Below are 57,671 nucleotides of genomic sequence, written 5' to 3' on the forward strand. Positions count from 1 at the left end.
CTGCTGAAGTACCCAGCCACCGGCCAGCCCGACAAGCCCACGGTGCTGCTGGACCGCGCCGCCGGCCTGAACTACGTGGTGCAGACCGGCGTGGTCGGCGCCCCCAACGGTCAAAGCTTCCCCACGCACCAGACGCCTTTCCGCGTCGTGTCCTCGGAACGCCAGCTGACCGGGGACAACCTGGTGGTCGCCTTCGAGGGCGAATCCGGCGGCGTGAAGGTCACCAAGACGTTCACCCTGCACCGCGGCCGCTATGACATCGACGTGCGCCACGACCTGGCCAACGTCAGCGCCGGCCCCGTGTCGCCCGCCCTGTACCTGCAGCTCGAACGCGACGGCAACGACCCCGCCGACACGTCCAGCTTCTATCACACCTTCACCGGTTTCGCCGTCTACTCGGAACAGGACAAGTTCCAGAAGATCACCTTCAGCGACATCGAAAAGAAGAAGGCCAGCTACATCAAGCAATCGGACAACGGCTGGATCGCCGTGGTCCAGCACTACTTCGCCACCGCCTGGGTGCCCCCGCAGGGCAAGCCGCGCACCAACGAACTGCTGGAAGTGCAGAAGAACCTGTACGCCGCCCGCAGCATCGAGGCCGTCGGCGAGATCGCCCCTGGCGCCGCCACGCGCGTCGATTCGCACCTGTGGGTCGGTCCGCAAGACCAGAAGGCCATGGCCGCCCTGGCCCCCGGCCTGGAACTGGTGGTCGACTATGGCTGGCTGACCATCATCGCCAAGCCGCTGTTCAAGCTGATGACCTGGCTGCATTCCATCCTGGGCAACTGGGGCTGGACGATCGTGGCGCTGACCGTGCTGATCAAGGCCGTGTTCTACCCCCTGGCCGCCGCCAGCTACCGCTCCATGGCCCGCATGAAGCAGGTGGCTCCGCGCCTGCAGGCCCTGAAGGAAAAGTACGGCGACGACAAGCAGAAACTCAATGCGGCCATGATGGAGATGTACCGCACCGAAAAGATCAACCCGCTGGGCGGCTGCTTGCCCATGCTGGTGCAGATCCCGGTGTTCATCTCGCTGTACTGGGTGCTGCTGGCCAGCGTGGAAATGCGCGGCGCGCCGTGGATCCTGTGGGTGCACGACCTGTCGATCCGCGACCCGTACTTCATTCTGCCCGCCATCATGATGGCCACCATGTTCCTGCAGATCAAACTGAACCCGACGCCCCCGGACCCCGTCCAAGCCAAGGTCATGATGATCATGCCGCTGGTGTTCGGCGGGATGATGTTCTTCTTCCCGGCCGGCCTGGTGCTCTACTGGTGCGTCAACAACACCCTGTCGATCGCCCAGCAGTGGTCCATCACCCGCGCCATGCAGCGCAAGACGGAAGCCGCAGCCAACCGCTGATATCTGCTCCCGCGCAAGAAACCGGTCCCATGCGGACCGGTTTTTTTTCGCCTGACGGCCGCCACCGATGCCGATTCCTGATTTTCTTGATAGTTATTCTTTATCAAGTTTTATAGATCAATCAACTTCACACGGTAAGGCAAGACCCCTATGATGTGTCGGAGATAGCCCCAGGCCGGCAATGCCGGGCTATCCCAGACACGGCGCGGGCCCCTCTGCGGCCCCCGCATTCCAGGCATTTCATAGGGAGTGTGCTATGACCGACAAGAAGACGCATCTGACCACCGCCGCTGGCGCGCCGGTGGCCGACAACAACAACACGCTGACTGCCGGCCCGCGCGGCCCGGCGCTGTTGGAAGACTTCTGGCTGATTGAAAAGCTCGCCCACTTCGACCGCGAACGCATCCCCGAACGCGTGGTGCACGCCAAGGGTTCGGGCGCCTATGGCACCCTCACTGTCACCCACGACATCTCGCGCTACACCCGCGCCAACCTCTTTTCCCAGGTCGGCAAGCAGACCCCGCTGTTCCTGCGTTTCTCGACCGTGGCCGGCGAGCGCGGCGCGGCTGACGCCGAACGCGACGTGCGCGGTTTCGCCATCAAGTTCTACACCGAGGAAGGCAACTGGGACCTGGTCGGCAACAACACGCCGGTCTTCTTCATCCGTGATCCGCTGAAATTCCCGGACTTCATCCACACCCAGAAGCGCGACCCCAAGACCAACCTGCGCAGCGCCACCGCCGCCTGGGACTTCTGGTCGCTCAATCCCGAATCGCTACACCAGGTCACCACCCTGATGAGCGATCGCGGCATTCCCGCCAACCTGCGCCAGCAGCACGGCTTCGGTTCGCACACGTTCAGTTTCATCAACAAGGACGGCGAGCGCTTCTATGTGAAATTCCACTTCAAGTCGCAGCAAGGCATCGCCTGTCTGAGCGACGAGGAAGCGGCGCAAGTGGTCGCCCATGACCGCGAAAGCTCGCAGCGCGACCTGTTCGAGAATATCGAAAAGGGCAACTTCCCGAAGTGGACGCTGAAGGTGCAGATCATGCCCGAGGCCGAAGCCGCGACTTACCATATCAACCCCTTCGACCTGACCAAGGTCTGGCCGCATGGCGACTATCCGCTGATCGAAGTCGGCGTGCTGGAGCTGAACAAGAACCCCGAGAACTACTTTGCCGAGGTCGAGCAGGCCGCCTTCACCCCGGCCAACGTGGTCCCCGGTATCGGATTCTCGCCGGACAAGATGCTGCAAGGCCGGCTGTTCTCCTACGGCGACACGCACCGCTATCGCCTGGGCATCAACCACCACCAGATCCCGGTGAACGCGCCGCGCTGCCCGTTTCACAGCTTCCACCGCGACGGCGCCGGCCGTGTCGACGGCAACGTCGGGGCGACGCTGAACTACGAGCCCAACAGCGCGGGCGAGTGGAAGGAAACCCCGTCGGCAGGCGAGCCGCCGCTGGCGCTGGACGGCCAGGCGGCAGCGCGCTGGAATCACCGCGTGGACGATGACTACTACTCGCAGCCGGGCGCCTTGTTCCGCCTGATGACGCCTGCACAGCAGGAGTTGCTGTTCGGCAACATCGGCCGCCACATGGCCGGCGTCCCGGAAGAAATCCAGCGCCGCCAGCTGGAACACTTCCGCAAAGCCGATCCCGCCTACGCCGCAGGCGTGGCCAAGGCGCTGGGACTGAAGCTGTAATCCGCGACGCGCCCATGCGCAAGGCGGCCCCGAGGGGCCGCCTTTTTTTGGCTGCTGCGCGGCTCTGCGCCGAGACAATCAGCGCTGCATGCCCCAGCGCCTGACCGTGAAACGCTCCACGGTGTCGAACACCAGGTTTTCCACAAGCAGGCCGATGATCACCACCGCCGCCAACCCCGCGAACACGCGGTCTGTGTATAACTCGTTGCGGTTCTGAAAGATGTACCAGCCCAGGCCGCCCTTGCCGCTGGACGCGCCGAACACCAGTTCCGCAGCGATCAATGTGCGCCACGCAAAGGCCCAGCCTATCCTCAGCCCGGCCAGGATGGCGGGCAGGGCGGCAGGCACCAGAATCTGCAACACGTAGCGCAGACCGCTCAATCCATAGTTGCGGCCCGCCATGCGCAAGGTATCCGATACCCCCAGAAAACCCGCGTACATGTTCAGCGCCAGCGCCCACAACACCGAATGGATCAGAACGAACACCAGGCTGCCTTCGCCCAGGCCGAACCACAGCAGCGCCAGCGGCAGCAGCGCAATCGCCGGCAGGGGATTGAACATGGCCGTCAAGGTGGACAGCAGATCGCGACCGAAACGCGTCGACACCGCCAGCGTGGTCAGCACAAAGGCCAGCAGCACGCCCGCCGCATATCCCTGCGCCAGCACGCGCAACGATTGCCCGGCGCGTGCCAGCAGTTCGCCGCCTGCGATGCCCTGCACGAAGGCGACCGCCGTCTGCGATGCGCTGGGCAGCAGCAGATCATTGTCGGTGTAGCGCGCCGCCAGCTCCCAGATGCCGGCCAATAGCGCCAGGATCGCCAGCTTGCGCAGGCTGGCGTGCTGCCACAGGCGTTCATGCCAGGGCAGGGGCGCTTCGCCCGCTTGCGCGGGCAAGGGCGGCAGCTCGTACTCCACTTCGGGACGGATGGGCACGGCGCCTGCGTATGCGTTGTTCATGCGGAAGTCCTTCAGGCCGCGGCCCGCTCAGCGGCAAGTTCAGCGGACTGTTCCGCAGGCGCCACATCGAACAGCAGATCATGGACGCGCCTGGCTGCAGACTGGAACGCAGCCGAGCCCTGGCTATGCAGCCCGTAGGCATGGGCGTTCAGTTCCGCGCGCACGCGGCCGGGATGCGGTGACAGCAACAGCACGCGGCTGCCCAGTACCAATGCCTCTTCGATGGAATGGGTGACGAACAGCAGGGTGAAACGCACGTCTTCCCACAGCGCCAGCAATTCTTCCTGCATGCGCCGCCGCGTCAACGCGTCCAGCGCCGCGAAGGGCTCGTCCATCAAAAGCACACGCGGCTGCATCGCCAGGGCGCGCGCAATGGCCACGCGCTGCTTCATGCCGCCGGACAACGTATGCGGATAGGCATCGGCGAACGCGGACAACCCCACCTTGTCCAGGTAGTGCATGGCGCGCTCGTCGGCCTCGCGACGGTTGAGTTTGCGTGAAGCCACCAGCGGAAACGCCACGTTCTGCCGCAACGTCTTCCATGGCGGCAGCTGGTCGAATTCCTGGAACACCACGATGCGGTCTGGCCCCGGGCCGCGCACGGCATTGCCATCGATGGCAATGCGCCCTTCGGTCGGTTCGATGAAGCCCGCAATTGCCTTAAGCAGCGTGGATTTGCCGCAACCGGACGCGCCCAGCAGGATGAAACGCTCTGCTTCGTGCACGTCGAAACTGACCTGATGCGTGGCGCGCACGCGCCTTTCGCGCGTCTTGTATTCGATCGACACCTTATCCACAGCCAGCAAAGGCGTGGCCTTTTCGGTGTTATCCACAGGGGAGGCAGCGCTCAATCCCATCTCAACTGCCTTGGGCCGTGACGGGGTCGTCAAAGAAATAATCGCGCCAACTGGCCGGCGCATTCTTGATCGCGCCCACCTTGTGCATGAACTCGGCCAGCGCATAGGTATTCTGCGGTTCCAGCTTGAACTGCACGTCGGGGTTCTTGATCACTTTGATCAGGAAATCGCGGTCCAGCTTTGCGCCGGTAACGCGCAGATAAGTATCCGCGGCCTTTTCCGGGTTGGCGCTGGCGAACTGCGCCGCTTCCTTCAGCGCGGCCTGGAATGCCTTGTAGGTCTTGGGATTTTCCTTGCGGAATTTCTCGGTCGCAAACAACACCGTGGACGAACTGGGCCCGCCCAGCACGTCATAGGAATTGAGCACGATGCGCGCCTTGGGATTCTCGGCCAGCTCCTGCTCCTGGAAGGGCGGGTTGCCGAAATGCCCCGTGATTTCCGTGCCACCCGCGATGATGGCGGCGGCCGCGTCCGGATGCGGCAGGGCGACGGAAATCTTGTCCAGCTTGTTGAACTGCGCGTCGCCCCACAGTTTGGCCGACGCCAGCTGCAACACGCGAGACTGCACCGACACGCCTACCGCCGGCACCGCGATGCGGTCCTTGTCGGTGAAGTCCGCAATCGTCTTCACGTTGGGATTGTTGCTGACCAGGTAATAGGGAAAATTGCCCAGCGAAGCCACGCCCTTCACGTTCTGCTTGCCGCGCGTGCGGTCCCATATCGTCAACAGCGGTCCCACGCCAGCCCCCGCGATATCCACAGCCCCGGACAACAGCGCATCGTTCACGGCCGAACCGCCCGACAGCTTGGCCCACTCGACCGAGATATCCACACCATCGGCCTTGCCGTGCTTTTCGATCAGTTGCTGATCGCGCGCCACGTTCAACAGCAGATACACGATGCCGTACTGCTCGGCGATGCGGATGCGGCCCTCCGCCATGGCCGGCGTCGGCGAAGCCAGCGCCAGCACGGCAAGTATCAACGCCAGGCCCGCGCCGGTGGCGGCCTGGACCAAACGATCACGTACAGCGGAGGAAAAACCCATGGCGGACCCTGTGGATAAATGGTTTTGCGCGAAATTAAGGGGCGCGCGACGTCAGAACGGCACGTCGCCTTCGATCGTCGTGCGGTACAGCTTGCGGCGCAGGTGATCCGGCGTACCGCCGGCCAGATGGATCAACGAGCGGTTGTCCCAGAACACCAGATCATGCGGCTGCCATTGGTGGCGGTAGATGTGTTCGGGCCGGATGCTGTGGGCAAACAGTTCGTCCAGGATCTGGCGGCTCTCGTCTTCGGGCAGGCCCTCGATGCGGGTGGTGAAGCCTTCGCTCACGAACAGCGCGCGGCGGCCCGTCTCCGGATGCGTGCGCACGACCGGATGCACCACTTCCTGCACCTGCGCCACCTGTTGCGCGCTGAGATTGGGACGCCACGAGCCTTCCTTCTGCAGCTGGCCGTACTTGGCCAGGTAGGAATGCACGGCACGCTTGCCTTCGATGGCGTCTCGCAATGCGGCGGGCAGAGTGTCGTACGCCACGTGCATGTCGGCGAATAGCGTGTCGCCGCCTTGCGTGGGCAGCTCCTGCGCGTGCAGCAGCGACCCCAGGCTGGGCAATTCCTTGTACGAGATATCCGAATGCCAATACTTGCCGGCATCACCCAGCCCTATCGGCTTGCCGTCTTCAACGATGTTGGAAACGATGAGGATCTCGGGATGCCCGGCCAGATGGAACTGATGCAGCACGTGGATCATCAGACGGCCAAAGCGGCGGCTGAAATCGATGTGCTGCTGCGGCGTGATGCGCTGATCGCGGAACACCAGCAGGTGATGGTCCAGATGGGCGCGATGCACCTGCGCAAAATCGGCCGGGGTCAGCTCGCGCGACAGGTCGATACCGATGATTTCCGCGCCGGTCACGGCTGCCAGCGGGCGGATCGAAAAGGCTTGCGCAGCGGGTTCGGCATACACCTCGGACCGGCGCAGCGCGTTGCTCTGGGACATGGATCGCTCCTTGCGCGAATGCCGGCCAGGCCGGCTCAGGAACGGTCCATTATGAAAACGCGCAACCCCTACGCAAACGAATTATTCGGCCTTTGTTCAAGCCTGCGCGTCATATAAGGGACGGCTAAGGTCGCATTCAGCCCTGTGGATAAGTCTTGGGATAAGCCTGGTGGCAAGCCAGGGAAAAGCGGTGGATTGTCGGGGGATATCCCGGTGGATAGGCGGTGAATAGCAGGTGGACAGCCTGTGTACAACCTTGCCCGGCCATGAAAAAAGGCGCGGTCCGTAGGGAGCCCGCGCCTTTTAAATCAAAGACTTGCGTCGATCAGGACTTCGGCAGAAACGCCTGAACCAGTTTTACCCAATATGTTGCGCCCACCGGCAGCAAGGCGTCGTTGAAGTCGTAATTCGGGTTGTGCAACTGGCACGGACCCATGCCGTGATAGGTCTCCATGCGATGGTCGCCGTCGCCGTTGCCGAGGAACAGGTAGGTCCCAGGCACCGCTTCCAGGAAGAAGGAAAAGTCCTCCGCCCCCATGAAGGGCGGCATCTCGCGCTGCACGTTTTCAGCGCCGAACGCGTCTTCGGCGACTTGGGCGGCAAAGGCGGTTTCCTTTTCCCAATTCACCAGCGGGGGATATGCGCGCACGAAATCCAGTTCGCCCGTCCCGCCGTAGACCTGCGGCAAGGTGGTCGCGATGCGGCGCATGTCCGCCTCGATCTTGTCCAGGGTCTCCACCGAATAGGTGCGCACGGTGCCGCGCAGCACGGCTTCGCCGGGAATCACGTTGTAGGCGTCGCCCGCGTGGATCTGCGTGATCGAAAGCACGGCCTGCTCCAGCGGATTCTTGCTGCGCGAGATCACCGTCTGCAGGGCATGCACCATGTCGGCCGCGACAATGATGGGGTCCACCGATGCATGCGGCTGCGCCGCGTGGCCGCCCACGCCCTTGATGACGATGTCCCAGCGGTTGCTGGAGGCCATGGTCGGGCCCGCCCGAAAACCGAACTGGTTGACCGGCATGCCGGGCATGTTGTGAATGCCGAACACCGCGTCGCAAGGGAATTTGTCGAACAGGCCATCCTGCATCATGGCGCGCGCGCCGGCGTTGCCGCCTTCCTCGGCCGGCTGGAAGATGAACACCACCGTGCCATCGAAATCGCGGTGTGTGGACAAGTATTGCGCCGCCCCCAGCAGCATGGTCGTGTGTCCGTCGTGGCCGCAGCCGTGCATGCGTCCGCTGATGGTGGACTTGTGCGCAAAGCGGTTGTGCTCGGGCATGGGCAGCGCGTCCATGTCGGCGCGCAAACCTATGGTTTTCTTGCCGTTGCCGCCGCGCAAAATACCCACCACGCCGGTTTTCCCCAGCCCCGTGTGGACTTCCAGGCCCCAGCCGCGCAAACGCTCCGCGACCAGCGCGGACGTGCGCGTTTCCTGGAAAGCAAGTTCCGGATGGGCGTGGATATCCCGCCGCAGCGCGGTGAGGTCGCCGTGGGCGCGTTCGATTTCGTCTATGGTTTTCATGGCTGTGGATAAGGCGTAAGAGTTGAATTCACGTATCGTTCAGATGGCAGGCGCTGAACTGACCCGGGGCGACTTCACGCAGCAACGGCCGTTCTGCCTTGCAGCGCGGCATCGCATGCGGGCAACGCGGGTGGAAGGCGCAGCCCGTCGGCGGGTCCAGCGGCGACGGCAGTTCGCCCTTGATGGGCTGGTAGGTGCGCCGCCCCGGCTGCAGCGTCGGCAGTTCCTTCAGCAAGGCCTGCGTGTACGGATGGTTGGCCCGCTGGAAGACCGTGTCGGTAGGCGCCAGCTCCACCACGCGGCCCAGATACATGATGGCCACGCGGTCCGAGATGTGGCTGACCACGCTGAGGTTGTGGCTGATGAAAAGATAGGTCAGGTCCAGGTCCGCACGCAACCGTTCGAACAGATTAAGCACCTGGGCCTGGATCGACACGTCCAGCGCGGCGACCGCCTCGTCGCAAACTATGACCGAAGGCTTGAGCGCGAGCGCCCGTGCAATTCCTACGCGCTGCCTCTGGCCGCCAGAGAATTGATGGGGATAACGCTGTGCAAAAGCCGGATCCAGCCCCACCTGGCGCATCAGCCCGGCGACGTACTCGGCTTTGTCGCGCGCGCGGACCAGGCCGTGCGCCACGGGCGCCTCGCCGATGATCTCGCGCACGCGCATACGCGGGTTCAGCGAGGCATAGGGATCCTGGAAGATCATCTGCACGCCCAGCTCATAGGCACGCCGTTCCGGGCCCGCCATGGCCTTCACGGCGCGGCCCTTGTAGCTGACTTCGCCCGCCGTCGGCGGCAGGATGCCTGACACGATACGGCCCAGCGTGGATTTTCCACAGCCGGATTCGCCCACGATGCCTATCACTTCGCCCGGCCGCACATCCAGGTCCACACCCGCCACTGCATGCACGACCTGCGTCTTCAAACCGGCGCCCAGCAGGTTGGCGATTCGGCCGGCCAGGTCCACGGGCTGCACGAAGCGCAGCTCGACCTCGCGCAACGACAGGATAGGGACCGCGGGATCTCGTTCTGCGGCGTTCATTTGGTATCTGGCCCTCCGGCATGCCAGCAACGCACCCATTGCGCCGGGCGCACCTCCACGGGCTGCGGTTCGACCAGACAGGCGTCGGTGGCGCGCGGGCAGCGCCCACGGAACGCACAGCCTTGCGGCAGGTTGAGCAGCGACGGCGTCATGCCGGGAATCGGAACCAGCGGCCTGCCGCGGGATTCGGGCGTGGGTATGGAAGCGATCAGGCCATGCGTGTAGGGATGCATGGGATGGCTGATGACCGCCTGCGTGGTACCGGTTTCGACTACGCGCCCCGCATACATGACCGACACGCGGTCCGCCAGGCCCGCGACCACGGCAAGGTCGTGCGTGATCCAGATCAGCGCGGTGCCGGTTTCGCGGCACAGCTTCTGCACTTCGAACAGGATCTGTCCTTGTATGGTCACATCCAGCGCCGTGGTGGGCTCGTCGGCGATGATCAGGCGCGGCGAATTCAAGAGCGCAATCGCGATCGCCACGCGCTGCCGCATGCCGCCTGATAACTGGTGCGGATAGGTGCGCAGACGCTCCTCGGGCGAAGGGATGCCCACCATGGCGAGCGTCTGCAAGGCGCGCTGGCGGGCTTGCTCGCGCGATACCTTGCTGTGCGCCTGCACCGCCTCGATCATCTGCGTATCGACGCGCAGTACCGGGTTCAGGGTCATCATGGGATCTTGGAAGATCATGGCGATCTCCTGGCCCCTGAGCTCGCGCCAGCGCGCGGGTGTCGCGTTGCGCAAGTCCTCGCCGTTCAAGCGCAAGGTGCCGTCGACGATGCGGCCCGGCTCATCCAGCAGTCCCATCAGCGAAAAGCCGGTGATGCTCTTGCCCGACCCCGATTCGCCCACCAGTCCCAGGATCTCGCCTTCGGCCAGCGTCAGGTCCACACCATCCACCGCCTTCACCACGCCATTGCGGGTGTAGAAGTGCGTCTTCAGGCCATGCACCTCGAGTATGGGCGTCGCCGGGGACTTTTCCACAGGTGTCTGCATGGCGCCCGCCCTCAATTCGCGTGGCGCGGGTTGAGCACATCGCGCAGGTGGTCGCCCACCAGATTGATGGCGATGATGGCCAGCGCCAGCGCAATGCCGGGGAAGAACGAAATCCAGTACTGACCGGACAGCAGATATTCGAAGCCGTTGTAGATCAGCATGCCCAGCGACGGCTCCGTCACCGGCACGCCCACGCCCAGAAACGACAGCGTGGCCTCCAGCGCAATCGCATGCGCCAGGTCGATGGTGGCGATCACGATCAGCGGCGGCATACAGTTGGGCAGCACGTGACGAAACAGCACGCGCCCCCACGACAGCGACATGCAGCGCGCCGCTTCCACGTATTCCTTGCCGCGCTCGACCAGCGCCGCGCCGCGCGCGGCGCGCGCGAAATACGCCCACTGCACCACGATCAGCGCGATGATCACCTTATCCACACCCTTGCCCAGAATCGCCAGCAACATCAGCGCAACCAGGATGGCGGGGAACGACAACTGGATATCCACAACCCGCATCAGCAAGGCGTCGATGCGGCCGCCGAAATAGGCTGCGATCAGGCCCACCGTGGCGCCGATGCCGAAGGCCGCCAGTACCGAAACGCTGGCCACCAACAGGCTGGTGCGCATGCCGTAAAGGATGGCCGAGAACAGGTCGCGCGCCAGGCCGTCTGTGCCCAACCAATAACGCATGCTGCCGTCGCCGCTTTCGCTGCCCGGCTTGAGCTTGGAGTCCATGATGTCCAGCGTCGCCAGGTCGTAGGGATTCTGCGGCGCGATCCAGGGCGCAAGCAGCGCGGCGCCCACGATCACGACCAGCATGATCAAACCCAGCGTGGCCAGCTTGCTGGCGAAGAAGTCCGACAGGAATCGGCGCCAGGGCGTCTGCTCCTTGGCCTGAACCGGGGGCGCGGCGGCCGTGGCGGGTGTGTTCATCGGCGGCTATCCAAGCGTACGCGGGGGTCCAGCACCGTGTAGATGATGTCCACCACCAGATTCAGCATGACCAGGAAGAACACGATCAAGAGCAGATACGCCACCACCACCGGACGGTCCAGGTTGATGATGGAATCGATCAGCAGCTTGCCCATGCCCGGCCAGGAAAACACGGTTTCCGTCACGACGGCGAAGGCCATCACCTGGCCGAACTCCAGGCCCGCCACCGTCACCACGGGAATCAGGATGTTCTTGAGCAGATGCACGCCCAGTACGCGCTTTTCAGACAGGCCCTTGGCGCGCGCGAACTTGATGTAGTCCATGGGCAGGGCTTCGCGCGTGGCGGCACGCGTCACGCGGATGATCATTGCGCATTTGGCGAAGGCGATCGTGGCCGCAGGCAGCGCCAGGCTCAGCCAGCCGTCGAAAGTCAGCACGCTCAACTGCAGCGATCCGATGCTGACGGTCTGGCCGCGCCCACCCGCCGGCACCCAGCCGAGTATCACGGCGAACACCATGATGAGCATCAGGCCAACCCAGAAGTTAGGCAGCGAGAAACCGAGCACCGAGCCCGTCATGATCGCGCGCGAGCCCACTGCCTTGGGCTTGAGGCCGGCCAGGATGCCCAACGGCACGCCGATCAGCACCGACAGCAGCATGGCCACACAGGCCAGTTCCACCGTGGCCGGCATGCGCTCCAGGATCAGCCTCATGGCCGGTTCGCCCGTCAGGAAGCTGTTGCCGAAATCACCGCGCACCGCCTGGCCCATGAAGATCAGGTACTGCCGCCACAGCGGCAGATCCAGGCCCAGCGATGCGCGCACCGCCGCGCGTTGCGCTTCGGTCGCTTCCGGGCTGGCCAGCATCGAGACCGGGTCGCCCACCATGTAGATGCCGGCAAAGACCAGCGCCGACATGACCAGCATGACGACGATGGTCTGCAGCAGCCTTCTTACGATTGTTGCAAGCACTAGCGCCTTACTTCTTCAGCGTTGCAAACTGCGCGAGCGTGACCTGGTCTGGGCGGCCCTGATAGCGGATGTCGCTCTTCATCGCCCATACCGACAACTCGAAGTGCACAGGCAGCATGGCGTAGTCATCCATGGCGATGTTGCTGGCCTTGGACAACAGATCCGCTCGCTTGGCGTCGTCCATGGTCGACGAAGCTTCCTTCACCAGCGCGTCCATCTTGGGATTGGAGTAGCGGCTGCGGTTGGTGGTGCCCAAACCTGCTTCGGGATTGCGCGTCACCAGCAGCGAGGTCAGCGCGTTGGACATTTCGCCGCTGGTCACGGACCAGCCCGCCAGATAGGCCGAGAACGCATAGCTGTCGCGGTTCTTGAAGAACACCGGGGGCGCCATCGCATCCACGCTGGTCTTCACACCGATGCGAGTCCACATCGACGCGATCGCCTGCGCCACCTTCGAATCGTTGACATAGCGGCCCGACGGCGAGCCCAGCGTGATGGAAAAGCCGTTGGGATAACCAGCTTCCTTCAACAAGGCCTTGGCCTTTTCCACGTCGGCCTTGGGAGCCTTCGAATGCTCCTTGCTGGAACCGAACATGGGGTAGGGCAACAGATTTCCCGCGGGCAACGCCACCCCGCCCATCACGCGCTCGACCAGCGCATCGCGGTTGATGGCGAGCGACAGCGCTTCGCGCACGCGCTTGTCCTTCATGGGGTTCTTTTCGGTGCCTTGCACGCCCGGCGAGGGCTCGGCGAACTGGTCCAGCGCCACGTAGACGACACGCACCGACGGCGTTTCCTCTACATAGAGTTTCTTGTCGCCCTTGAGCTTGGGCAGGTCATCGGTTGGGGGATCCTCGATCATGTCGACGTCGCCGGCTAGCAGCGCGGCCACGCGCGCGGCCGCGTTGCTGATGGGACGGTAGACCACGCGATCCCATTCGGGCTTCTTGCCCCAATAGTTGTCGTTGCGCGCCAGCACGAATTCGGCGCCGCGCTTCCAGGACACGAACTTGTAGGGACCGGTGCCTATCAGGCCGTCGCCGCTATTGAGTTCCGTCGTCGTCTTGCCCTCGGCCGCGGGGCCCGACGCCGCTTTCTTGGACATGATGGGCAACTGCGCCAGGTTGACCAGCAGGTTCGGCGCCACGTCCTTGGTGGTGATGCGCACGGTGCTGGGATCGACCGCTTCGGTCTTCTCGACCGAACCCAGATACAGCGTGAACGGCGAGGGACTGTTGGGCACCTTGGGGACGCGCGCATACGTAAAGACCACGTCTTCCGCGGTGAACGGCGTGCCGTCGGAGAACTTCACGTTAGGGCGCAGCTTGAAAGTCCACACCTTGCCGTCCACGGTCCAGGACTCGGCCAGCGCGGGCTGCGGCTTGAGCTGCGCGTCGGTGGCAACCAGGGTATCGAATATGGTCTGGGAGATCTGCGTATTGGGCGTGAGCGCGTGATACTGCGGATCCATCGACGAAGGTTCGGTCTTCAAGGCGATCACCAGATCGCGGGCCATAGCCGAACTGAAGGTGCCGAAGGCCAATATCACCGCGGCTGAGCCGCAGGCCAAGACACGCGAAAACCGAGATGCCATTGTGATCTCCCTGGATTGTTTCGGGTTTTGAACCTCCGGGCCACATTAACCAGCAAACAAGGGACGGCGCAACAGTTATATTCCCTTATTGTTCTCGCCTTGCCTTGCCCGAAATATGTCCGCCTACGCCCCCATCGCCGCCATCGCAACCGCCCCCGGAAGAGGCGGTATCGGCGTCGTCCGCATCTCCGGCACGGACCTGTCCGAACTCGTGCGGCGCCTGTTCCAGCGCGAACTCACGCCGCGACATGCGCACTACCTGCCGTTCAAATCCGGCACGGGCGAATTGCTGGACGAAGGCATCGCCATCTATTTCCGCGCGCCGCATTCCTATACCGGCGAAGACGTGCTGGAACTGCAAGGGCATGGCGGCCCCGCCGTGCTGCGCCGCGTGCTGGAAAGCTGTCTGGCCGCCGGCCGCGATCTTGGCATCCGGCTGGCCGAGCCGGGCGAATTCACGCGCCGCGCCTTCCTCAACGACCGCATGGACCTGGCTCAGGCCGAAGCCGTAGCCGATTTGATCGAGGCCTCGTCGGTAGCGGCCGCGCGCGGCGCCATGGCGTCGCTCTCGGGCGATTTTTCCGCGCGCGTGAACGACCTGTCGGACCGCATCATCCATTTGCGCATGCTGGTCGAAGCGACGCTGGATTTCCCCGAAGAGGAAATCGACTTCCTCGAGAAGTATCAAGCCCGCCCGACCCTGGAAGCGCTGACCGCGGACCTCGCCAAACTGATCGCGCAAGCGCGCCAGGGCGTGATTCTGCGCGAAGGTCTGCACGTGGTGCTGGCCGGCCAGCCCAACGTCGGCAAGTCCAGCCTGCTCAATGCGCTGGCCGGCGACGACATCGCCATCGTCACCCCGATCGCGGGCACCACCCGCGACAAGGTAGTGCAGGAGATCCACATCGACGGCGTGCCGCTGCATATCGTCGACACCGCCGGCCTCAGGGAAACCGAGGACACGGTGGAAAGCATAGGCATTGCGCGCACCTGGCAGGAAATCGAGCGCGCCGACGTCATCCTGCATCTGCAGGATGCCACCCAGCCCGGCGACGAGCTGGACGCCCAGATCACCGCGCGCCTGCCGCCGCGCACGCCTGTGCTGAAGGTCTTCAACAAGGTGGATCTGTTGTCCACGCCTTTTGCCGCCGGTCCTCAGGAACTTGGAATCTCGGCCAAGCGCGGTGCGGGCCTGGACGAACTGCGTGCAGAGTTGCTGCGCATCGCAGGCTGGAATCCCGGCGGCGAATCCCCGTGGCTCGCGCGCGAGCGCCACCTGCATGCCTTGCAAGATGCGGCGGAACATCTGGAGTTGGCCGGCGCGCATGCGGAACAGGACGACCGCGTGCTGGACTTGTTTGCGGAAGAACTGCGGCTGGCACATGACAGCCTGTCCAGCATCACGGGCAAGTTCACCAGCGACGATCTGCTGGGCGAGATCTTCTCGAGTTTCTGCATCGGGAAGTAATGTGGGGTCCAGGGGCATCCATTGATGTCTGCTGAAACGCCTGTAAGCCTCATAAATAAAGGGATTTTTGTCTACTGAGTGATTTGGTGATACAGTCAAAGCTGCTCACTTTTATGTCCAAGTTTAGTTCCAAGTAGCTGGTTGATTGTTTTATTCCCTCTACTTGGACATACGGAGGATGAGATGGCACTGACCGACACCGCACTCAAGGCGCTCAAGCCCAGAGACAAGGCCTACACGGTCACCGACGACCGGGGGCTTCATGTGGAAGTGTTCCCGACCGGGGGTATCGTCTGGCGTTACCGCTACCGCCTGAATGGCAAGTACGAGAAGCTGACGCTGGGCAAATATCCCGCGCTGACGCTGAAGAGCGCTCGCCTGAAACGAGATGAGGCGGCACAGCAAGTAGCAATGGGCGAATCGCCGGCAAAGAAGAAGCAGCTAGCCAAGGTGGCCGGCGCAGAAGACGCCACCTTGGCTGAGTTCTCCGAGCGCTTCTTCAAGGACATCCAGTCACGCGACCGCAAGGACGTGACCATGCCCCGCCGCTACCTGGAAAAAGACATCCTGCCGCACATCGGCAGCAAGCCGGTCCGGGACATCACCGCCGAGGACGTGCGCAGCGTCATCTGGCGCAAGAAGGAGCAAGGCTTCGATGCCGCCGCCGGCCAGGTACGCGGACTGCTCAAGCGCATGTTCGACTACGCGCTGACCTGCGGCCTGATCCAGGCCAACCCAGTCATGGCCCTGCCGATGCGCCACGTCTACCGCGCCGCCGCCCGCGACCGCGCGCTGACGCCGGACGAGATCCGGCAGTTCCTGCGTGCCATGCAAACCTCCAACATCCGCCGGCAGTTCAAGATCGCCTTCCAGTTAATCCTGATGACCTTGGTACGCAAGTCCGAGCTGATGCTGGCGCAGTGGAAGGACATGCATCTGGACGATGGCGAATGGCACATCCCGGTGGAAAACTCCAAGACCGGCAAGCCGCACATCGTCTACCTGTCCACCCAAGCGAAGACGCTGTTCAAGGAACTCAAGCCGCTGGCCAGCAGCAGCGTCTGGGTGTTGCCTGGCCGTGGCACCTTGGCCAAGCCCTTTGCCAGCAATGCGCTGAATCAGGCGCTGAAGGTGTCATTGCAGGGGCAGGAGATCCCCGCCTTCACCATCCACGACCTGCGGCGCACGGCATCGACATTGCTGCACGAACAGGGCTGGCCTTCGGATGTGGTGGAAAAAGCGCTGAACCACACCATCGGCGGCGTGCGCGGCGTCTACAACAGGGCCGAGTACGCCGAGCAGAGGCGGGAGATGTTGCAGGCGTGGTCGGACTACATCGATGGGCTGGGACCGTCGGCCAATTTGGTGGTGTGAGTCCGTCCGGGGCGCTGGTGGCCTTTTCCCTTATTGGGTAGGGCCCTTGTCCCTTGTGCTCCGTTCCCTTGCCTTTAACTTTGCGTTTTGAAGCTTTTCCGTCGAAGCAGTTGTCAACCAATAGTTGACAACTGCTTCAGGTTTCTAAGGTTTGCAGGGAGAAAACGGCTAACCGAGAGAGTCCTACCTGAGGCCCTCTAGCCAAACGTAGGTGACGTTGAATTCCTTGCATTGCCGGTGCTGCTGCAAACGATTGGCGAAGTTGAACGCATCATTGAGCTCGAAGCGTTGGAATACATCTAGGCCGCGACTGAGAAGAATTTTCCACCCATGGTCCGTGGTGATGTCCCGGTCATGTTTGGTGCCGCTGGTATCGTAGGCCCAAGTGAATTGAATGCCGACAGTCGCGCAGGCATCTCCGATCTTCTGCAGATTTTCCGTCTGGCGATCCCCGTTGAATTCATCTTCGACAGTAACGACATGCACAGCAACTTCATCCTCGGGACCATGAAGTTTGCTGACGGTTTCCATCAGTTCCATCAGGTTGCGAAGCTGGTGGAACATGCGTAAGTAAGGGTCGGTCACGACGATCCGCTTAGCTCCAGCCAGATACGGGCCGAACAAGCTGTCAAAGCTCACGCCACGCTGGTTCTCCTGAAAAACGAGGTGCTGTTCTTTCAAGGGGTTGTCAGCGGTCTTTAAGCGAGGTGGCTGCTCGACCGCCGGTACGCCTTGAGAAGGCTCGACCGCTGCTGAAGCGCCCTGCGCACCGGCTGTTGCCTCGGCCGAATCATCGACCGCCACACGGCGATGATACTGGTGTGGGTACTCGTCTTCCTCCAGCGTATGCACCAGGCGTTGCTGCCCCGCCGCATCCGAATAGGCAAAACGCACTTCTGGATAGGTCGCATCGATGCGCAACAATTGGTCCTTGACCCGCTTTCGCCCTTCGATGGCGCAACGCAAGACCTCTTCGATTTCGGCGTCATTCGCCTGCCCGTCAGGGAACAAGAGCTTCATCAGCCCGGAGAAGGTCTTGTTGATGCCGTCGCGGTCTCGCGTGGAGATATCGTCACCCAGCGTGAATAGCGCCTTGTAGCGGTCCGAGTAATCGTGGCTGCGCAGCGAGCGTAAGATCTCGGCCAGATAGTCGACCACGAACCCATAGCCCGCAGAGAACATCTCTGCACGAATCACGTCTACCTCCCAGCCCGGGATGTAGCTGTGGATGCGATCGAGGAAGGCGGAATCGTGGAATTTCTCAGGCAACGGATCGAACAGATCGCTGTGCTTGAGCATGTAGGGCACGGTGTGGTCGGTGTTGCCGACGAACACCATGCTCGCTTCAGCCCCGAGCGTCTCCACCCCACGAGAGAACGACTTGTTGGCCATGTAGTTCTTCATGATGTCCACCAACGCCTTGTCCACGCGCTTTTGCTTGCCGGCAAACTCGTCGAAAGCCACCACGTCCCAGTACCCCACCAGCCCAAGCTTGCCGGTGCCGTTGTGAACGAACAGCTTGGGAACCGTGACTTCACCGCCAGAGATCAAGATGCCGTGCGGCGAAAATTCCGAGTACACATGCGACTTGCCCGTGCCTTTGGGCCCCAGTTCGATCAGGTTGTAGTTGCGTTCGCAGAACGGAATCAGGCGAATCAGTTGCAGCAGCTTGTTGCGCTTGCCGAACATCTGTGGGTTGAAGCCGATGCTCTGGATCAGCAGGTCGATCCACTCGTCGGTGCTGAACTGTCGGCGGGCTTCCAGGTAGCCGTCCAGGTCGAAACGGGAGATCTGGATCGGCTTGAGCGAGGCCAGTATCCAAGGCGAGGCGGACTTGTCCTCGGTGTATTCGTATTCCAGATCGGCAATGCACCAGACACCACCCACCAGCAATTTCTGGTGCGATTTCACCGTGCCGGAGTCAATCAATACCTTCTTGATGCCAAGGTTGGCGAACTCAGCCTCATAGACATCATCTTTGTCGTTGAGCGACACGCTGATGCGGTCGATCACCTTGTGCCGACCCTTTTCCTTGATCGTCGAGCGCACCAAGCCTGCTTCGTTGCGGTGCACATAGTGCTTGCGCAGGATCTCCCGGACCGTATCAATGCCGGTCTGGATGGTGGCCGCGTCATTGGTCGCACAGTACTGCCCCAGCAGGTACTCCAGCACATAGGTGGGCACGATGGCGTTGCCCTTGACGGCTTTCACCAAATCCTTGCGCACCACCAGGCCGGCGAAATGCTGGTTGATCTTGTCATCAAGCTGGGTCATGGCCGGTCTCGCCTAGAAATCGAATTCGCTGGTGAAGGATCGGCGGATGGTGTAGCGTACCGCCTTGTACTTGGTGTGATGCGAAGTACCCTCGACGGGCTCCTCAAGCCGCAACTCCACCTGCTGATTATTGGCTTCGTCAGCCTTGCGGCTGAGCAGCAGGCGCAACGGCAATTCGCGCTCGCGCGGATTGTCCGAGGTGAAATCGAACCGCAGTTCATGCTGATCAGAGATCAACTCTCCCGCGAGCGTGTACAGGCCTGCACGCAGACGCCGGGGCTGGCGTTTCTCCGTGATGGCTTCACGCTGGTACAGCACCACGGCCAATTGCCCCGTGGTGATGGTCTTGCCCCCATCGCCAATGAAATCCACCTCCACGCGGCCTACGTCGCTTTGGCGCTTCTTGTTGATATGCAGCAGCGGGATCACTACCTCCTGCAAGGTGGCTCCGCCATGCACGAACCGGCTGCCGGAACCCTTGAGCCGTAGGCGGTTGATGGATTTCGGGATCTGCACTTCCAACGAGCCGTCCAGTCCCAATTGCGCGGGCAGGAAGGTCTTGAAGCCTGCCCCTTCACGCAGGCCCTTGCCCAGCACGAAACGTCGGTCCCGATAGAGAATCTGCTCGCCTTCTGGTTCGCTGCTGAGGAAGTCGCTTTCCTGCAGCGGGTGGTGCTGATAGATGAAGCCATGGTCTGCCGTCAGCAACAGATTGCTGGCATTGGCGTTGAACAGCTTCTTGATCACCCGGATCAGCTCTTCCAGCGTCTCCTGTGCGGCAGCGAACACACGCTCTTCGGTATCCCGGGTATCGCCGGTCTTGTCGATCAAGTTGTGATAGACGTAAACCACATCATGGTCGCGTACCAAGGCGCGGGAATCTTCCTTGCCCATGGCCAGCACGTCCTTAGCCAGCACCACCGTTGAGGCCGGTACCGCAGCGGCCAGTATCCTGCGCCGGTTGGCCGAACCCTGTGCGCTCTGGCCATCGACCAGCGCATCACCGCTGTCGCCATCGGCCAGTGCAAGGCGCGTGTTCGGCAGCAGCGCCGCCATGCCCAATTGCGTGTAACTGGGCAACATCGACAGCATCGGCTCCAGGCTGGCCTCGTACTTGTCTTCCTGCCGGATCAGGCTCTGCAGCTCTTCACCTATTTCGTAACGGAAGGCATCGGAAATCAGCACGCACACCTTAGCCTTGCGCTCCAGAAAAGGCTGGACATAGCGTTTGGCAAAGTCACGCTGCAGCGGTGCCGACTCCACCTTCCAATGCTGCGCGGCGTCCACATGCTGTTGCCACTGATTGTTGAGGCGAGCCAGGTAGTTGGTGCTGTACAGGTTCTCGATGCTGGTTGCCAGTTGCCCAAGCAGCGACGCCTGGCCGGATTCGCGCAAGTGATAGATAAACTTGCGATAGCGCTGATCCAGCCGGAACCAGTGGGCTGCGTACTTGCGCACACCGTCATCCAGCGAACGCATCTCCAGCGGCGTCGTGTCCAGCAGATGCATGAACTGGGCGGCGTGTTCCAGTGCCAGATACACCTGTTCGAAATTCTCGAACCAATGGCTCTGCCGGCGCTGGCGCACCCACTGCTCCACCTCGGCGGCCGTGATGGTGCGCGCCACCACCGCATGCACCAGCTCGCTGAGGATCTTGCGATCGATCAGCTCGAAGTAATCCAGATCTGCCAACTGGCGATAATCCAGCGCCTGCAGTTTCTCGTTGATTTGCAGGATCTCGGCGCATCGCTCGGACAGTGCCTCGAAACTGGCTTTGTGCGAGCGGCTGTCTTTCCAGCGGCGCAGGAACACCAGCGACTCGGCGGACAAGGTACTGGTGTAGGAAGCATCAATCCCGGTCAGGAAGCTGTTCTTGAACAGCTCGATGACAAAATCCTGCAGTCCCGGCTGCTGCGAGTCGTAGCCATAGGCGCGATTCATCTGCTCCCAGAGGTAGCCCTTCAGGTTGGAACGTTCGACCAGCTTGATGCGTGCATCGCCCTCCTGGGCCAACTCGGCCAGCAGGGTTTCCAGGATGACGTCCAGGCGGGGCTCGCAGCCCGCACACACGGCCAGTATCTTGCGCTGCAACTGTGGCTGCGAATCGCCGGGTCGCAACAGCTCCAGCAGGGCTTCGCGCCGCTTGGTGGACTCGAAGAAAGCCTTGTGTTTCTCCAGCAGTGCGTAATCGTTCGGCCCCAGGCCCAACTCCGCCAACCACAGGGCCACTTGATCGGTCTGGAAGGTGCGGCCGCTCGCCAACTGCACGTCCAGCAGCCAGTTGTCCAGATGGGCAGGCTCGGACCCCTCCCGGTAAAGCAGGAACTTCTGCTGCGCCTGCTCCCGCAGCACGCGGTACTTCACGCCGAACTCGTTGTTGGCCAGTTCGATTTTTTCCACCTCGGGCAGCGTCAGCGTTTCGAACTCGCCCCGAAACTCCCGGCGCGTGTCGTACCAGAACACGATGCGCTGCTTGTTGAACAGGTTGGTCAGCGCCTCGTGGATTCGGCTGTTACTCATGTCAGTCCTCGTCCTTTGCGGCCAGGCCTGGAATCTTCTTCAGTGCACCCTCGAACTTGAGGTAGTTCACCTTCACTCCGTCGTCCAGGTCGATCTGCACCTGCTGGGTAGCCAATGGGTAGAGCACGTCACGCTCGTAGTCTTCCAGCTCGGCCAGCACCTTATTCAAGCGTTCGGTTTCCTTCAAGGCACGGGTCTTGTCGCCCTGGCTGCTGCCCGGGTTGATACTGATGGCGGCTTGGCGTTCTTTCTCGATGGCGAGCTTTTCGCGGTAGTCGCGCAGATAGCGCAGCACCACGCTCACCGTATCCGGGCGATAGCGGTGCATGTAAATCAGTGCATTGAAGCTGCCCTTCGGGCTGGAGAACAGCCAGTAGATTGGTCGCTTCTTGTAGCGTTTCACATGATCGGCATAGAACTCGCCTAGCAGGTAATCGCGCAGGCCATAGTTGCGCTTACCCTTAACGTTGAGCGCCTTCTCGATGAACGCCAGGTTGTCCACGTAATGCGCATCGCCAAACGCCACGCGCAGGAACTGGCGCAAGCGCGAGGTGATGTCGTCGGAAAACCAGTCATCGTCGCGATCGTCACCAAACGCATTCATCATTGGAATGACGTTGTCCTCATCCGGCAAGAACTTCGGATTTGGAACTTGCGCCAAGTACTCATGCAACGTGTCGCCCTGGTTGGCCAAAATCAGCCCCGGCTTGTCCAGGCTGTAGCGGCTGAACATGCAGCCCACGGCGTAACTCACCAGCTCGCGCATGGTGTCGGCCAGCAGCAGGGCTTCCAGCTCGTCTTCGCTCTTGTCACCGCCGTAGCGGTAGTGCGGGTTGCAGGTGAGGGTGATCTCTTCCAGCGGCACTTTGGGCGTCAGTTCATCTTGCAGGCCGTAGGCGTCGATGAAGATGCGGTTGTTTTCCTCCTCCAGGCGTTGCATTTTCAGCGTCATCTCGCGCCAGTGGGCGCGGAGCTTCTGGTAGCTGGCCTTGAGCGTGGGTTGGCAGTGGCCGGAGCGCAGCAGCGGGAGGCTGGTGAAGTCCCAGGAAGTTTCTACTGAATCCCAGTCGTCCTTTGATCTCAGAATTAGATCTTCAACCAAAGGGTTGACTTGCATTTCGGTATGTACATCACGAATAACTGGAATTTTGCATAAATGCTCAGCTTCAAAATTGAGTGTTGGAGAAAGGGCACCAAGTACGTATCTGACATATCGGGTATTTAATAGTCCAGTAAAGTAGGCGGCTGACTCATCTGTATCAAAAAAAATTGCAGATCCTGCAACGTCGAAGATAAAACCTTGCGGAAAGTATCTCGCAGCGAATGTTCCGCTCGAAATCTTTGACCAGCTTACGCTAGACTTGAAATAGCAATCCTGATTCTTGAGACGGCCGCCTGGACTTGTTTTGTTGAGCTCCTCATGAAAATCCTTTATCTCTTGTCCGTCATTCTTGTAATTGATGACGAAATCCTGATTTCCGTACCAGCGACGGAACTCCCCGCCTTTGTTATAAGGGAACCACTTTTTCCGACTATCTGAAGCAGCCTTCAGACTACCTAGCTTCATCCCAAAATCGCTTTGAGAAATTTCGTGCCAGACACGCAGAAATCTGCTGTTATTTGATGTGGTTGCTCCTTGCTTAGGCTTTGAAATGTCTTCAAGCTTCTTGTCGCCTGCAAAGTGATCCAGTACCGATTGGTATACCCAATACGCAATTGGGGCGCTTGGAATCTTCTTGAAGTCCACAGTCGAAGCCCGGAAAAAATACTTTTCCATCCCATGCTCACGGTTGCTGTTCTGATCTCCGCTCATTCTGCTTCTCCCACCGGCAATATCTTGCGGCCAAAATCAATCTCGAACCCATCGGACACCGGCTTGAACGGCTTGCCCGGCGAGCGGCAGCTGCTCTGGAACTGGCGCAGAGCCTGAATATCTATTTCGCCGATGACGCAATAGTCGGTCACGCCACCTTTGACCCGCAGCACATCACGGGCCCAACTGTCCTTGAACAGGGTGCGGATGCGGCTGTCGCTGATTTGACGATGATTAAGGTGAATGGCAATCATTGGATGGCCTCTGCAACTGCTTCGAAAGGCGCTTCGCGTCGCACCTGCCACTCTGGAAACTGCTGATTCCATGATTCAACTGAAAGCACTACGCAGTCAGCAATGTGCTTGCGCTTCCATGCCTCGAATGATTCCTCCCGGATGTCAGTCAGCAGGCGGTCCTTGAAGCCGAACATGAGTGCTTTCTGGCGATCCGAGTCAAACGCATCCAGGCCAAGCAAAACTACGTATTTGAACGGCTTGCTGTCTCGTTCCATCAGATGCAGGTAGAGGTAAGAGTCACGTGCCTTAGGCGTCAGCTCTTGCGTTAGAACGGAGTTGTCAGACAGGCGCTTCAAGTATGCATTTCGGTCTTTGTCTTGGCTTTTTGTGTGAGATGGATCCTTAATTTCAACCAGCAGGATGTCCTGATCACGCTCAATCACCAGATCAACGAACTTCATTCGCACGGGTAGCTTGACGCCCTGTTTATCCAGCTCGCTCCAAATCAATTCATCAGGAAAACTAAACAGAAGCTCAGCGTTCTCCTCGGCACGGTAGGTCTGCATTAGTCGCTCCCCAGTGCACGCTTAACGTCTTCATCGTACAGCTCTGCGAAAGCGCTGCTGATAGCGCTTCGAGCAACAATGGCGTAGTCCGACTGACTTTCTCGCTGAACATCATCACTGCCGGAATCACGGTACAGGCGATGGAAGGCAACCTGATCTCCCTTGCCCTTGTCCATCAACAGGTCAAACCACTTGAGCAGCACATAGTCATGGGTGGCAAGGATAATTTGCTGACCGTTGCGAGCCAGTTCCAATAGCACCTGCACCAGATCCTTCATCAGCTTGGGATTGAGGTTGGATTCGGGTTCATCCCATAGCAGCGGGCCGGTGATGCCGGGATTAAGACTGCCATTGCTGAGGAGTCGCTGAAGCACGCCAATTTTGCGGAATCCCTCGGCCGTCATGCCGCTGGACAGGTGCTGTTTGCTGCTGGGCACGAATTTCCATTCGGTGCTGTCCTGGTACATCTGCGCATGCTGGGCCTTGCTGCGCGTGGCGGCATCCTTCTCCACGTAGCGGCCAGCCTCGAAGACGAAGCGGCCGTTTTCCAGCAGGTATTGCCCGTCAATCAGATTGGTCAGACGAGGCACGATGCTGGCAAAGCGTGGATCGAGTTGAACTTTAGCGTCCAAGTCGGATCTGCCTTCTTTGGCCAGGTGGTTGGCCAGATCCAGATAGCCATCGTCGAAGATGCGTTCGATGGTGGGTAGGTCGGGCTGCTCTGCCGTAAGGCCCCGCACCAGCGACAACACCTCTTTGGTCGGAATGAAGATGGCGGGCGCCGGCGCATCACCGCTGGTAGCGGTGACCTTGGCTGCGGTGTCCTTGCCATAGAACTTGGCTGTGACCACTTGCTCTGATGCAAAGGTGCCTTTGAGTACTGACTTCCCTCTTGTACCGGCACGGCGCAGCCCGCCTACCTGCCCGCTGAGCGGGTGGTAGAGGCGGCACAGCTTGCGGGCCAGTTGCTCATCGGTCTGTGCGCCATGGGCTTCCGCGCCACTCAGGGCCAGTATGGCTTTGAGCAGCTGGGTCTTGCCCGTGCCGTTTTCGCCGATGACGATGTTGATGCCTGGCGAGAAGTCAATGCTCAGATCGGTGAAGGCGATGAAATTTTTGAGGTACAGCTTGCTGATCATTTCGCCCTGCCTTGTTCGATAGCCTTGGTCAGCATTTCCATCTTCTCCGCTTCCGAGTTGCCATCCACCAGTCGCAGATACGCGCCCCGATAGTCCGGCTTGTGTGCGTTCTCCAGCACAAAGGCCGTGGTGGAAACGACTTCGCCGCCAATGCTGTCGAAGGCCCGCGCCCCCAGGTGTGCCATGGAAAGAATGGTGTGCTGGTTGAGGATGCGGCTGCGCAAAGCCTCGAACGACGAAAGGAACATCCAGCTCTGCATGGTGATCATCGCCACTGCGCCCCCCGGCAATACCATGTCCAGGTTCCGCTCGATGAACATCGCAAATAGGTCGGACTTGCTGCTGGGGTAGTTCTCCTTGGCCCACGCGCTCAACCGACCATTCATGCCCTTGCCGCCCATGTACGGCGGGTTGGCAACGACCACGTGATAGCGCGGGCCCAGGTATTCGGCCATGCGCAGCACAGTCAACACCTTGCGATGGGTTTCCGCCAGGAACAGATTGCCGCCCATGTCCTTGGCTTCCAGCGTCGCCAGTGTATCGGCCACGCTGCCCAGGCGTGGGCGGATCAGCGAGCCGAAGTTGTCAGCCTCGTTGAACTGTTGCAGGGTTTCGCGCAGTTCGTGGGTAAACAGGTCGCGGTCTGTAACGCTCATGTACTCGTCCAGCTCGTCGCGCTCGAAGCTGGCCTTTTCCAGCACGCAGATGTTGGGCTTGATGCGCTTGTTGAAAAAGCGCCGCTGGCGAGCGCGTGCCTTCATGCTCAGCGCGAAGGCCGCCAGCTCACCAGCGCGCTCGTCCAGCTCGATGCCGTACAGGTTGTGAGTGAGGATCAGTTCCGGGATCTGCGCCGGATCGAAACCTTCCTCTTCGTACATAGCGTAGAGCAGGTCGAAGGCGTAGGTGAGCATATGCCCGGAGCCGCAGGCCGGGTCGCAGACCTTAATATCCTGCGGGCCGTTGATACGGAGGAAATTGGTCTCGGGCTTTTCCGGCGGGATGTAGTAAGCCATTTGCTCGGCCAGCTTTGAGACGGGACGGTTAAGCAGCCACAGCCGGCCCAGCGAGTTGTCCACCAAGTAGCGCACGATCCAATGCGGGGTGAACAGCTGGGTAGCTGCGGGAATGTTCTCCGGCGTGATCTTCTGATTCTTCTTCAGCCCCTCGAAGACGGCATCCTTCTTCTCCGAGATGTAGAACTGGTAAAGCCAACCGATGACTTCCACGTCTGTGCAGGCATCGGGCGTCATGGCCTCACGGGTGTAGGCAAGGATGGAGGTGCCCGACAGCAGGTCGTCAGGCATCAGCAGCTCGGTGTAGTCGTCGATGCGCTCGAACAGGAACGGCATGGCCTGATGCCAGGCATTGCAGGCGGCGACCACCAGCAGGCGATAAGCCTCGCCCTGGCCGTCATGGCTGGGCGTGCGGCCTGCCAGCAGATCGGCGATTTTCTGCCGCGCCTTGGGTGGCACCATGTCTTCGTCGAAGTGGCCCATCTTGGCTTCGAGCAGGATCTCCGGCTGGAACTGGCCTTCGGCGGGCGACACCACGCCAATGCGCGTGTAGCGGTTCACATCCATGAAACGCAGGGCGCAGAAGCGGTTGAACCAGGTGTAGGCCACGCGCTCGATGACCGGATCCTGGCCACCGCTTTGTGCAATGGCTTCTTCCAACTTCTTCACAGCTTGCGGGCTTTCGCGCCGGGCCGCGCTATTGGGCGACAGCACTAGGGTCAGCTTGGCGCTGACCTGCTCACGCAGCGTGCGGCGGGCAAACTGGGCGAATTTCTTGAGTTTGCTGGTGTCCATCAGTCGGCCTTCTTGCCCGGCAGCTTGCCCGAGCGTTTTTCGAGTTTCTTTTCGTCGGACTTCACCCGTCGCTCCAGCTTCTTGATGTCTTCCTCCGCCGGCAGATGCTCGGGCTGGATGCCTCGCTGGCCGAGCATGCCGCGCACGCTGAGGTTGTTCTGCACGTGCTCGTCGGTGATGCGGGTTTCGCCGTGCAGATTCGCCTGTTGCACGTTGTGGTTGGTCATCTCCGTGGCCAGGTTCTTGGCCGCGATGGTGAGGGTTGGCAGGAAGTCCGCCAGCGGCCGGGCCGGGGCAACCCCCAGACGGTCTTTCATCTTCTGGGTGCTGTTGCCGCCGAACAAGGCGGTATCGCCCCTGGAGCGAATGCGACCGAAGCCGGCGTCGTCCACGCCCCGTTCATAGATGTTCTGGGACAGGGATTTTTCCGATTCGCGCAGGCGGTCGCGTGCATCCAGGCGAGCCTGCAGACGCATGCGCTCCTCGATCAGCTCCTGCTTTCGGGTCTGAGTGGCGAAGTAACTCTGGGCGAACGCGATGGCCTCCTTGCGGGGGTCGCCGTTCATCGCGACGAGATAGCAGGCGTAGCGGGTGAGCATGAAATCGTCGACCGGGCGCTCGGCACCGCTGCCAAGAGGGACCATTTTCGTGACGCCACGAAAATGGTCGTCCACGCTGTAACCCGTTGATTCACAAGCCTCCATAGCCCGCCGGATGGCGGTCATGAAGTTCTCCCAGCGGGCATAGCCGAGGGGTTCCTGCAGGTCGCGGGCGTACCAGAACTCGATGTTTTCACCGGGTATCCCCTGCGCCAATGCATCAAGATGGTTTTGCATGCGCTGGATGACTTCATTGGCCATGTCGCTGTCTCCCTTTGTCTCAGATCTGTACCCGATTGCCGGCCTGGATTTCCTTCAGCCAGGCTTCACGCTGCTTTCGCAGGTAGTCGTCCAACTCGGCCTCCGACGCCAGCCACGGCTTGGCATAGCTGACCTTGATGGTGCGTGCGGGCACCAGCTTGGGCTCAGGGGCTGGCGTGGATGGGGGAGTCGCACCGCCGGGGCCAGGTAATGCGGGGTGTGGCGCAGGATCGGGCGACGCAGGCCGGGCAAGTTGTTCCAGTTGCAGCAGCAACCGGGGGTAGTCCTCGTCTTCAAATCGGCGCAGTTGGTCGCGGATCATGGCGATGCGCTTGTGGGCCTGGATGCTTTGCCGAGCGTCGTCGAAGGGCTGGATGAGCCGCTTGCGGTCAGTCGGGTTCAGCTGGCCGAATTCCGTCGCGTCTTGCAGGCGCTGTTCCAGCTCCAAAAGGCGATCATTGGCCTGTCCCTTTTCCTGCGCCAACTGCTGCTCAATGGCGTGCTGCAGAGCATCCAGCTGCGGTTTGATCTGTTGCAGGCGGTTGCCTTGCCAGGGGCATTTGTCATCCAGCAAACCTCGCACCGCATCGACTTCGGCAGCGCCAATGTAGGCGAAGTTGTCTTCCTGCTCGGCGACCAATTGGCGTGCCTGGTCGTAAATGGCTTTCTGCGGACTGCGCATGAAGCGCCGCAGCGGGTCGATGGTGCTCTCCTTGGTGTCCAGCAGTGCATCTTCGGCCCGGGCCAGATCCGTCAGAAACCAATTCGGGTTTTTGCCGGCCATGTCCTTCAAGGTGGTCAGCACCGGTGCCAATGCGCCCAGGAAGGGGTATTGCGCTTTTTGCCCATGCAGGGCACTCAATTCGGTTTCCAGCGTTTTCAGTGCATCGACGGTTTCACGGGCCAGTGCCCGGGCTTCGTTGCCGGCGGCGGGCTGATCGAAGAACTCGGCATAGAACTCCTTGAGCGTGCGCACTTGTGAGGCGCTGAACTCGATCTGCGGCTCCAGCACCAGCGAGGGATGGGCATGGGTATTGAGCAAGCCGCGTTCCAGCGCATCGTCTTCAAGCGGGTTGCTGTCCTGCCGGACCTCGACCTTGCCCCGTGCGCACAGCAGGGACAGGTTGCACAGGATGGCGGCGTGGTACCAGCCGTAGTTCTTGCGCTCGAAGTGCTCAAGCAAGCTCTTGACCGTAGTACGCACGCCGCCACGGGCATTGCTCTGGATGAAGGCCAACAACTCCTGCTCCGGCTCGGTCAGGCTGGCGGCGTCGTTGGCCAGCAAGCCATCCTTGGCCATGCGCAGGTATTTGCCGATGTCGGCTTCGGCAAATACCACATCATCGCGCAACATGCGCAGGTTGGGGTAGGCGGTCTGCACCAGTTGCTCGAACCCCTTGAGCACGCGGGTCTGGCCATCTTCGCCGCCAACGTCCACGTCTGACGCGTTGATGATGAGCCTGGCTTTGCCCAGCAGCGCACGCGCGCGAACCTGTAGATCGTTCAGGCGCTCGGTGTTCTGGGAACCCTTGGCGTCGAGAATGCGTTTGACGGTTTCTTGCTGGGTATTGCTGTTCTGGCGGATGTATTTCTCGGTGCGCTTGTGCATGGCCAGGTCTTGCATGAAGCGCGCATCGGCCGGTAGGACCACCCGCAGCTCATCGCGCCCCATGCTTTGCATGCGCTGCTGCGTGAGGAATCCTTCGGAATCGTCAAAGCCATCAGTCAGCGGCGAGATGACATGGATGGCCAGTTCGTGCTCGCGGCTGAGCACCCGATCGTCAAGCTTGCGGGTGTAGGGGTAGTCCTGGCCGGTACCGTAGCGGATCTTGCGTTGTTTGATGACACCGTCGAACAGCAGCTTTTCAAGCTCCTTGGCCAGATCGGCGTTTTCGATGTCGGTGTTCTTGATTTCCTGTTCGACGTCTTTTTCTTCGTCGGTCAGGTATTCATAGACATCACCATTGCGCTGAATGTAGGTCTGCTGCTCCAGCAGATTGAGCGCTGCTTCGAGCCTCTTGTGCTGGGTGGGAATGTCCTCGCCAAAGCGCTCCAGCATCAGCACGCTCAGGTTGCGTGGCGTAGCCTTGAACTCCTTGACGTACTTGACCAGGAACAGCGCCTTGAGCACGCGCACGGCGTACGCATCGTTGAGGTTGCGTTCGGCCACGTTGATGGCACTCTGGATACCGCCTTTCAATGCACTGCGGATGCCCTCGAACATGCGGTCGAACGTGGCCAACTGACCGACCGATTCGTTCTCGATTGCCATGGCGACATCGCGAAACACCCCAAGCATGGAGCGCTCGCCGACCGAGTTGGCCTTGCCTTCGAAGCCGTTATGCAGCGACAGCCCGCGAATGGCGGCCTGGAACAGCGGGAATTGGTAGGGAACGAAAGGGTAGGCGTAGATGAAATGCTCTTCGTCGCGGAAATTCTGATAGCGCTGGCCACCATCGGCAAACTCGAACAAGGTCTTGAAGTTGTTGGCCTGCTGCGCATACACACCCTGCAGCAGTTGGCGCCCGTCGTCGTTTTTGGCCAGCAGGCGCTTCTGGATCACCTCGGCCACATCGGCACTGGTGAGTTTGAGGCGGTTGGCAAAGCGGGCCTGGATCTTGGAAAAGTCGTTGCTTTGCTGCTTGCTCATGTCGCCCAGCACGTCGGTCATGTCCTCCTGGGCGGTGACGATGATCCAGGCACGGCCCTGGCATTTGGTGGCCAGGCTTTCAGCCACCGTCTGCAGGTTGGTCATGAGCTTGGTGTTGTCGGCGATGTACTGCCCGACTTCGTCAACGAAGAAGTTCAGACGGAAGTTGGCCGGTTGCTGGTCCAGCCAGGCCTTGACCTGATTGCCGAAATCTTCGATGGACACGCTGTACTGGCTGCGGTATTTGTCCAGGATGCCCTTGGCATGCGCGGCGTCTTCGCCGGTGACCTCGGCGTAGGCCTTGGCAATGTTGCTCGATTCAAGCAGGGCTTGTTCTCGGCCCCGTTCCCACGGTTTTTTGGCCAGGGCCTGGTAGGTTGCCTTGAAGGTCTGAAACTGGCCGCGCCCGTCCAGGTCGCGCTCAAACTGTGCGATATAGCCCTGCTTGCCGTAGTAGCCGCAGGTTTCATTAAACACCTTGACGAATACCGACAGCAGCGCGTCGACCTGTGTCTTGCTGATGATGTCGGCCTTCTGGTCAATGTTGAACAGAATGCTCTTGGATGGGATGGCAACGGCCTGTTTCAGCTTTGCGCGCAGCAGCTCGTCGTCGGGATGAATCTTGGGCAAGAAAACATCCAGCGCAGTACTGCCGTCGACTGCCCTGTTTTCCAGCAGTAGGGCCAGCATCTTCAATAGATGCGACTTGCCCGAACCGAAGAAGCCCGACACCCACACGCCGTTGGCGACCTGATAGTCGGTATAGGCCTCCAGGAATTGCTCAAGGCGCTTGGCGACTTCGTCGGTCAGCACGTACTCGCTGAGCTCCGTGTACAGGCTGGCCTCATCGTCTGCCTTGATGACGCCTTCGATCGGACGGCTGACCGGGCGCTTGAAAATGCCTTTGAGTTTCATCGGGTGCTTCCTCACGCCTGGATGTCGAAAATATTGAATGCGCGGTAGTACTTGTCGTCATGCAGCAGCCCGAACAACTCCAGGGACGCCCCTTGTTCCAACGAGTGGCGGTACTCCCCCGGGAAGAACATCACAGTGGGCTTGTCCTTGGCGGTGCTCTGCAGGTTGTTCAGCACGTTGTGCGAGCGGATATAGGGGAAGACTTCACCGACCCCACTGAGGAACAGCACGTCGTAGTCACTTTGCGCCAGCCGCTCGCCGATCTCCGGGATCAGATGCCCTTTGATGTCCAGGACGTTCTGCAACAGCTCTTGCAAGGCTTCTTTCTCGACCTCCGGCTCGGCAGCGAGAATCTCATCCCACAGATTGCTGCCCTCACTGCTGCCTTCGCGCGCCTTGAGCATGTCGATGGTCAGGTCGTAGAGGTTGATCTCCAGCACCTTGACGCCCCGGCCCTGCAGGCATTCCACTTGCAGGCCTGCCAATGTGTTGACCAACTGGCGGCGCATGCGCTGGATCTCGAAGGCCTCCGATGCCTTGAACTCGCAGATGTAAAAGGGCAGGTCGTTGTTCAACCCCCGCATCTGCAGGAATCGAGGACTGGCAATGACCTCGCGCAAATGGTCGAAGCGTTTTGCCAGCGGCTGTTGGTTGATCTTTTGGCTCATTTCAGCCACCTCTTGATCTCTTGGTCGCTTGCTGGGAACACCAGAAGCTCATCGACACCCCGCCGAGCCAGCAGCAGGGCGAGCTGCGGGGTCAGTACCGTTGGCTGGATCAGCAATTGCTCGGAGAGCAATTCAGCCTCGCGCAACATGCGGAACAGGTTCTGCCGAATCTTGCGTTGGGTGGACTGTGCCAATTCGTCCAGTTCGTCATGCCAGAGTGCTTTGGCGCTGACGAAAGCCTCGTAGTCGGCCGCGCTCAACTGCCGTCTCAGAACGAGAAAATTCTCGCGCAGCACTTCCCTGGCAAAGTCACGGACAAAGGCGTAGCGCCGGCAGGCAGCGACCCAGAGCAGATAGGCTCGGTCCCGCAAGTTGGAGTTGATCAGGACTTCCAGCTCTTCAAAGTCGAGTAGTTCAAGACGCGCGATCAACTCTTTGCTGATGCGGGTGGACGCGGCAGCCGTCCTGACTTGCAATACGTTCCCGCTACGCACATGCGAACGTGTTTGCTCCCAGTCCTGTGTGGTCAGGTAGTGCTCGGCAATCGCCGGGGCTTCGAGCAGGAACAGGCCGCCTGTGGTGAAAGATAGGCGGTAGCGCTCAACCATCATCGCGCTCCTGCCGGGCATCGTCACTGTCGCTGGCTCCGCCGGCCTTCACCCAGTCATCGACTTCCGTCCTCTGGAATTTCCAGAGTCTGCCCACTTTGTGAGCGGGCATGTTGCGCTTAGCGATCCAGGCATAGACAGTGTCCTTGCTGACCCCCAGGTGTTCGGTGATTTCTTCAACGCTCAGCCAGCGGTCGGTCATGGCAATGGATTCGCAGCAATTTGTACAAGAGCCAATTTTACTGGATTTAGCCTGGTTTTGCAGGATTTGCCATGATCTTCAGCCGAGGTAGACGGCCACGATCGCCAATCGATCATGGCCCAGCTCTTGGCTAATCATGAGACGTGCATATTTGTCTCTATGGCGCTCTGTTGGACCCAACTGGCCTGCAGCTGGTCCGCCCGCCGCAGGTGCCTTCCACCCCGTAAGCGCCTCATACCGCATCTGTGCGTACCGATGCCGCAGTCCGTGCATGTTTCTGAGACCCGCCGCCTTGCATTGCCCATCGTAGACATGCCGCTGCTGGATGTAGGTCTTGTGAGTTGGAATTAGCGAGCCCGAACCTGACAGCTGGTGAGCTTCGTCCAGGACCGCACGCTGTTCCGGTGTCATGATCGGCACCGTCCGGTCCCGCCCACCCTTGGCCCATGAACCTTTGATGGCGATGTGGTCGCCACGATCGGCATAGCGTGGCTGGAACTTGATGGACTCTTCCCGCCGCAGGCCGAAGACCGCTTGCAGGCGCAGGCTCATGCGAACGTGTGTATCAGTGACTCTGTCCAACCTGTCGCCCAGTTCCTTGGCCTTGCTCTCGTTGGTCACATAGCGGCGCTCAGGGATGCCCAGCTTGGTGTTGTCCGCTGGCAGGATGCCCGCCTTGCCAATCTTCTCTGCCCACCAGCGCAGATGCGCCATGCGGTTCTTGATCGTGCCAGCCGACAGACCTTCGGCTTGCCAGCGCTGCAACAGAGCTTCGACATGCTTGCCCTTGAGCGAGGTGGCCCGCATCTGGCGAAAGCCTGCTTCGCGCAGTTGGCGGGCGACTAGGCTCAGCGACCGTTGCCGGTCCGCCTGGGTGGCGTGGCTGCCGTCGCGGTTGCGCAGGCAAAGCTGACGCAGGGTATAGGTCAGGTCGTCCATTGGCGTGGACCTCCATCGGCTTTGGGGCTGAGATACAAAGGTCAGTGTTTGTGCCAACTCGCCAGGGCGAGATCCCCGAAGGGCAAGGGCCAGGTGCTCAGTTCACCTGTGGCCTCGAATGAGGCGTCCGCCTTGCTTCCTGTGGGAAGGCCGGGCGGAGGGATGGCAAGGGACGACAACGCGATGTGCTGGGATGGGTACCTCCTGTGATGCAGTGTGGAAAAGGTGTCTGCGGGCCACGCAAGGTCGAGCGCCCGGAACGGGGATGTGTGTTGCGACGATGGCGGGACGAACCACACCGAGGATGAGGAAGGCTCTGCCCATGGGTGGGGCGGCACACAGAGCGAGCCTGGGTGTGCCTGGGTGGTTCCGCCCGGTGAGGCCGGGTCGGCGCTTGCAGGAACCTGCGTCAGGGTTCCGGTGTTCATACCCACCGGCAGGTCGTTGCTGGGCCAGTGTGCCGAGGCATCGTCATGTGCGCAGCCATCAATGCGATGCTGCTCCAACCCGCATTGCTGCTGCAGTTTGCCGGGCCGTCACTGCGGTGGGCAGTGACGGCCCCATCGCCTTCATGTTGCGCCCAGTGGTCCGAGCTTTGCAGCAGAGGGCATGTTCTTGGGGGGCGTTGGCAGCAACCCGCTGCCAGCCATACTCGCAATGACCTGCCCGATCCCGATGGGCCGGGGTGGCAGGTTCAGCTTCTGCCGGAGCTGTTGCAGGTGCCACCGCCCGATCTCGCTGATCCCTGATGATGCAGGCGGGCCGCTGGGTGACGGCGAAGGGGCAGCCGGTGAGCCATGTGGGCTATTGCTGACGACCCGTGCGGGTGCGGTCTGCTGCAAAGCCTGTTTGCGTGCCGCCCAAAGCTTGAATACGCCTTCCACGGCCTTCTTGATCAACCCGTAGAGGTAGGCGATGGCGTTGCGCACGCCACCTGATTCGCAGCGCACGTCCCACTCGGCCAGCACGGCCAGGCGCTGCTCCGCAGGCAAGCCCCTGAGACGCGCGGTGAGGATCTGCTGCTGGTCCAGCGGTAGCTGCCGGAAACGGATGGGCACGTCCAACCACGATGCCTGCACTTCGGTTGGTGACCGGTATGTACGTACTTCTTTTAATACTTCTTTTTGTACAGTACGTACTGCTGTCGCAGACGCGGGTACGGGTTTCGGAATGTCGCTGCTGGCTTCGGGCACGCGGGAATCGGGCGGAGTTGGGCCACCAGGACCACCCGGATCATGGTCATCGCCACGGTGCTGCAAGTGCCCGATCCGCTCCTGCATCGTTGCAGACAGCTTAGCCAACCGGTCCGGATGACGCACGGCCTCATCAAGAATGGACTGCGCCAGTTGGCCAATCGTCGCGCTGGCATGGCCGAGCGCCCGTTCCAGCAGGGGCAGATAGTCCTCGTCCTCCAGGCAAGCTTCGTCGAACGGGAGGGGCTGGTTGCGTACTGCATAGCGGCTGGCCATCGAAAAGCCGGTCATCGGATTGCGGCGGTATTCGACCAGCGCAATCCACGTGGACAGCCGCAGGCACAGCACGGCCCTGGAAACGGTTTCAAGGGCCGCCCGCTCGCTGCCTGGTGCGCTGGGCAGGTATCCGCGCAGCGCGTCGTAGCTGAGAACCACGGTGCCGTCGCTGCTGGCCAGCGAACGGAAAGTCAGCCAGGCGTTGCGCTCCAGCGGTGTCAGCCGCTCATCGAGCAACAGGGCTTTCGGGGTGATGATGTCTGAGGCTTGGTGTGACATGGCGAGGCTCCTATCGGTATCGGCCAGCTGGCCAAAGGAGCCGTCATCTCACCCCGGCATCACCGCTGCTGCAGCCATCAATCCGAACTGCGTGCCTCCCGTTTTTTGAGCTGAAGCAGGGCGCAACATCCTTGGTGTTCCGAGTCAGGAGGTGGGAAAATGAGCCGCTTGCAGAGCATTGGACGTTGGCGCACGTCGATGGCCGGTTTCGCTGCCACTGATCAGGTCGTCCGCTGACGCATCGCACCGGTAACGGGAGAGCGGAAAGCGTCCAGGGAGGGCCATCCACCGCTACCAAGAGACACGCTTGGTTTTTTGATCCAAGAATAGATCCAAGCGCGTCGATGGGGCTCAAAAACTCCTTTGAAAATCAACAGCATGCGGCGAAAACGCCACTTCTGTATCGGGAAATAAGCCTGCGCGGCGGCATGGAGCAGCGCTGCAGCTCAGGGCTTGCGCGCCGCTTCCACCAGGCATTCCGACAAGCGGTCGAAATGCGACAACGCCGCCTGGCTGAGTTCGACCTGCTTGCGGCGCGCGTCCTCGGTATCGACGAGCAGCACCCAGCCTTTCTCGCGCATCGATTTCAAGCGCGCGTGCAAGGTCGCGGGTGACCCTATGCTATCCACCGCCATCACATCGCGCACCGACAAGCGGCGTTGTTCCTGCGACGCGCGCGCGATCAGCGTGAGTATGCGTTCTTCCAGGGGATCGAGCGACGGCAGCGCGGGCAGGCCGCGCAGCGCATCGGTCAGGCGCAAAAAACGCATGTAGATGTCGGCGGGTCTCTTTTTTTCTTTCATGGATAATGGACGCGGCGACTGACAAGCGGCGGAATTCGAGGTATGGGGAACATTCTAGATCAGGGTAAGTGGGCTCTGGTGACGATGGCGCTGTTCCTGGGCAGTCTGGCGGTCAATGAATGGGTGTTCACCAATCTTGAGTTTGTGCGGGGCATCAATTGGATCTATCTGCCGGCGGGCGTGCGCCTGATATGCACCTTGCTGTTTGGCCTGCCTGCGGCGCTCGGGCTGCTGGCCGGATCGTGGATCGCCTGCTTCTGCTACTACTTTCCTGACGACATGCTCCGCTCCGTGGCGGGGGGCATCATGGCCGCTGCCGCTCCCTACCTGGCCTATCGCTGGGCCCATTCGGCACTGCGATTGCAGCCCGACCTGGCCAACCTTACGGCCTGGCGTCTGCTGATCTGCGCCGTAGTCTATGCGGTAGTGAATACGACCATTCACCATCTCTGGTTCTTTCTCCAGGGAGAGAGAGCCGCGCTCGCCGACGGCTTCATCGCGATGCTGACCGGAGACATTACGGGATCCTTGTTCGTGTTGTACACGCTCAAGGTAATCAGCGCCTTGGGACGCGCGGTCCTGCGCCGGCGCGCTGCCTGACTGCCTGAAGGAACCTGCCTCGGGCTTAGCCCGTCACTGCGGCCGGGTCATCTTCGGACTCGCTGTCTTCCTGTATCGGCGCAAGCGCCGAGGCTGCTTCGGCCTTGCCCAATGCCCGTTCGGCACGCTCAGCCAGCAGGCGCATTTCCCGCGCTCTTTTTCCATGTAGCACCCGGCCGAATGTATTGAGGTTGAGCGCCATGGTTCTCAACTCCGACAACTCACTCTCCGACAAGGCGATGCCGCTATCCCTGTGCTGCTCGACCCGGTCCAGCACGCCTGAACAAGCCTCGAAGAACTTTGCATAGTCGTTCCACAGGTTGTCGGACACGCTGTTCCCCGGGAAAGACGTATTAGGTGCCATCGACACTCCTTTGCGGAATCACTCTGCGACTTTCTGCGGTGATCGCACATCATCTTCGGGGTATACAAGCGAACTATTAGTTATAAATTTTATAACTAATTATAAAAATAATCCTGCGACGGTCCGGACGTCCTATATTTCCGGGAAATCCGCCCACGCCGGGCAGCGCTTCATCCGGACCTCGCATGCACCCTGACATACGCCTCGCCAGCCTCGACGATCTGCCTGACATCGAACGAATCGTCGCGCAAGCCTATGGCCACTATGTTGCGCGCATCGGCGCGACGCCCGGACCGATGCTTGATGATTACCGTGCCCGCGTCACGCAGGGCGTGGTCCATGTGCTGCGGGTGCGCGATACCGTGCAAGCTGTGCTGGTCCTGATTCCGGAAGCCGATTGCCTGCTGCTGGACAACATCGCGGTGGATCCGCAAGCGCAGGGAAAAGGCTATGGCCGCGACCTGATGCAGTTCGCGGAAACCGCGGCGCGCCAGGCCGGCTATGCCAGCATCCGGTTGTACACGCAGGAGAAAATGACCGAGAACATCGCGATCTACACGCGATACGGTTATGTGGAAACCCATCGCGCCGAGGAAATCGGTCTGAAGCGAGTTTTCATGAAAAAGCCCCTTATTTAAGGGTTACTTTCCCTATTTCGCTAATGCGAGTATTCGCTCGTATTAGTGAAATACCGTCATTCCTCACGTTCCTTGACAACGACGCGCTGCGCGCGCCGATTGCTGGCCAACGATTTCGAATAGACCGAATCCGGCCTTATCCGATGCGCAATCACGTAGCCTGTGATGCAAGCCAGCATGAGCGGCAGCATGACTTCATAGCTGAGTGTCATCTCGAAAATCATCAGGATGGACATCAATGGCGCATAGGTGGTGGCGGCCAGCAACGCCCCCATGCCCACCACCGCATAGCTCGATACCGCCGACAGATCCCCAGCGGGGAACAGAGCCTGCAGGCCGGTCCCGTACAAGGCGCCCAGCGCCGCCCCCACGAATAACGTCGGCGTGAAAACGCCGCCTACCGCGCCCGATCCCACGCTGGCGGCGGTGGCCAGCGTTTTCAACAGCAGAATGGCGGCCACCGCCTGCCAGGCCCACTGCGTATGCAACATGCTGTTGACCACGCTGTAGCCATTGCCCCAGACCTCGGGATTCACGACTGACAAGGCGCCGACAATCAGGCCGCCCAAGGCCATGCGTACCCACAACGGCGCGGGTACGCGGCCGAACGCGGCGCGTGCAGTGTCCAGGAAGCGCAGGAATTGCGGCGCCGCCAGGCCGGCGATCACCCCCAATCCCAGATAGTTGATGACTTCCCACCCGGACACGAAAGTGAAGGGCGGCATATGAAAAACCGCGTCGTAATGCAGGATCTGGCGCGTCACAATGTTCGCAACGACCGACGATACGACCAGCGGCACCAGCGTGGCTGAAGCTATCGCGCCATAAACGATCTCGGAAATGAACAGGGCTCCGGCGATGGGCGCGTTGTAGGCGGAAGTAATCCCCGCCGTGGCGCCACAGGCGACCAGCAGACGCAGATGCCTGGGAGGCAGCACCAGATAGCGGCCGGTCAGGGATGACAACATCGCTGCCAACTGCACCATGGGACCTTCCCGGCCAATCGAGGCGCCGGAGCCGATGGAGAAAATCGACGACAGGCTGCGCGCGACAGTCTGGCGAAAGCCGATAACCCCGCGGCCGATGGAAATCGCCTCCATGTAGTCCGCCGCGCCGCGCTTGGGCAACCACCTGGCCGCCATTTGCAGGACCGCGCCCGCGATGGCGCCGCCTATGGCCGGCATCAGGAAGCGTTGCCAGGGACTCAACCCGCGCGCCAAAGACACCATGCCGTGGGGAGTGTCCTCGCCGCCCAGCAGGATTTGTGTCCAGGCCAGCATTTCGCGAAAGACCACGGTGGCCAGCGCCCCCAAGAGGCCCATCAGCGCCGCCGCGCAAAGCGTGGCCGGCAAATTGTCCGCCAACAAACGGCTTCTCAGCCAGATTGCCCAACCTGATTTCTTGATTCTGATTTCTGTCGCCATGGCGGAATTCTACGGCGGAACCTGCTCACTTTTTGTTCAGTTCCCAGTCAAGAATGGCTGCGCGCCTCCCCTCGAATGCCCCTTTCCGCGAACGCCCTGGAGGGCCTCTAAACGCCCCTGGGAGGGCAAAAAAGCAGGGTGGCAACCGGACGTTTTTCGGGGTAAAAGGGCCGTTTTTGGAACCCGTCCGGCAGAAACGCCCTGTGGATAACTCCTAAGTAGACGCCTTGTGCACATTTTGTGGAGGCAAGTTGAACAAGCAGGGGTTTCGGACAGGGTCCAAAATCTTGTCCAACTTCAGCTTTTTTCCCACACAGAGTTCTTGCACAGCCAAAAACGGTCGCAAGCTGATGAAAAAAAAGAGGTTTTCAAGGTTAAGGTAGTTATCCACAGGCCTTATTAATCATTAGTCTTTATATAAAGAGAAATAAAGGAAAAGCCAAACATGCTCTCCCATTCCGCCCAGCCATCCCCCCCCGGACTCCGTCCATGCGCATCCTTCTGATAGAAGACGAAGCCGAACTTGCACGCTGGCTTTCAAGAAGCCTGGCCAGGCACGCTGGTTTCGTCGTTGAATGGGCTGATGACGGGCTGGTCGCCGAAAGAAGGCTGGCGATGGAAGAATTCGATGCCGTCATCCTCGATCTGGGACTGCCGGGCATGGATGGCCATGCTTTGCTCGCGAAGATTCGCGCGCGGGACGACCGTACGCCGGTGCTGGTCTTGACCGCGCGCGATTCGCTGGCCGAAAAAATCGGGACGCTCCACCAGGGAGCGGACGATTTCCTGCCGAAACCGTTTGTTGTGGAAGAGTTGGAAGCGCGGCTGATCGCGCTCATCCGTCGCAGCCGCGGGAGAGAGCACCCGCGGCTCACGCTGGGAAACCTGGCCTTCGAAACTTCCGCTCAAAAATTCACGGTCAACGGGCAGCCCTTGCAGTTATCCCCACGTGAACACTCGGTTCTGCGGGTACTGATTCAAAAAAGCGGCGAACCCATCAACAAGCAACAGATCCTGGATCGCATCCTGACGGACGATGCAGACATCAACCTGGAGGCCATCGAGGTCCTGGTGCACCGTTTGCGCAAAAAATTGGCGGATACCGGTGTGCAGATCGTGACCATGCGAGGCATGGGCTACTGCCTGGAGAACCTTGTTGACAACTAGAAGTGCGGAAAAAAAGGGGTTTTTCGCGGCAAAAAAACGTAATCGCACCCTGAAGAGCCAGCTCCTCTGGTGGCTGATCCCCACCCTGGTCTTCGTGATGATGGGCGCCTTGTGGCTGTCGAACCACCAGCTGCGCAACCAGGTCGACATTGCCTACGACCGTTCGCTCTCTGGGGCGCTGCGCGCGATCGACCACAACATATCCACAGCCAGCGGTGGATTAGCCATGGAGCAGCCATACCTGATGCTGGAATTTTTCGAGCTGACGGCCAATGGCAGCGTGTTCTACCGGGTTGCCACGGAGGACGGACTGGCCGAAATCGGCAGTCCGGGCCTGCCGATGCCTGCCGAGCCGCTGGTTTCGGGGGAACCGCGGTTTTTCTATGCCGACTACCAGGGCACGCCCGTGCGCGTTGCGGCGCTGGCGCGCCCCATGGATCCTCCGCTATACGCCAACAAAGGGGGACGGGTTATCGTGCAGGTGGCCGAAGGCCTGGATACCCGGCAGGCCTTCCTGCACCAAGTGCTGGTACGCTCGGTGGAACGGGACCTGGCCGTGATCCTGATCAGCGTCCTGGTGATCGTCCTGGGCGTTTTCATGGCCCTGCGTCCCCTGGCCAGGCTGCGTCAGGAGGTGGAAGGGCGTTCTGCGGACGATTTAAGCCCCGTGAGCGCGTCGGACATGCCAGGGGAGGTCCTACCCCTAGTCGCGGCCGTAAACCTCCACATGGCCCGTTTTGCGGCTCAGGCGAGGGTCCAGAGCCAGTTCCTGGACGACGCCTCGCACCAGTTGCGCACCCCTTTGTCGGTTTTGCGGACCCAGACGGCCTATGCCTTGCGTGAAACAGACCCCCAGGAGGTCCGTACAGCCCTTCTGGCGATGCAGGAGGGGTTGGACAGGGCGGTACGCACCACCAACCAAATGCTCGCGCTGGCGCGCGCTAAAGACGCCTCCCTGGCCGAGGGCGGTTTCAGCCCCGAGCCAGTGGATCTGGTGGAGCTGGCTGATGGGGTCATCCGCAGCCTGCTGCCGACCGCCCGGGCCCGCCAGCTCGACATAGGCCTGGAAGCCGAGATCCGCCCGGTGGTGGTCCAGGGGGCGGACTGGCTGCTGAGGGAGGCCGTCAGCAACCTGGTGGACAACGCCATCCGTTACACCTCGTCTGCGGGAGAAGTCACGGTAAGGGTCCAGATCGACACTGGCCAGGCCAGGCTGGTCGTCGAGGACAGCGGCCCGGGTATGTCGGCGGAGGACATTGCCCGCGCCTGCATCCGCTTTCGCCGGGGCGCCGCCGGCAAGAACAAGCCCGGGGCCGGGTTGGGGCTGGCCATTGTCGGGACGATTGCCGAAATCCTGGGGGCGCGGCTGGTCCTGGAGAACCGGGTGCCCTTGCCGGGCCTGAGAGCGGCATTGGTGTTTACCCTGGAACGCCCGGAAGATGCTGCGCCGCACCAGAAAAACGGCGGAATTTGAAAGCTTTTGGAAAGCTTCGTTTTTGTACGGTTGCGTCCACTGGGGCCGTTATTGCGGAAAGAACCGTCTGAGCAGAGCTTCCAGCCATACCTAGACCTATAAATCTCGGAGACGCAAAAAATGCAGACTAGTCTGAAACTGCGCCTGGCCGCCGTCGCGGCGCTGGGCACGATTACTTTGTCCCTTGGCGCCGCCCACGCGGCCGACGAGCCGCGCCGCCCGGAATGCATCGCGCCCGCCCAGCCTGGCGGCGGTTTCGACCTGACCTGCCGCCTGGCCACCGAAGGCTTGAAGCAAAGCGGCGCGCTCAAAAGCGCCATGCGCATCGTCTACATGCCTGGCGGCATCGGCGCAGTGGCCTACAACAACATCGTGGCCCAGCACCCGAACGAACCGGGCACCATCGTGGCGTTCTCGGGCGGTTCGCTCTTGAACCTGGCCCAGGGCAAGTTCGGCAAGTACAACGTCAACGACGTGCGCTGGCTGGCTGCCATCGGCACCGACTACGGCGTGGCCGTGGTTCGCAACGATTCCCCGTACACCGACCTGAAGAGCCTGATGGACGCCTTCAAGCAGGATCCGACCAAGATCGTGCTGGGCGCCGGCGGCACCGTGGGTAGCCAGGACTGGATGAAGGCCGCGCTGACCGCCAAGGCGGCTGGCGTGGATTTCAAGAAGATGCGCTTCGTGGCGTTTGAAGGCGGCGGCGAAGCCGTCACGGCCCTGCGCGGCGGCCATATCCAGGCCTACATGGGCGATGCGGCAGAAGCCTTCACCATGCTCGAAGGCGGCGCACCCATCCGTGTGCTGGCCGTGTTCAACGATCAGCGCCTGCCGGGCAAGCTGGGCACCGTACCTACCGCCAAGGAGCAGGGCTATGACATCGTCTGGCCGATCATCCGCGGCTTCTACGTCGGCCCGAAGGTGTCGGACAGCGACTACCAGTTTTGGGTCGACGCCTTCAACAAGACCGCGGCCTCGCCCGAGTTCGACAAGCTGCGCCAGCAGCAGGGCCTGTTCCCCTTCAACAAGACGGGTCCCGAGCTGGACGCCTACGTGAAGAACCAGGTCAAGGTCTACGGCGAACTGGCCGATTCGTTCGGCCTGGTCAAGAAGTAAGCCGCAAGGCTCCCCCTTATCGCGTTTTTCAGGATTCCCCGCCGCCGGCATTGCCGCGGCGGCAGGGGAGCGCTGCGCCGCGCGATGCGACTACAACGGAAAAGTGATCATGAACGATCGAATATTGGGCGTGGCGGCGCTAGCGCTGGCCGCCTTCATGACCGCGGCGGGTTGGGGAATCGAAGCCCCGTTCGCCTATGAGCCTGTGGGCCCGCGCGCCTTTCCCTTGCTGCTGGCCTTGATCATTGGCCTGTGCGGCCTGTGGCTGGTCTACAAGGGCGGTCATCAGGTCGAGGCCAATCCGCCCGGCGCCAATGCGCGCATCGCGCTGATGATGGCGTTTGTGGTGGCCTATGCCTTCCTGTTCCAGTGGCTGGGTTTCGTGATTGCGACAACCCTGATGACGATATTCGTCGGCCGCCTGTTCGGGGGCGGTTGGGTCAAGTGCGCCATCGGCGGCGCCATCATGAGCATTCTGTTTTTCTTGCTGTTCGACAAGGTGCTGGACGTGGTCCTGCCCACCGGTTTGTTGGAGACCCTGATATGAGCGGCATTCTTGATCACTTGGCGATAGGCTTTGGCGTCGCCTTTACGCTGACCAACCTGCTGGTGGCCATGATCGGTTCGTTCATCGGGACCATGGTGGGCGTGTTGCCCGGCCTGGGACCGGTCAACGGCGTGGCGATGCTGATTCCGATCGCGTTCGCGATGAACCTGCCGCCCGAGACCGCGCTGATCCTGCTGGCTGCCGTGTACGTGGGCGCCGAATACGGCGGCCGCATCACCGCCATTCTGCTGAACGTGCCGGGCGAGGCCAGCGCCATCATGACGACGCTGGACGGTTATCCGCTGGCGCGGCAGGGCATGGCCAGCGTGGCGCTGTCGCTCTCCGCCTGGTCCGCGTTCTTCGGCGCCATCGTGTCGGTGGTGGGCATCATCCTGCTCGCGCCGTTGCTGGCGAAGTGGGCGTTGGCCTTCGGTCCCGCCGAGTATTTCGTGCTGATGATTTTCGCGTTCTGCTGCTTGACCAGCTTGCTGGGCAAGCAGCCCGTCAAAGGCGTGCTGGCAGCGATGATCGGCCTGTCGATTTCGGTGGTGGGCGTGGATGCGAATTCCGGCGTGTATCGCTACACCTTCGAGTCGGTGCATCTGGCCGACGGCATCGAATTCGTGGTGGTGGTGATTGCGCTGTTCGCGGTCAGCGAGATGCTAGAGATGCTGGAGAAAGTGGTGGCAGGGCATAGCGTCGAGGTCAAGCCCAGCGGCCGCAAACTTTTCAACTTGAAGGAAATGGCGCTTACCTGGTGGAGCGTGGTGCGCAGCTCGCTGGTGGGATTTGGCGTGGGCGTGTTGCCTGGCGCCGGCGCCAGCGTGGCCGCGGCCGTGGCGTACTCGCAGGAAAAGCGCATCATCGAAGCCAAGGATCCGGACGCGAAGTTCGGCAAGGGCGACATGCGCGGCCTGGTCGCGCCGGAAGCCGCCGCCACGGCGTCGGCCATCGGCTCGTTCGTGCCCATGCTGACGCTGGGCGTGCCCGGTTCGGGTACCACTGCCGTGATGATGGGCGCGCTGACGCTCTACAACATCACACCGGGCCCGGTGCTATTCGACTCCAAGCCCGAACTGGTGTGGGGCTTGATCGCCTCACTGTTCGTGGCCAATGTGCTGCTGTTCGTCATGAACGTGCCGCTGGTGCGCTTCTTCGCCAAGGTGCTGTCGGTGCCGGGATGGCTGATGGTGCCGGGCATCCTGTGCATCAGCTACATCGGCGTCTACGCCATCAACGCGGGCACTTTCGATCTGCTGCTGGTGGCGGGCATAGGCGCGCTGGGTTACTTCCTGCGCAAGTTCGGCGTGCCGATGGCGCCGCTGGTGCTGGGCGTGGTGTTGGGCAACATGATGGAGCAGAACCTGCGCCGCGCGTTGTCGATCACTGATGGTGACGTCGGCGTGCTGTTCGCCAGCCCGGTGTCGATCTCGATGTGGGTGGGGGCGGCTGCGGTCGTAATCGTGCCGCAGATCATGCGCCGCATGCGCAAAGCGAAAAAGCTTGCCGCTGGTCCGGCCTGATTCCTCGGCTGCGCGGCTGTTGTAAAGGGCAGCAGCCCCGCTGCAGACTCTGGGCCGGGAATTGCAAAGGGCGCCTTTTTTTATGGGCGCCCTTTTTTTGTTTGTGAATTCGCTTTGGATGGTCTCTATTTTTATTGCGAGCTTTTATTCATGTTTTTCAATAAAAGCGCTTGTATAGAGAGACAAAGGAAAAGTGAAGTCACTATGTGGCAATCAGTAGAGGGCGTCAGACCTGCGCCAGGCGCTCCAAGGCCGCATCGAGTGTCGCGTCTTTTTTCGCGAAGCAGAAGCGCACGATGCGATGGTTGGATTCCGCCGCGTCGGGCTGGCGATAGAACGCCGATACCGGTATCACCGTGACGCCATGATTCACCGTCAGGTCACGTGCGAAGTCGGCCTCGTTCTGCTTGGAAATCTGGCTGTAGTCCGCCAGCAGGAAAAATGTGCCCGGGCTGGGCAGGGGGCGGAAGCGGGTCTTGGCCAGCCCCTGCGCGAGGCGGTCGCGCTTGGCCTGATAGAACGCCGGCAAATCGAGGTAAGGCTTGGGATCGCGCATGAATTCGGCCAACGCGAACTGCATGGGCGAGGGCACGGTGAACACCATGAACTGATGCACCTTGCGCAGTTCAGCGCTGAGCTGGCGCGGTGCGCAGCAGTAGCCGATCTTCCAGCCGGTGGTGTGATAAGTCTTGCCGAAGGACGAGATCACGAAGGCATGCTGTGCCAGCAACGGGCGACGCGCCACGCTGGCATGTGGCTTGCCATCGAACACGATATGTTCATAGACCTCGTCGGACACCAGCAGCACGCCAGTGTCGCGCACGATCGCCTCCAGCGCGTCCAGATCGCTGTCATCCAACACGGCGCCGGTGGGGTTGTGCGGAAAGTTCAGCATCAAGAGACGGGTCTTGGACGTGATGGCATCGCGCACACGCTGCCAGTCAATGCGGTAGTAGGGATCGGCTTCTGTGGGCGCGCGCAGCGGCACCGGCACGGCGGTGCCGCCTGCCAGGCGGATCGCCGGCAGGTAGGAGTCGTAGCAAGGTTCGATGACGACGACTTCGTCGCCGCTGCCAACGGCGGCCAGCACGGTTGCCATCAGCGCTTCGGTTGCGCCGCTGGTGACGGTGATCTCGGTTTCTGGATCGTAGGCATGGCCATAGAGTTCGCGTGTCTTGGCGGCGATGGCTTCGCGCAAGGGGGCCACGCCCGGCATGTAGGGATACTGGTTGTGGCCGTCGGCCATGGCCTTGGATACGAGGGCGCACAAGGCGGGATCGGGATCGAAGTCGGGAAAGCCCTGGCCCAGGTTGATGGCTTTGTGTTCGATGGCCAGGCGGCTCATCACGGTAAAGATGGTGGTGCCAACGTCGGGAAGTTTGGATCGGATCATGGTGGACGCGAGAGTGAACGTTGCTAGCAGAGAGAGTTTTCGTAAGTATCCCACTAACTCATAATTCGGTTTTCACATGAGCTTAAGGCGCGGCGGTATCGTGGGTCAGAACATGTTGTGGAGGGTGTTGGGCGGTTTGGCGCTTGCATTGGCGGGCGCGTTGTTGGCGGTGTGGGCGCACATCCCGTTGCCGTGGATGCTGGGCGCGTTGCTGGTGACCGCGGCGACACGCATTGCGGGCTTGGGCACCGCGTGCCCCAGGCCGGCGCGTAATGCTGGCCAGTGGGTGATCGGTACTTCGTTGGGGCTTTACTTCACGCCGCAGGTGATAGGTCACATTGGCAGCAATGCGGGACCCATCATCGTCGGCATGTTGTTCGCATTGGGCCTGGCTTTCATGGGCACGGCGATCCTGCGCCGCTACACCGATGTGGATTTCAAGACGGCCTGGTTTTCTTCCGCCATCGGCGGAGCCAGCGAAATGGCGAACCTGGCAGAGCGTCATGGGGCGCGCATAGACCGGGTGGCCACGGCGCATAGCGTGCGTGTGCTGATGGTGGTGGTTGCCGTGCCCTTCATCTTCCAGTGGTGGGGCGTGGCGGGACTGGATCCCACGGTTCCTGGACCCAAGGTGGTCCATGCTTGGGGGCTGGCGGCGCTGGTCGCGCTGACCTGCGTCGGCGGCGCCGCCTTCATGAAGCTGCGGTTGCCGAATCCCTGGGTGCTGGGCCCGATGTCGGTCGCCATGATCCTTACGGCCAACGGCATCGAGCTGTCGGCCCTGCCGGACTACGTTCCGAAGATAGGCCAATTGCTGATCGGCTGGTCGCTGGGCGACCGCTATCGGCCGGATTTCTTTCGGGCCGCGCCGCGTTTTATTGCCGCTGTGGCGAGCTTCACGGTGGCCGCATTGGCGCTGGCGTTCGGTCTGGGTGCCTTGCTGTCGCTATGGTCCGCCGCGCCCATACCCACCTTGATTCTTGGCACTACGCCGGGTGGCATTGCAGAGATGGCAATCACCGCCAAAGTGCTGCAGCTAGGGGTCCCAGTGGTCACCGCCTTCCATGTCACACGCATGGTTTTTGTGGTGATAGTGACTGGCCCGATCTACGCATTTATGGCGCGTCGGCAGGGCCTCAAGCCCTAGCGGAACGAGACCCAGTATTAAAAATACGACATTGGGGTAAACAACTATATGAGTCTGTAATGTGTGCTGAGTATGCTGATTACGCAGTTGATTCAAGCAGCGCGCGGACTCGTTCTGCAGCTAGGCGGCAAGCGGGAACGCAGCAGCAACGCAGGTACTTCTACCGGTCGTTCAGTTCTCACGGCGTCCTTGATTCATTGCATTTCGAGTTAATTACAGGACGCTAGAAAAAATGGCTCAGAAGGGCAAAGTTAAGTGGTTCAACGCTGACAAGGGTTACGGTTTCATCACGCCGGACGTTGGTGGTACCGATGTTTTCGCACACTTTTCCGCCATCCAGGGCCGCGGCTATCGCAGCCTGAACGAAGGCCAGGAAGTCGAATTCGAAGTCAAGGATGGTCCGAAAGGACCTCAAGCGGCCGAAATTCGCCCGCTCTAAATCGGGAAATCCCAATTTCCCGTCCGCCAGGCTCGGCCTGGCTACAACGCCCCAAGACCGGAAGGTCTGGGGCGTTGTTTCATTTGGGCGACCGACGCCTGATCAGCTAGTTCTGCGTGAATAGTTAGTATTCACTAACATATTCTCCGGCCGTGGATAAGTTTGTGGATAATTATTTTTGGGCATGAGCATTTTGATGCTCAGCAATGAAGCAATTGCTTATCCGTAGCCAGGTTTTGCACAGTTATCCCGTCCTTCTTGGAACGGCATCGGGGGCCAGCTAGGCTGCTTGGGTTTATTCGGCTTTGCTGTGATGTTCGCGTTTCTATATGGCCTTTCCCTAGGGAATACAGGCATTTAACGCAATATTGAGCAGATCTCAGCCGGAATAAGGGCGACGCGGCCGTAATGTCCTGAGGCCGATCTGGCCCGTTTTTGCTTGCACGGCGGCCGGTTGTTCACAAAGATATCCCCATCCCGGTTATGCACAGAATTACACCCTTTGGCGCCCTGAGATGGCTCAAACGCCTGTGGATAGAAATGGGGATAGGGTCCGGAAGTAGGGGGCCTGAGTGAAGATATCCGAAGTGGTGCACGCGACTTTGGACCACGTGGACGGAACCGGATCGTGGACGCCGCGGTCAATCATAGGTGAGCCCGAATCGCGCTCGGCGAGTTTTCCACAGGGTTTCACATGAAAGGCTGGATCTCACCCATAAGGATGATGGCGCGGGTTGCGGCAGACGGGCAAGATAATTGTCTGGTCAATGAATCCGTGCGACCTGACCAACGGTGTCCGCGTAGTGGCGGACCGCAGGATTCAATGTGTGGATAGGTCTGTGAATAATCCGTCTCCACGATTTTTGCGGCGTTAAGACCAAGATGCGACGGCAGAGTTCCTCGCTATATTCAGAGGCGAGGATTGTCATGGTGGGTTTTCGAGAATTCATTGTGGCAGTGACGACGATCTTATCCACATAGTTTTCCACGGTTTTTTGCGTCGTTATCAAGTTGGTTTGAAAGCCGAGTTTCCTCAGTTTGGTAAGCATCCAAAATAGAAATAATCGATTGCTGCCATAGGGAAGACAGTTGGGCATTTGTGCTTTTTCACGCTTCTTGGCACTTTGCGAAGTCGGTCACACTGCGCCGTTTTATGGCACGCCAGGCATTGGCCTTCAATGACTTATCCCCAGAGTTGTTCCACGTGAAACCGCGAATGTCGGTAGCTATCGGATCTGCTAGTTGTTGATAACACTGTGCAGGACTTAATAGCTCTGCTGCGAGAGTTCTTTGTCCGTCTGATTTTCCGCTTCTGAGTTATCCCAAATTTCTGCGGCATAGACTCGCCTTGAGCGGCAGGTATCGCCTCGGCGTGAGGTGCGGGCTTGGATCAGAGGAACTTTCCAAATTGGCGGGTTTGAACATTTCAGGTCCTAGCCAGTTTTGGCGCAGGGCGGATAAGAAGAAATCTCATGTTGGTTGCGCTGCGTTTGGGCTGACGAAATAGTTCGAGTTCCGTACGTGGGAATTGGACTCTCCACGACTACGGCGGTTTCGCCCCACTTCTCAACACTCAAGTTTCACGTGAAACGCAAAAAAATGCTCTGTTTCGGGTAAGGGGTAGGGTAGGGGTTGGAAAATCGCCTTTTTTTGGATGAACCTTCATGGGATTGAAATCAGAGGGTTTCATGAGACGAGATGACTTGGTACGGATCTTGAGCGACGAGGCTCAAGCGGATGCCGGTATTCCTATCTCTGCCGGCCTTTGAAGTGCTGCGTTCGTGTTTCACGTGGAACATTCTTGGGTGTGAAACAGGCCTCTTCTTCTTTTGCTCGCCCTATGCATGATCAACGTTTCACGTGAAACGTTGATCACCTGCTGCGTATAGGCAACGATGTTTCACGTGAAACATCGATAGTGCGGATGGTCAAAATTGACATCCTGGCGTTCTCAAATGGCGCAAAGGCTCATGACGATATAACATGCGACGCTTGGTCGTGGTTGGACTGTAGTTGGAGTATGCAATCGTGATTGGTATTGAGCGCGGCCACTTTACCAGCCGAACGAGCTCTCCATGCCGCGGTAGGGGGGATGTTTCACGTGGAACATCCGGGGATTCAGCATATGGGCGAGAGGACGAATCACTCTAGGCAGGGAATAGGGTGTTCATATGCGCGGGCGATGCCACGGAGATCCGACATGTTTCACGTGGAACATACCTCACTCACCCGTACTCGCATATGGCGAATTGAGGGCAACGGGCGGGTAAGCGCAAGGCAAAGGGGTACTTTGAGGAACGGTAATGCAGCAGTAAGGACGTGACTGGGCCAGATAAGTACGACGTTTCACGTGAAACATGGCGCGGCAAAGCAGTGGCACTTGCCGACATATTCATGCCTTAGAAGTCTGTGAAGCTGTTTTTTGCCGACGGCGCTTTCGGCTTTATCAGGTTCTTGCTGCACCGAAGCATGTTTCACGTGAAACATGCAATCCCTGCCTCTATAATGAGCACCGAACGCTCTCTCTTACCTCCCCCCATCATGGACTATCCCCGCGAATTCGATGTCATCGTCGTCGGTGGCGGCCACGCCGGCACCGAAGCTGCGCTAGCTGCTGCCCGCACCGGCGCCCAGACGCTGCTGCTGACGCATAACATCGAAACCCTAGGTCAAATGTCTTGCAATCCCTCCATTGGCGGGATCGGCAAGGGCCACCTTGTCAAAGAAGTCGACGCCCTGGGCGGCGCGATGGCCTTGGCGACGGATGAGTCCGGGATTCAATTCCGCATCCTTAATGGATCGAAGGGACCAGCAGTCCGCGCTACGCGCGCCCAGGCTGACCGCGTCCTCTATCGCAAGGCCATCCGTGGCCGCTTGGAAAACCAGCCAAACCTCTGGCTCTTCCAACAAGCGGTCGAGGACCTGATGGTGGAGGGCGACCGTGTGGTCGGCGCCGTTACCCAGATCGGTTTGAAGTTTCGCGCCAAGTCCGTGGTGTTGACCGCAGGCACGTTCCTGAACGGCCTGATTCACGTGGGCCTGCAGAACTATTCGGGCGGCCGTGCCGGCGACCCTCCTGCGATCTCCCTGGGGCAACGCCTGAAGGAACTGGCCTTGCCGCAAGGACGTTTGAAGACCGGCACGCCGCCGCGCATCGACGGCCGCTCGATCAACTACAGCATCCTGGAAGAGCAGCCTGGCGATCTGGATCCGATTCCCGTGTTTTCCTACATGGGCAATGTCGCCATGCACCCGCGCCAGCTGCCTTGCTGGATCACGCATACCAACGCCCGTACCCATGACATCATCCGCGGCGGCCTGGACCGCTCGCCGATGTACAGCGGCGTGATCGAGGGGGTGGGGCCGCGTTACTGCCCGTCCATCGAAGACAAGATCCATCGCTTTGCCGACAAAGAGTCGCACCAGGTCTTCCTGGAACCGGAAGGGCTGGATACCCACGAGGTTTATCCGAACGGCGTGTCGACGAGTTTGCCGTTCGATGTGCAGCTGGCGTTGATCCATTCCCTGCCCGGCCTGGAAAACGCGCACATCTTGCGCCCCGGCTACGCTATCGAGTACGACTACTTCGATCCACGTGGATTGAAGAGCACCCTGGAAACCAAGGCGATCACGGGCCTGTACTTTGCCGGACAGATCAACGGCACCACCGGCTACGAAGAAGCGGCCGCCCAAGGGCTACTGGCTGGCGTCAACGCCGCGCTGTTCTCGCTGGAGCGCGAGCAATGGACTCCGCGCCGCGACGAGGCTTATCTGGGCGTGTTGGTGGACGACCTGGTCACGCGTGGCGTGACTGAGCCGTACCGCATGTTTACGTCCCGGGCCGAATACCGGCTTAGCCTGCGCGAAGACAATGCCGACCTGCGTCTGACCGAAATCGGCCGCCGCCTGGGAATCGTGGATGACGCCCGCTGGGATGCCTTCAATCGCAAGCGCGACGCGGTGTCCGCGGAAGTCGAACGTTTGAAATCCTCCTGGGTGAATCCGCGTATACTGCCCGCCGAAGTTGCGGAACCGCTGCTGGGCAAGGCAATTGAACGTGAGTACTCACTTTCAGATCTGCTGAAACGACCCAATGTTTCCTATGAAGCCTTGATGGCTGCCCGCAATGCCGACGGCTCGCTCCTGGCCGGCCCCGGGGTGATGGAAGACGAAGTGCTGGCCGAGCAGGTCGAGATCCAGGTGAAGTACGCCGGCTACATCGACCGCCAGCAGGTTGAAGTCCAGAAGCAGATCGCGCATGAACAACAGGCCATACCTGCCGATGTCGACTACGACGCGGTGACCAGCCTGTCGTTTGAAGTGCGCCAGAAGCTCAAGGCGCATCGCCCGGAAACCATCGGCCAGGCCGCGCGCATTTCCGGCGTCACTCCCGCTGCAATCTCATTGCTGCTGATCCATCTGAAGCGCCTGCATTACGGCTCGCGCAAGCAAGCGGCATGAGCGCGCACGCCGATACGGCCGGCGCGGACATGGCCGGCCGCCTGTCTCGCGCCTGCGAGCAACTGGGCCTGGAAGCCGATGCCGCCACGATGGCCAAGCTGCTGAACTATCTGTCGCAGATGCAGCGCTGGAACCGGACCTATAACCTCACCGCCATCCGCGATCCGCAGCAGATGCTGATCCAGCACCTGTTCGACAGCTTGGCCGCCGTGGGGCCGTTCAGCGAGGCGCTGGGCGCTTCTGGTACGCCGGCCAAGGTCTACGACGTCGGATCGGGCGGCGGCCTGCCAGGCGTCGTTCTGGCGATCATGCGGCCCCATTGGTCGGTGACCTGCGTGGACGCAGTTGAAAAGAAGACGGCCTTCGTGCGGCAGATGAGTGGCGTGCTGGCCTTGCCCAATCTGCAGGCCAGCCACGCGCGCATTGAAACGCTGACTTCGGCCGAGTGCAACATCGTGACGTCGCGCGCCTTCGCTTCCTTGGACGATTTTGCGCAACTCGCAGGTCGCCATGTACGCAACGATGGTACCCTCGTCGCCATGAAGGGCAAGGTCCCCGAGGACGAAATACAGGCGCTGCATGCGCGCGGAGAATGGCAAGTCGATCACATCCAGCCGTTGCGCGTGCCTGAATTGCAGGCCGAACGCTGCCTGATCTGGATGCGCCGTAGTCAAGGAACCCTATGAAGAACATACCCCCCAGCACCTCCGCCCGCGTTTTCTGCATTGCCAACCAGAAGGGCGGTGTGGGCAAGACGACGACCGCCATCAATCTGGCGGCGGGCCTTGCCACGCACAACCAACGTGTGCTGCTGGTGGACCTGGACCCGCAAGGCAATGCCACGATGGGCAGCGGCATCGACAAGAACTCGCTCGAGTCGAACCTGTACCAGGTGCTGATCGGTGAATCCAACATCGAGCAAGCCCGCGTGAAGTCCGAGTCTGGCGGCTACGACGTGCTGCCCGCCAACCGCGAACTGTCCGGCGCCGAGATCGACCTGGTGCAGATGGAACAACGCGAGCGCCAATTGAAGGCCGCGATCGACACGGTCGCCACGCAGTACGACTTCGTGCTGATCGATTGTCCGCCCACGCTGTCGCTGCTGACCTTGAACGGCCTGGCCGCCGCCCATGGCGTCATCATTCCGATGCAGTGCGAGTACTTCGCGCTGGAAGGCCTGTCCGACCTGGTCAATACCATCAAGCGCGTGCACCGGAACATCAACGACGATCTGCGCGTCATTGGATTGTTGCGCGTCATGTTCGATCCGCGCATGACCCTGCAACAGCAGGTCTCCGCGCAACTAGAGGCGCATTTCGGCGACAAGGTTTTCAAGACCGTGGTGCCGCGCAACGTGCGTCTGGCCGAAGCCCCCAGCTACGGCATGCCTGGCGTGGTGTACGACCGCGGCTCGCGCGGTGCGCAGGCCTACATCTCGTTTGGCGCTGAAATGATTGAGCGCGTGAAGAAGGATCTGAAGTAGGCCACAACCATGTCCGCCGTCCCGCTCTTTTCCCAGACCGAAATGCCAGTCCCCGGTACGCCGCGCATCGATGCGCGCGACAGCCTGCGCACGCGTCTGGAAGAGGCAGCGTTGAACGCGACCGCGGTCGGCGCGCAGGTGCTTTTCGATGGCTGGCTGGTGCGGTTCGCGCCCTCGTCGGCCAAGCGCGCACGCAGTATCAATGTGCTGGGGTTATCCACACGTCCGTTGGACGAGCGGCTGGCGTATTGTTCATCGTTGTATGCGCGCCATGGCTTGCCCATGGTGCTGCGCATTACCTCCATCGGTCCCGATTTTTCCCTCGACGCCGAACTGGAGTCCCGCGGTTATACCTTTACCGACGAGACCCGAGTCATGTGCATGCCGCTCGCTCCCAGGCCCAGCGTCCGGGGCGATCTGCTTTTCAATATTGTCGATACCGGGCGCTTCGCGGCGGCGGTCGGGGCAATGCGCAACTCGGAATCCGCACACATCGCCGAACATCGGACGCGCTTGCAAGGACTGGCTGTGGATATCTCGCCGGTGCTGGCAACGGACACGGCGGGGCAGTGCGTTGCCGCGGGCCTGGCTGTCCGCGACGGTGACTTGCTGGGCCTGTTCGATATCGTCACGGACCCGGGGCAGCGGCGCAAAGGCTACGCAGCCGCCCTGATTGAACACTTGTTGGCAACAGGCGCCACCGGCGGCGCCACGACAGCCTATTTGCAGGTTGAGCCGGAGAATACCGCCGCGCGCGCCTTGTATGGCCGCTACGGTTTCAAAGACTGTTACGCGTATTGGTACCGCCTGCCCGCCGAGCAGACGGACGCCTGAGCCAGGCTCGGGATACAAAAACAGAAGGAAAGAGGATTTAATTATGGCCACCAAGAAACCCAAGGGATTGGGCCGCGGACTGGACGCCTTGCTCGGCGCCGACGCGCCAGCCATCGAGAACATCGGCAAGGCTGCTGCCGCCGCCAAGCCCGAGGGTCCGCCGTCCACCTTGCCCGTCTCGAAGATGCGCGCCGGCAAGTATCAGCCGCGCACGCGCATGGACGAGGGCGCTTTGGGCGAACTGGCCGAATCGATCCGCACACAAGGCATCATGCAACCCATTCTTGTGCGCGCACTGGGCGAAGCCGCACCCGGCCACTATGAGATCATCGCCGGCGAACGGCGCTTCCGCGCTGCGCAAATTGCGGGCCTGAAGGAAGTGCCGGTGCTGGTGCGTGAAGTGGCCGACGAGAACGCGGCCGTCATGGCGTTGATTGAAAACATCCAGCGCGAAGATCTGAATCCGCTGGAAGAAGCGCAGGGCGTGCGCCGGCTGCTGGATGAATTCGGCTTGACGCATGAGCAGGCCGCGCAAGCAATCGGCCGTTCGCGTTCGGCCACCAGCAACCTGTTGCGCCTCTTGAACCTGGCGGCGGCCGTGCAGACCATGCTGCTGGCGGGCGACGTGGACATGGGCCATGCGCGGGCGCTGCTCGCCGTTGATGCGGCCACGCAGATCCAGCTGGCCAATCAAATCATCGCGCGTCGCCTGTCGGTGCGTGAAGCGGAAAAGCTGGTCGCCAAGACCGCCAAGGAAACCGAGTCGTCCGCCGCGCCCAAGAAGAAGGCCAACGGCGTGTCGCGCGACCTGACCCGCCTGGAAGAGGCGCTGTCCGACCATCTGGGTACGCGCGTCGCGCTGAAAGTGGGCGCCAAGGAAAAGGGCCAGATCGTCATCGACTTCCATGGCTGGGAACACCTGAATTCCCTGCTCGAGCGCCAGGGCCTGTCCGGAGTAGTGGATGCCTGAGCGCGCGCTGCCTGTCATCGCGGTACTGGCGACGGGCGGCACGATCGCCGGCGCACAGGCTGACGCGACCTCCGCCGGCTACAAGGCAGGCTCGTTTTCCGTCGATGACTTGCTGGCCGCCGTGCCGCAACTGGCGAACATCGCCGAGATCCGCGCCGAGCAGGTCGCCAACGTCGGCAGCCAGAACATGACGCACGCCGTGTGGCGCGCGCTGGCGGAGCGCGTGGATGCGCTGAGCCGCGACGCCTCGGTGGCGGGCATCGTCATCACGCATGGCACGGATACGCTGGAAGAAACGGCGTACTTCCTGAGCCTGGTGATACGCCACGACAAGCCCGTAGTGATGGTGGGCGCCATGCGTCCGGCCACCGCGCTGGGCGCCGAAGGCCCGGCCAATCTGTACAACGCGGTGGCGCTGGCGCGCCATCCCGAGGCGCGTGGCCGCGGGCCGCTTGTCGTCATGAACGAAGATGTGCACTACGCCCGCGAGATCCAGAAGATCGCCAGCGCCGGCCTCTGCGCGTTCGCGTCGCCCAATCGCGGCCGCGCCGGAGTCATGCACGGCGGTGTTCCATGCTTCTATTCGCGCAACACCACGACGCATACCACCGAAAGCGAGTTTTCACTCGCATTGTTGGAAAAGGCCCGCTGGCCCCGCGTGGACGTTGTCTATGCCCATGCCAACCTGCAGGGCGATCTGATCGATTTTCTGGCCGATGCCGCCGATGGCATCGTGCTGGCCGGCGTCGGCGACGGCAACGCTACGGATCTGGCCATTGAAAGCCTGAGCCGCGCCGCGGCCAACGGTGTGGCGGTCGTGCGGTCCAGCCGCACGGGCAGCGGCTTCGTGGCGCGCGACGTCGAACTCGATGACGCCCGTCTGGGGTTTGTTGCCGCGCGCGACCTGAACCCCCAGAAAGCCCGCATCCTGCTGATGCTGGGCCTATCCGTCACGCGCGATCCGGCTGCCCTGCAGGATCTGTTCGACCGCTATTGATGCGCGGCGGCTGGGCCGCCGCATCGCCTTGCTGAGCCAGCCCCAGGCTGGTCTTGAGCATGTCGTAGACCTGTCGTGTCAGCGGATTTATCAGGTCCGGCCTTATCCACAGGAAGTACGTCACGTCGGGCAAGGGCGGCAATCCTTCCTTTTCACCCAACACGCGCATTTCCGGCCCCAGCAGCTCCACGCTGCGCGCAGTGACGCCCAAGCCGGCGCGCAGCGCGGCCTTTATCCCCACCAGCGTCGGCGCCACATAGTTGGTGTGCCAGCGCACGCGCGCCTGTTCCAGGGCCGTGAGCGCCAGCCGGCGGAAGATGCTGGGTTCGTCGGCAAGCACCAGCGGCACTGGCGCATGCATGTCGTGCACGTAGTCGGCCGAAGCCAGCCACACTGTGGGCGAAGTGCGCAGCGCCACGCCCTCGAAGTCCTGGTCGAAGCGCGTGGATATCGTCAGGTCGAGCTCCCCGGCGCGCAGAGCGTCCATCAGGAAGGGACTGCGATCCGTGCGGATTTCCAGTTTCACGCGCGGCGCCGAGCGCGCGATGTGCG

Annotated in this window: 48 protein-coding genes (2 of these 48 only partly in view); 19 read left to right on the forward strand and 29 right to left on the reverse strand. The window is 61.0% G+C overall.

What is annotated here, in order from left to right; translation table 11 throughout:
• Together yidC and HV793_RS07400 are read left to right on the forward strand one after the other, a co-directional pair.
• Positions 1-1,362, forward strand: partial view of a membrane protein insertase YidC gene (yidC, locus tag HV793_RS07395; protein ID WP_175181610.1) — the 3' portion only. The gene continues 315 nt to the left of window position 1, outside the view; the window shows 1,362 of its 1,677 coding nt (coding positions 316-1,677); its start codon lies beyond the left edge, outside the window; it ends in the stop codon at positions 1,360-1,362.
• Between the two features lie 256 nt (positions 1,363-1,618).
• Positions 1,619-3,067: a catalase gene (locus HV793_RS07400; protein WP_054455792.1), complete on the forward strand. Its 1,449-nt coding sequence runs from the start codon at positions 1,619-1,621 to the stop codon at positions 3,065-3,067.
• Positions 3,068-3,145: 78 nt separating this feature from the next.
• On the opposite strand, the gene HV793_RS07405 is transcribed toward HV793_RS07400, so the two are convergent.
• The 10 genes from HV793_RS07405 to HV793_RS07450 form a co-directional block, all read right to left on the reverse strand.
• The gene (locus HV793_RS07405; protein ID WP_054455794.1) at positions 3,146-4,024 is read right to left on the reverse strand and encodes an ABC transporter permease; all 879 of its coding nucleotides are present in this window, start codon (positions 4,022-4,024) and stop codon (positions 3,146-3,148) included.
• An 11-nt stretch (positions 4,025-4,035) separates the two neighbouring features.
• Complete coding sequence (locus HV793_RS07410; protein WP_175212933.1) at positions 4,036-4,881, reverse strand: ABC transporter ATP-binding protein; 846 nt, start codon at positions 4,879-4,881, stop codon at positions 4,036-4,038.
• A gap of 1 nt (position 4,882) precedes the next feature.
• Positions 4,883-5,926 carry an ABC transporter substrate-binding protein gene (locus HV793_RS07415; RefSeq protein WP_054455796.1) on the reverse strand — a complete coding sequence of 348 codons (1,044 nt, stop codon included), beginning with the start codon at positions 5,924-5,926 and terminating at the stop codon, positions 4,883-4,885.
• Positions 5,927-5,977: 51 nt separating this feature from the next.
• The gene (locus HV793_RS07420) at positions 5,978-6,883 is read right to left on the reverse strand and encodes a TauD/TfdA dioxygenase family protein (RefSeq protein WP_175181609.1); all 906 of its coding nucleotides are present in this window, start codon (positions 6,881-6,883) and stop codon (positions 5,978-5,980) included.
• Positions 6,884-7,208: 325 nt separating this feature from the next.
• Positions 7,209-8,408 carry a M20 aminoacylase family protein gene (locus HV793_RS07425; RefSeq protein WP_054455809.1) on the reverse strand — a complete coding sequence of 400 codons (1,200 nt, stop codon included), beginning with the start codon at positions 8,406-8,408 and terminating at the stop codon, positions 7,209-7,211.
• 28 nt (positions 8,409-8,436) lie between these two features.
• A complete protein-coding gene (locus HV793_RS07430) occupies positions 8,437-9,453 on the reverse strand; it encodes an ABC transporter ATP-binding protein (RefSeq protein ID WP_175181607.1) in 1,017 nt (338 codons plus the stop codon).
• Positions 9,450-10,451, reverse strand: a complete 1,002-nt coding sequence (locus HV793_RS07435) for an ABC transporter ATP-binding protein (protein WP_119449775.1) — start codon at positions 10,449-10,451, stop codon at positions 9,450-9,452. The genes HV793_RS07430 and HV793_RS07435 overlap by 4 nt, the downstream gene beginning before the upstream one ends.
• 11 nt (positions 10,452-10,462) lie before the next feature.
• Positions 10,463-11,383, reverse strand: coding sequence for an ABC transporter permease (locus tag HV793_RS07440; RefSeq protein ID WP_054455815.1), 921 nt, complete (start codon positions 11,381-11,383; stop codon positions 10,463-10,465).
• The gene (locus HV793_RS07445) at positions 11,380-12,354 is read right to left on the reverse strand and encodes an ABC transporter permease (protein WP_042795861.1); all 975 of its coding nucleotides are present in this window, start codon (positions 12,352-12,354) and stop codon (positions 11,380-11,382) included. The genes HV793_RS07440 and HV793_RS07445 overlap by 4 nt, the downstream gene beginning before the upstream one ends.
• Positions 12,355-12,361: 7 nt before the next feature.
• Positions 12,362-13,948: an ABC transporter substrate-binding protein gene (locus HV793_RS07450; RefSeq protein WP_054455818.1), complete on the reverse strand. Its 1,587-nt coding sequence runs from the start codon at positions 13,946-13,948 to the stop codon at positions 12,362-12,364.
• 115 nt (positions 13,949-14,063) lie between these two features.
• Here HV793_RS07450 and mnmE point away from each other — a divergent pair, with 115 nt between their 5' ends.
• Both mnmE and HV793_RS07460 read left to right on the forward strand, forming a co-directional pair.
• Positions 14,064-15,416: a tRNA uridine-5-carboxymethylaminomethyl(34) synthesis GTPase MnmE gene (gene mnmE / locus HV793_RS07455; RefSeq protein ID WP_175181606.1), complete on the forward strand. Its 1,353-nt coding sequence runs from the start codon at positions 14,064-14,066 to the stop codon at positions 15,414-15,416.
• 183 nt (positions 15,417-15,599) lie between these two features.
• Entirely contained in the window at positions 15,600-16,790 is a 1,191-nt protein-coding gene (locus HV793_RS07460) for a tyrosine-type recombinase/integrase (protein ID WP_175212934.1), read from the forward strand.
• Between the two features lie 183 nt (positions 16,791-16,973).
• On the opposite strand, the gene brxL is transcribed toward HV793_RS07460, so the two are convergent.
• The 15 genes from brxL to HV793_RS07535 all read right to left on the reverse strand — a co-directional run bounded on the left by brxL (position 16,974) and on the right by HV793_RS07535 (position 36,539).
• Positions 16,974-19,064, reverse strand: a complete 2,091-nt coding sequence (brxL, locus tag HV793_RS07465) for a BREX system Lon protease-like protein BrxL (protein ID WP_175212935.1) — start codon at positions 19,062-19,064, stop codon at positions 16,974-16,976.
• A 12-nt stretch (positions 19,065-19,076) separates the two neighbouring features.
• On the reverse strand, positions 19,077-21,584 hold the full coding sequence (gene pglZ, locus HV793_RS07470; protein ID WP_175212936.1) for a BREX-1 system phosphatase PglZ type A: 2,508 nt from the start codon (positions 21,582-21,584) through the stop codon (positions 19,077-19,079).
• A gap of 1 nt (position 21,585) precedes the next feature.
• Positions 21,586-23,397 carry a BREX-1 system adenine-specific DNA-methyltransferase PglX gene (gene pglX, locus HV793_RS07475; RefSeq protein ID WP_175212937.1) on the reverse strand — a complete coding sequence of 604 codons (1,812 nt, stop codon included), beginning with the start codon at positions 23,395-23,397 and terminating at the stop codon, positions 21,586-21,588.
• Positions 23,394-23,651: a hypothetical protein gene (locus HV793_RS07480; protein WP_217481761.1), complete on the reverse strand. Its 258-nt coding sequence runs from the start codon at positions 23,649-23,651 to the stop codon at positions 23,394-23,396. Before HV793_RS07480 ends, pglX (HV793_RS07475) begins: the two co-directional genes overlap by 4 nt.
• Entirely contained in the window at positions 23,648-24,199 is a 552-nt protein-coding gene (locus HV793_RS07485; protein WP_175212938.1) for a hypothetical protein, read from the reverse strand. The genes HV793_RS07480 and HV793_RS07485 overlap by 4 nt, the downstream gene beginning before the upstream one ends.
• Positions 24,199-25,338 (reverse strand): AAA family ATPase, encoded by a 1,140-nt coding sequence (locus HV793_RS07490; RefSeq protein WP_175212939.1) that lies wholly within the window; start codon positions 25,336-25,338, stop codon positions 24,199-24,201. Before HV793_RS07490 ends, HV793_RS07485 begins: the two co-directional genes overlap by 1 nt.
• Complete coding sequence (pglX, locus tag HV793_RS07495) at positions 25,335-27,146, reverse strand: BREX-1 system adenine-specific DNA-methyltransferase PglX (RefSeq protein WP_175212940.1); 1,812 nt, start codon at positions 27,144-27,146, stop codon at positions 25,335-25,337. Before pglX (HV793_RS07495) ends, HV793_RS07490 begins: the two co-directional genes overlap by 4 nt.
• On the reverse strand, positions 27,146-28,006 hold the full coding sequence (dinD, locus tag HV793_RS07500) for a DNA damage-inducible protein D (RefSeq protein WP_175212941.1): 861 nt from the start codon (positions 28,004-28,006) through the stop codon (positions 27,146-27,148). Before dinD ends, pglX (HV793_RS07495) begins: the two co-directional genes overlap by 1 nt.
• A 19-nt stretch (positions 28,007-28,025) precedes the next feature.
• The gene (gene brxC, locus HV793_RS07505; RefSeq protein WP_175212942.1) at positions 28,026-31,571 is read right to left on the reverse strand and encodes a BREX system P-loop protein BrxC; all 3,546 of its coding nucleotides are present in this window, start codon (positions 31,569-31,571) and stop codon (positions 28,026-28,028) included.
• Positions 31,572-31,582: 11 nt separating this feature from the next.
• Positions 31,583-32,239, reverse strand: coding sequence for a DUF1788 domain-containing protein (locus HV793_RS07510; RefSeq protein WP_175212943.1), 657 nt, complete (start codon positions 32,237-32,239; stop codon positions 31,583-31,585).
• Entirely contained in the window at positions 32,236-32,847 is a 612-nt protein-coding gene (locus tag HV793_RS07515) for a DUF1819 family protein (protein WP_175212944.1), read from the reverse strand. The genes HV793_RS07510 and HV793_RS07515 overlap by 4 nt, the downstream gene beginning before the upstream one ends.
• Positions 32,840-33,049, reverse strand: a complete 210-nt coding sequence (mads1, locus tag HV793_RS07520) for a methylation-associated defense system helix-turn-helix domain-containing protein MAD1 (protein WP_076518291.1) — start codon at positions 33,047-33,049, stop codon at positions 32,840-32,842. The genes HV793_RS07515 and mads1 overlap by 8 nt, the downstream gene beginning before the upstream one ends.
• A 78-nt stretch (positions 33,050-33,127) precedes the next feature.
• The gene (locus tag HV793_RS07525) at positions 33,128-33,988 is read right to left on the reverse strand and encodes a phage integrase N-terminal domain-containing protein (protein ID WP_175212945.1); all 861 of its coding nucleotides are present in this window, start codon (positions 33,986-33,988) and stop codon (positions 33,128-33,130) included.
• Positions 33,989-34,557: 569 nt separating this feature from the next.
• Complete coding sequence (locus HV793_RS07530; protein ID WP_175212946.1) at positions 34,558-35,736, reverse strand: STY4528 family pathogenicity island replication protein; 1,179 nt, start codon at positions 35,734-35,736, stop codon at positions 34,558-34,560.
• Positions 35,737-36,182: 446 nt separating this feature from the next.
• On the reverse strand, positions 36,183-36,539 hold the full coding sequence (locus tag HV793_RS07535) for a transcriptional regulator (protein ID WP_054455821.1): 357 nt from the start codon (positions 36,537-36,539) through the stop codon (positions 36,183-36,185).
• 42 nt (positions 36,540-36,581) lie between these two features.
• Between HV793_RS07535 and HV793_RS07540 the strand changes: the two genes are divergently transcribed.
• A complete protein-coding gene (locus HV793_RS07540) occupies positions 36,582-37,139 on the forward strand; it encodes a hypothetical protein (protein WP_175212947.1) in 558 nt (185 codons plus the stop codon).
• A gap of 25 nt (positions 37,140-37,164) precedes the next feature.
• Here the strand turns inward: HV793_RS07540 and HV793_RS07545 are convergent, their stop codons facing one another.
• Complete coding sequence (locus HV793_RS07545; protein ID WP_125470748.1) at positions 37,165-37,470, reverse strand: hypothetical protein; 306 nt, start codon at positions 37,468-37,470, stop codon at positions 37,165-37,167.
• A 218-nt stretch (positions 37,471-37,688) separates the two neighbouring features.
• On the opposite strand from HV793_RS07545, the gene HV793_RS07550 reads away from it, so the two are divergent.
• Positions 37,689-38,141 (forward strand): GNAT family N-acetyltransferase, encoded by a 453-nt coding sequence (locus HV793_RS07550; RefSeq protein WP_054455825.1) that lies wholly within the window; start codon positions 37,689-37,691, stop codon positions 38,139-38,141.
• Positions 38,142-38,197: 56 nt separating this feature from the next.
• On the opposite strand, the gene HV793_RS07555 is transcribed toward HV793_RS07550, so the two are convergent.
• The gene (locus HV793_RS07555) at positions 38,198-39,565 is read right to left on the reverse strand and encodes a ClcB-like voltage-gated chloride channel protein (RefSeq protein ID WP_175160093.1); all 1,368 of its coding nucleotides are present in this window, start codon (positions 39,563-39,565) and stop codon (positions 38,198-38,200) included.
• A 489-nt stretch (positions 39,566-40,054) separates the two neighbouring features.
• Between HV793_RS07555 and HV793_RS07560 the strand changes: the two genes are divergently transcribed.
• From HV793_RS07560 to HV793_RS07580, 5 genes are all read left to right on the forward strand, one after another.
• Complete coding sequence (locus HV793_RS07560) at positions 40,055-40,732, forward strand: response regulator (RefSeq protein ID WP_054455828.1); 678 nt, start codon at positions 40,055-40,057, stop codon at positions 40,730-40,732.
• Positions 40,722-42,206, forward strand: coding sequence for a sensor histidine kinase (locus HV793_RS07565; protein WP_119449770.1), 1,485 nt, complete (start codon positions 40,722-40,724; stop codon positions 42,204-42,206). Before HV793_RS07560 ends, HV793_RS07565 begins: the two co-directional genes overlap by 11 nt.
• A gap of 120 nt (positions 42,207-42,326) precedes the next feature.
• Positions 42,327-43,325, forward strand: coding sequence for a Bug family tripartite tricarboxylate transporter substrate binding protein (locus HV793_RS07570; RefSeq protein WP_054455831.1), 999 nt, complete (start codon positions 42,327-42,329; stop codon positions 43,323-43,325).
• A gap of 109 nt (positions 43,326-43,434) precedes the next feature.
• A complete protein-coding gene (locus tag HV793_RS07575) occupies positions 43,435-43,872 on the forward strand; it encodes a tripartite tricarboxylate transporter TctB family protein (RefSeq protein WP_119449769.1) in 438 nt (145 codons plus the stop codon).
• The gene (locus HV793_RS07580) at positions 43,869-45,395 is read left to right on the forward strand and encodes a tripartite tricarboxylate transporter permease (protein ID WP_175212948.1); all 1,527 of its coding nucleotides are present in this window, start codon (positions 43,869-43,871) and stop codon (positions 45,393-45,395) included. The genes HV793_RS07575 and HV793_RS07580 overlap by 4 nt, the downstream gene beginning before the upstream one ends.
• A 226-nt stretch (positions 45,396-45,621) precedes the next feature.
• Here the strand turns inward: HV793_RS07580 and HV793_RS07585 are convergent, their stop codons facing one another.
• Complete coding sequence (locus tag HV793_RS07585) at positions 45,622-46,788, reverse strand: pyridoxal phosphate-dependent aminotransferase (protein WP_119449767.1); 1,167 nt, start codon at positions 46,786-46,788, stop codon at positions 45,622-45,624.
• A 76-nt stretch (positions 46,789-46,864) separates the two neighbouring features.
• Between HV793_RS07585 and HV793_RS07590 the strand changes: the two genes are divergently transcribed.
• From HV793_RS07590 to HV793_RS07625, 8 genes are all read left to right on the forward strand, one after another.
• Positions 46,865-47,935 (forward strand): AbrB family transcriptional regulator, encoded by a 1,071-nt coding sequence (locus HV793_RS07590; RefSeq protein ID WP_119449766.1) that lies wholly within the window; start codon positions 46,865-46,867, stop codon positions 47,933-47,935.
• Between the two features lie 232 nt (positions 47,936-48,167).
• A complete protein-coding gene (locus HV793_RS07595) occupies positions 48,168-48,374 on the forward strand; it encodes a cold-shock protein (RefSeq protein ID WP_006216596.1) in 207 nt (68 codons plus the stop codon).
• 2,541 nt (positions 48,375-50,915) lie between these two features.
• Positions 50,916-52,835 carry a tRNA uridine-5-carboxymethylaminomethyl(34) synthesis enzyme MnmG gene (mnmG, locus tag HV793_RS07600; protein ID WP_054455843.1) on the forward strand — a complete coding sequence of 640 codons (1,920 nt, stop codon included), beginning with the start codon at positions 50,916-50,918 and terminating at the stop codon, positions 52,833-52,835.
• Positions 52,832-53,521 carry a 16S rRNA (guanine(527)-N(7))-methyltransferase RsmG gene (rsmG, locus tag HV793_RS07605; RefSeq protein WP_054455844.1) on the forward strand — a complete coding sequence of 230 codons (690 nt, stop codon included), beginning with the start codon at positions 52,832-52,834 and terminating at the stop codon, positions 53,519-53,521. The genes mnmG and rsmG overlap by 4 nt, the downstream gene beginning before the upstream one ends.
• Complete coding sequence (locus HV793_RS07610) at positions 53,518-54,318, forward strand: ParA family protein (protein WP_054455845.1); 801 nt, start codon at positions 53,518-53,520, stop codon at positions 54,316-54,318. The genes rsmG and HV793_RS07610 overlap by 4 nt, the downstream gene beginning before the upstream one ends.
• A gap of 9 nt (positions 54,319-54,327) precedes the next feature.
• The gene (locus HV793_RS07615; RefSeq protein ID WP_119449764.1) at positions 54,328-55,152 is read left to right on the forward strand and encodes a GNAT family N-acetyltransferase; all 825 of its coding nucleotides are present in this window, start codon (positions 54,328-54,330) and stop codon (positions 55,150-55,152) included.
• A gap of 43 nt (positions 55,153-55,195) precedes the next feature.
• Positions 55,196-56,122, forward strand: a complete 927-nt coding sequence (locus tag HV793_RS07620; protein WP_054455848.1) for a ParB/RepB/Spo0J family partition protein — start codon at positions 55,196-55,198, stop codon at positions 56,120-56,122.
• Positions 56,115-57,119 (forward strand): asparaginase, encoded by a 1,005-nt coding sequence (locus tag HV793_RS07625; protein WP_054455849.1) that lies wholly within the window; start codon positions 56,115-56,117, stop codon positions 57,117-57,119. Before HV793_RS07620 ends, HV793_RS07625 begins: the two co-directional genes overlap by 8 nt.
• Here HV793_RS07625 and HV793_RS07630 read toward each other — a convergent pair.
• Positions 57,073-57,671, reverse strand: the 3' portion of a protein-coding gene (locus tag HV793_RS07630; protein ID WP_175181601.1) for a LysR substrate-binding domain-containing protein. The gene runs 334 nt beyond the window's last position; only the last 599 of its 933 coding nucleotides appear in the window; its start codon lies off the right edge, out of view; the stop codon is at positions 57,073-57,075. The two genes, HV793_RS07625 and HV793_RS07630, sit on opposite strands and share 47 nt — an antisense overlap.

This window comes from Achromobacter aegrifaciens (genome assembly GCF_902859965.1).
Taxonomy (GTDB): Bacteria; Pseudomonadota; Gammaproteobacteria; order Burkholderiales; family Burkholderiaceae_B; genus Achromobacter; species Achromobacter aegrifaciens.

What these genes read in the sequence shown, in the direction of transcription:
- HV793_RS07425 (WP_054455809.1), bottom strand. Translation starts at nt 8,408, where the DNA reads ATGAAAACCATAGACGAAATCGAACGCGCCCACGGCGACCTCACCGCG.
- HV793_RS07590 (WP_119449766.1), top strand. Translation starts at nt 46,865, where the DNA reads ATGAGCTTAAGGCGCGGCGGTATCGTGGGTCAGAACATGTTGTGGAGG.
- HV793_RS07400 (WP_054455792.1), top strand. Translation starts at nt 1,619, where the DNA reads ATGACCGACAAGAAGACGCATCTGACCACCGCCGCTGGCGCGCCGGTG.
- HV793_RS07580 (WP_175212948.1), top strand. Translation starts at nt 43,869, where the DNA reads ATGAGCGGCATTCTTGATCACTTGGCGATAGGCTTTGGCGTCGCCTTT.
- mads1 (WP_076518291.1), bottom strand. Translation starts at nt 33,049, where the DNA reads ATGACCGACCGCTGGCTGAGCGTTGAAGAAATCACCGAACACCTGGGG.
- HV793_RS07405 (WP_054455794.1), bottom strand. Translation starts at nt 4,024, where the DNA reads ATGAACAACGCATACGCAGGCGCCGTGCCCATCCGTCCCGAAGTGGAG.
- pglZ (WP_175212936.1), bottom strand. Translation starts at nt 21,584, where the DNA reads ATGAGTAACAGCCGAATCCACGAGGCGCTGACCAACCTGTTCAACAAG.
- HV793_RS07485 (WP_175212938.1), bottom strand. Translation starts at nt 24,199, where the DNA reads ATGCAGACCTACCGTGCCGAGGAGAACGCTGAGCTTCTGTTTAGTTTT.
- dinD (WP_175212941.1), bottom strand. Translation starts at nt 28,006, where the DNA reads ATGGCCAATGAAGTCATCCAGCGCATGCAAAACCATCTTGATGCATTG.
- HV793_RS07430 (WP_175181607.1), bottom strand. Translation starts at nt 9,453, where the DNA reads ATGAACGCCGCAGAACGAGATCCCGCGGTCCCTATCCTGTCGTTGCGC.
- HV793_RS07535 (WP_054455821.1), bottom strand. Translation starts at nt 36,539, where the DNA reads ATGAAAGAAAAAAAGAGACCCGCCGACATCTACATGCGTTTTTTGCGC.
- brxL (WP_175212935.1), bottom strand. Translation starts at nt 19,064, where the DNA reads ATGACCCAGCTTGATGACAAGATCAACCAGCATTTCGCCGGCCTGGTG.
- HV793_RS07410 (WP_175212933.1), bottom strand. Translation starts at nt 4,881, where the DNA reads ATGGGATTGAGCGCTGCCTCCCCTGTGGATAACACCGAAAAGGCCACG.
- HV793_RS07560 (WP_054455828.1), top strand. Translation starts at nt 40,055, where the DNA reads ATGCGCATCCTTCTGATAGAAGACGAAGCCGAACTTGCACGCTGGCTT.
- HV793_RS07575 (WP_119449769.1), top strand. Translation starts at nt 43,435, where the DNA reads ATGAACGATCGAATATTGGGCGTGGCGGCGCTAGCGCTGGCCGCCTTC.
- HV793_RS07525 (WP_175212945.1), bottom strand. Translation starts at nt 33,988, where the DNA reads ATGGACGACCTGACCTATACCCTGCGTCAGCTTTGCCTGCGCAACCGC.
- HV793_RS07540 (WP_175212947.1), top strand. Translation starts at nt 36,582, where the DNA reads ATGGGGAACATTCTAGATCAGGGTAAGTGGGCTCTGGTGACGATGGCG.
- HV793_RS07585 (WP_119449767.1), bottom strand. Translation starts at nt 46,788, where the DNA reads ATGATCCGATCCAAACTTCCCGACGTTGGCACCACCATCTTTACCGTG.
- HV793_RS07555 (WP_175160093.1), bottom strand. Translation starts at nt 39,565, where the DNA reads ATGGCGACAGAAATCAGAATCAAGAAATCAGGTTGGGCAATCTGGCTG.
- HV793_RS07460 (WP_175212934.1), top strand. Translation starts at nt 15,600, where the DNA reads ATGGCACTGACCGACACCGCACTCAAGGCGCTCAAGCCCAGAGACAAG.
- HV793_RS07440 (WP_054455815.1), bottom strand. Translation starts at nt 11,383, where the DNA reads ATGAACACACCCGCCACGGCCGCCGCGCCCCCGGTTCAGGCCAAGGAG.
- HV793_RS07420 (WP_175181609.1), bottom strand. Translation starts at nt 6,883, where the DNA reads ATGTCCCAGAGCAACGCGCTGCGCCGGTCCGAGGTGTATGCCGAACCC.
- HV793_RS07510 (WP_175212943.1), bottom strand. Translation starts at nt 32,239, where the DNA reads ATGAGCCAAAAGATCAACCAACAGCCGCTGGCAAAACGCTTCGACCAT.
- brxC (WP_175212942.1), bottom strand. Translation starts at nt 31,571, where the DNA reads ATGAAACTCAAAGGCATTTTCAAGCGCCCGGTCAGCCGTCCGATCGAA.
- HV793_RS07515 (WP_175212944.1), bottom strand. Translation starts at nt 32,847, where the DNA reads ATGGTTGAGCGCTACCGCCTATCTTTCACCACAGGCGGCCTGTTCCTG.
- HV793_RS07625 (WP_054455849.1), top strand. Translation starts at nt 56,115, where the DNA reads ATGCCTGAGCGCGCGCTGCCTGTCATCGCGGTACTGGCGACGGGCGGC.
- HV793_RS07480 (WP_217481761.1), bottom strand. Translation starts at nt 23,651, where the DNA reads ATGATTGCCATTCACCTTAATCATCGTCAAATCAGCGACAGCCGCATC.
- HV793_RS07435 (WP_119449775.1), bottom strand. Translation starts at nt 10,451, where the DNA reads ATGCAGACACCTGTGGAAAAGTCCCCGGCGACGCCCATACTCGAGGTG.
- HV793_RS07530 (WP_175212946.1), bottom strand. Translation starts at nt 35,736, where the DNA reads ATGTCACACCAAGCCTCAGACATCATCACCCCGAAAGCCCTGTTGCTC.
- HV793_RS07610 (WP_054455845.1), top strand. Translation starts at nt 53,518, where the DNA reads ATGAAGAACATACCCCCCAGCACCTCCGCCCGCGTTTTCTGCATTGCC.
- HV793_RS07615 (WP_119449764.1), top strand. Translation starts at nt 54,328, where the DNA reads ATGTCCGCCGTCCCGCTCTTTTCCCAGACCGAAATGCCAGTCCCCGGT.
- HV793_RS07415 (WP_054455796.1), bottom strand. Translation starts at nt 5,926, where the DNA reads ATGGGTTTTTCCTCCGCTGTACGTGATCGTTTGGTCCAGGCCGCCACC.
- mnmG (WP_054455843.1), top strand. Translation starts at nt 50,916, where the DNA reads ATGGACTATCCCCGCGAATTCGATGTCATCGTCGTCGGTGGCGGCCAC.
- HV793_RS07570 (WP_054455831.1), top strand. Translation starts at nt 42,327, where the DNA reads ATGCAGACTAGTCTGAAACTGCGCCTGGCCGCCGTCGCGGCGCTGGGC.
- HV793_RS07620 (WP_054455848.1), top strand. Translation starts at nt 55,196, where the DNA reads ATGGCCACCAAGAAACCCAAGGGATTGGGCCGCGGACTGGACGCCTTG.
- HV793_RS07595 (WP_006216596.1), top strand. Translation starts at nt 48,168, where the DNA reads ATGGCTCAGAAGGGCAAAGTTAAGTGGTTCAACGCTGACAAGGGTTAC.
- rsmG (WP_054455844.1), top strand. Translation starts at nt 52,832, where the DNA reads ATGAGCGCGCACGCCGATACGGCCGGCGCGGACATGGCCGGCCGCCTG.
- pglX (WP_175212937.1), bottom strand. Translation starts at nt 23,397, where the DNA reads ATGAGCGGAGATCAGAACAGCAACCGTGAGCATGGGATGGAAAAGTAT.
- pglX (WP_175212940.1), bottom strand. Translation starts at nt 27,146, where the DNA reads ATGGACACCAGCAAACTCAAGAAATTCGCCCAGTTTGCCCGCCGCACG.
- HV793_RS07490 (WP_175212939.1), bottom strand. Translation starts at nt 25,338, where the DNA reads ATGATCAGCAAGCTGTACCTCAAAAATTTCATCGCCTTCACCGATCTG.
- mnmE (WP_175181606.1), top strand. Translation starts at nt 14,064, where the DNA reads ATGTCCGCCTACGCCCCCATCGCCGCCATCGCAACCGCCCCCGGAAGA.
- HV793_RS07550 (WP_054455825.1), top strand. Translation starts at nt 37,689, where the DNA reads ATGCACCCTGACATACGCCTCGCCAGCCTCGACGATCTGCCTGACATC.
- HV793_RS07450 (WP_054455818.1), bottom strand. Translation starts at nt 13,948, where the DNA reads ATGGCATCTCGGTTTTCGCGTGTCTTGGCCTGCGGCTCAGCCGCGGTG.